This window comes from Bacillus sp. CGMCC 1.16607, from assembly GCF_042683745.1.
Lineage (GTDB): Bacteria > Bacillota > Bacilli > Bacillales > Cytobacillaceae > Pseudoneobacillus.
This window is the reverse complement of the sequence record NZ_JBHUJX010000025.1, coordinates 805,543-861,549: the sequence shown is the minus strand read 5'-3', so window position 1 is coordinate 861,549 and position 56,007 is coordinate 805,543. Positions and strand designations below refer to the sequence as shown.

The following is a 56,007-nucleotide window of genomic DNA, read 5'->3' as shown; positions in this document are numbered from 1 at the left end:
GGCAGAAATGTTAGAATCACCTCCTTTAAGAAACATACGTTCGGTAAAACGGTTAAAAATTTTTACTGTTCACCACCGAAAAAACTAATTGCTCGGGTATTCCATATTCATAAATAGCTTCTGTTAGAGAAACTTCCTCTTTAAAATATTCTTTAGAAAAAAGCAACCTAACAGCAAAATAATTAGCTTCCATTTCAATTTTTTCTGTCGAAAAAAATGTATTCTTCTTTAAAAAGGGTGTATTTGCATCTGGGTGGCAAATCGCATGACTTAATTCGTGTGCACAGATAAATATTTTCTGTCTTTCTCCAGCATTCTGATTTATATGTATCATCTTGACTCTAAATTTTTTATTATAGTAACCTAGATTGTATTGTCCAAGGTTTTCATACATAATCTCAATGCCAAGATGACGTGCAATCTTAAAGGGGCAGTTTGTACTGTATTTTTTAACTAATTTATCTACCACTGTAATGATCGACTTCATTCAAAGGCACCTACTTGCGATATTTTTTTGGTGTGAACTTTTGTTTTGCTATTCTTTTTGCAAGTCTTAATGAGTTTTCTAAACTTGATATAAGTAGTTCCCTGTCTTCTCTTTCTTCCTCATCCATCTCATCTAAAGACCGACCATCAAAAGCAGCATATCCACTTTTAGAAAGCCCATCCAGCATATTTTGTAACTCGCGTTGAATATCTCTTTCATCTTTAGCAGTAAATTCAGGGGTGTAGGGCGTTTTATTTTCTGATACTGTATTTGATAATCCTAGCAAAGTGTCTGGTGTAGTTTCTAAAATATCGGCAATTTTCCAAATTATATCTTGTGGAATATTTGTAATTACTCCTCTTTCGTAATGAGATATATTTTCTCTCTTCATACCTAACTTTTCAGCTAAAGCTTCTTGGGTGTAGCCTTTTTTTAATCTATATTCCTTAATTTTTTTACCGGGATGAAACAATTAAAACACCACCAAAATAAAATTTTTAAATAAAATGTAATCATCCCTTGCGTAATTAAAAATTACATGTTAATATCAATTACATAAGGAGGTGTTACATAATCATGACAACGGATAATGAACGGAAAGTTCGTTCTAAATTTAAGTCGCTACGTATAGCGAAGGGCACACAACGTAAAGTTGCGATTGACATGGGGGTCACTGAAACAACTGTACGTAATATTGAAAATGGACACTCCGATCCTGGAGTTGAATTGGTGTTTGGTTTTGCGAATTACTTCGATGTACCTATCCAAGATCTATGGCCAGATTTAGTTGAAAGAAGTATTAAGAAAATTTCAAACCCAACAGTTTCATTATAAACCGTAAATTATATTTACGCAATTACTTTTTACAATTTTTTATATTTTTTTGCCGTAAAAAGTAATTTTAAATTACTTTCTTGTCGAAGGAGATGGTGCTATGTCTATCGCTAGCATCGAGGTGAACATCAATCAAGACGAAGTACGAAATTACATCAAACAAAAAATTGAAGAATCTGTACAACAAACTCTTTTTACTTGGGACATTGAGCAAATGGCCAAAAGAACTTGTATGAGTAAATCATTTCTTGAAAATGAATTCCTACATGATCCTAGGATGAAATTACTTGAGAGAAGGAAGGAAAAAGGGAAGCGTTATTGGTTTTATGAACAAAGCTTGGTAGCGATGAAAGAAATCATGGATGAATGGTAAATAAAAAAGTGCGTGGACAGACGCTTGTATTGAAAATCAAAGGCCTTAAACGGCTTTCTCTTTTACCTTAGATGCGAAACTTGATGAACGATTTTTGTTCTAAACCTTTAAGGAGGTGATACATATGCGGATCAAACCAAAACAGTGGTTAGCCTTGACTGTTCAGGATCGACTAATTGCCATCTATGTCGCTTCAAAACAAAAAATAAGACCGGTGCGCCAACACAGGTCTCAAAGAAAAACATTCAATTAGTTTTATAAAAACATATTTAGGAGGATTTATCAATGAATATCACTATAAACATTCAAGCACCTGAACTTGCGAACGCTATTTTGTCTTTAGCTTCTGCTTTCACTGGTAATATACCAATCAATTTTGCTGAGGCTCCAGTTGTACAGCCAACAGTACCAGCGCAACAAATCCAGCAAGTAACGCCAACACAACAGATTCAACCAGTACCGCAACAACAGGTTATGCCGACTGCTGTACCGACAGCACCGATTCAACAACCACCTGTCACACAACCAATGCAACAACAATATCAGCAACAACCAGCGCAACCTGTGCCAACATCAGCACCAACTTACACATTGGACCAATTAGCAGTAGCTGCTACTCAACTAATGGATGCAGGTCGTCAACCTGAGCTGTTATCACTTTTAGCATCCTTTGGGGTTCAATCCTTGATGCAATTACCACAAGAACAATACGGAGCATTTGCAACAAAATTACGTGAGCTAGGAGTAAATATATGAGTCAAGTAATTGCCCATTCTGAAAGAGCTCATGCGCTTCTTTCAGCTAGTGCCTCGAGCAGATGGTTGAATTGCACTCCGTCCGTAAGACTGGAGGAGCAGTTTCCTGATTCAACAAGCGAATACGCTCAAGAGGGAACACTTGCCCATGAGATCGCTGAGTTGAAGTTGAGAAAACACTTCACTGAACCAATGGCTCAAAAAACGTTTACTACGAGACTTAACAAAATGAAAAAGCATGAGTTGTACCAAGATGAAATGCTGAAACATACGGACACCTACTTAGAATACTTACAAGGAATTACATTAAGCCTTTCATCTGCACCTTATGTAGCAGTAGAGAAACGTATCGATTATAGTGCTTATGCACCTGAAGGATTTGGAACGGTGGACTGTTTGATTATTGGTGGAGACACTCTCTACGTCACTGACTTTAAGTATGGTAAAGGTGTAGCTGTAAGCGCCTATAACAATCCGCAAATGAAACTGTATGCGATTGGTGCTTATCTCGCTTATAGCTTCTTGTACCCAATCAAACAAATTTATTTGGCCATCATTCAGCCTCGGTTGAATAGTATCTCTGAGTTCACCTTAACTGTGGACGAGCTGTTAGCCTGGGGCGAATCGATTAAACCAATTGCTCAAAAAGCATTTAACGGTGAAGGGGATTTTGTTCCAGGAGAACATTGCAAGTTTTGTAGAGCAAAAGCTCAATGTCGTGCAAGAGCTGAAGAGTTTAGTGCTCTAGCGGACTTTGTTTCTCTTAAACCGCCACTTCTTACTAATGAAGAAGTAGGGCAGATGTTGGAGAAGGGGCAACATGTAGAGTCCTGGATTAAAGCTCTAAAAGAATATGCACTTGCTGAGAGTTTAAAAGGTAACGAGATTGTCGGTTGGAAAGCTGTCGAAGGACGTGGATCACGTACATTTGTGGACATCGATAAAGCATTTACCCATTTAAAAGAAAGTGGCATCGATGAGGCTTTACTTTATGAACGTGTTCCATTAACTGTTCCAAAACTTGAGAAGGAACTAGGTAAAAAAGAGTTTACTAGTTTGCTAGTTGAAACAGGTCTTGTTGAAAAGACACTCGGTAAGCCTACTTTAGTTTTAGCTAGCGATAAAAGACAGTCTGTAAGTCCTGATGCTGCAAGCGATTTTCAATAAATAACAATAAAAGGAGAAATGTAGAAATGTCAAATCAACCTAATCAAACACGTGTAGTAACTGGAGAAGTACGTTTTAGCTATGTGAATTTATTACAACCAAAGGTAGGTCCAAGTGGTGGCGAACCAAAATATAGCGTCACGATCCTTTTACCAAAATCAGATGTGGCAACCTATCAACGTATCATGGCCTCCATTGAAGCAGCTAAGCAATTAGGTAAATCAAAGCAATGGAATGGTGTTATCCCTCCGATGGTAGCCCTTCCAATCCATGACGGGGATGGAGTGAAACCTTCTGACGGAATGCCTTTCGGGGAGGAATGTAAAGGTCATTGGGTATTTAGTGCTTCAACAAAAGCAGATCAACCACCTGTACTAGTGGATCTTAATCAAAATCCAATCATTAATCCAACGGAAGTTTATTCCGGAATGTATGGAAGAATCGCTGTTAATTTTGGCGCATACAACCAAGCAGGTAAGAAAGGTATTGGATGCTATATCAGTAAGAACGTACAAAAGACACGAGATGGTGAGCCATTAGGATCTTCTGCACCAGCTGCAGCTGATGACTTTGGTGGCGGAGCTGGCCAACAACAATTCTATCAACAACCAGCACCGAACCATGGTCAAACCTATCAGCCACCTCAACAATATGGCCAACAACCACAAGTGACAATGCCTTTGGGGATGCAGCCTCAACAAGGTTATGGCGCACCGCAACAACAGTATCAACAACCGGTGCCTCAGCAGGGATTTGGACAAGCACCGCAACAACCTCAACAGTTTGATCCTATCACAGGTCAACCTATCGGTGGCGTGTACGGAATATGATCCAAACTTTAAATATCGACTTAGAAACCTTTTCTAGCGTGGATATTAAGAAGGCGGGGCTGTACAAATATGTGCAGTCTCCCGACTTCGAAATTCTACTTTTCGCATACTCAGTCAACGGTCAACCAGCGCAAATTGTTGACTTGGCAATGGGTGAGCAGATTCCACAAGAAGTCATTTTTGCCCTAGGTAGTCCACTAGTAACAAACTATGCATTTAATGCAGCTTTTGAGTGGTATTGCCTAAGTAAGCATTTTAGCTGGGATCCTTTAGCGTGGCTAAATCAATGGCGAGACACCCAATTTCATAGCTTATATTGCGGTTTCACCACTGGGCTAGATGTCACTGGGAAAGTACTAGGTTTACCTTCAGATAAACGAAAATTAACTGCAGGTAAAGCTTTGATCAAACTGTTTTGCACTCCAACCAAACCGACTAAGAAAAATGGTGAGCGCACCAGGACTTTTCCACATCATGAACCTGAGAAATGGCAACTCTTTAAAGAGTACTGTATCGGAGACGTTGAAGCTGAAAAAGAAGTCGGTAGAAAACTCTCAAATTTTCCAATCCCAGCAGCTGAACAAAGATTATGGGAACTGGATCAAAGGATTAATGTTCGCGGGGTCGCAGTGGACCAACAATTAATCGAAGGCGCATTACACATTAATGAATTATCTACTGCTGCATTAACCATAGAAGCCCATAACATCACAAAACTAAGCAATCCGAATAGCGGACAGCAACTTACAAAATGGTTGTCAGAAAAAGGTGTAGAAACTGAAAATCTACAAAAAGAGACTGTATCCAATCTCATTAAGACAACAACTGATAATGATGTAAAAAGAGCACTCGAGATACGCCAAGAGCTATCGAAGACAAGTGTGAAAAAGTATCAGGCTATGGTTTGTGCTGTTTGTGAAGATGGTCGAGTAAGGGGTTTATTACAGTTCTACGGGGCTAACCGTACTGGCAGATGGGCAGGTAGACTTGTTCAGGTTCAGAATCTTCCGAGAAATTATCTTGAAACACTATGGCATGCTAGAGAACTTGTCCGTTTGAAAAAGGCAGAAGCACTGAAGGTTATTTACGGTAATGTACCCGACACTTTATCTCAATTAATCCGAACAGCGTTTATAGCAACCGATAAGTGGATATTAGCCATTTCAGACTTTTCCGCGATTGAAGCTCGAGTCATAGCTTGGCTTTCAGGTGAACAGTGGAGGTTAGATGTTTTCGCTACTCACGGAAAAATATATGAAGCTTCTGCCTCTCAAATGTTTGGTGTACCACTCGAGTTAATCAAAAAAGGGAATCCAGAGTATGAACTTAGGCAGAGAGGAAAGGTTGCGGAACTTGCCCTAGGATACCAAGGAGCCGGTGGAGCACTTGCCCAAATGGATAAGGATGGGGCAATTGATCCTGCTGACTATCCAGATATCGTCAGACGTTGGCGTTCTGCTAACAAGAGAATCGTAGATTTGTGGTTTAGCTTAGAAAATGCCGCCTTATCTGTTATGAGAAATGGGCAACCAGTCGGGGTTAAAGGACTGATCATTGCTCGAGAGAGCGATATTCAAAACGGATTGGATTTTCTCACTGTTACCCTTCCAAGTGGTCGTAAGTTATTTTACGTCAAACCGTTTCTTGCTGAAAATGATTTCGGAAAAGAAGCACTCCACTATTATGGAATGAATCAGGAAACCAAGAAGTGGGAGAAGATTTCTACTTACGGTGGGAAAATGACCGAGAACATTGTACAAGCCATCGCTCGTGATTGTTTAGCTGAAGCTTTGATTCGTCTTGATAATGCCGGATATCCAATTGTTATGCATATCCATGATGAGATTGTAGCTGAAATTGCTACAGGTCGTGGATCACTTGAAGAAATGGAACGGATCATGGGCGAACCAGTTCCGTGGGCTCCTGGACTTCCATTAGGCTCGGATGGTTTTGTCACTGAATATTACAAGAAAGATTAGAGGTGTTAAACCGTGATAGAGATTGTAAAAGGGAATGTTATTGATTTAAAAGTTGAAATGAAACAGGCCCATAAAACAACATCCTTGGCAGTAACTGCTCTTAAAAAACCGTACAAAAAAATGGGTTATATTCCTTCCCACATTCAAACGAAAGTAGATGAGCTTACATCTAAAATCGAAATGTATTCTGTTTCAAAAACCCTCCCTGTTCGAATTGAGGGTGTTGTCATAAATCTAAAAGTATTCGAGGTTTTCATGAAAAAGCTTAATGGTTTCGAAAAAAGTATCATATTTCAATCAGATGGTCTGACTGTTCAATATTGGAAAAAAGGATACCTAAGTCAAGGTAAGGGCTTATTAAAGCTTTACGATCTTTCAAAGTATTTTGATGGATTTGAACATATTCTCGAAGGAAAAGAACGAAATCCATATGGCCAAGAAGCCTAAGCGCCAACGTAAATGGATGCTCCTCTACCGCAAAGAGGATGGCCAATCCGTCTACCTTTATGAACCTTTGGATAAAGGTGAGTTTAAAAGTAGAAAGAAAAATGGTTGGAAACCTATCTATTGAAAGGATAAAAACGATTATGGAAACAAAAATGATAAAAGGAGAACTCAAAACACGAGATCAGGCTGTCATTGAAAATATGAAATTGGTTTGTAAAGTAGCCAACAAATATCGATTAAAAGGTAAAAGGGCAGGATTGGAAATAGAGGACTTAGAGAGTATTGGCTCTATCGGATTAATGAAAGCTTTTGACCATTTTGATGACAGTATGGGTTATCAGTTTTCCACTTTTGCCACTCCAAAAATATTAGGTGAGATTACTTTAGCTATACGGCAAAGTGCGGATACTGCTTTAAGATATCCACCTAATGTTAAGGACTGTGCCGATCTTATTTTTAATCGAGGATTGATTGGGGAGTCTCCAGAAGTGATCGTTAAGAAGTTAAAAAAGAGTCCACATAATGTCAAATATGCTCTTGAATATATGCAACAAAAAGCGCCTTTAAGACTTAATCAAAAGGTGAAAGAAGATGGCGGTATATTAAGCGATCTTCTCGGAGAATTACAAGACCAATCGGATATCTTTGTTCAAGATTTCTTGTGTATGTTATCCGAAAATGAACGATCGATTGCTGTTCTTTTAATTGATGGTTATGGTCCGACTGAAGCAGGAAGAGCACTCGGTTATTCAAGAAGTTATTGTGCATTTCATAAACCGAACATTCAACAAAAGTTAGAAGAGTATCTATCTGATGAAAAGATAAGTTAGAGGTGTGTAAATGATGAATCTAAATGTCTATCAGCTTATGGCATCAAGAACAGCTACAGAACATGATAATGAGTTGGTTAACTATGGATTGGGTATTGCAGGTGAAGCTGGGGAAGTAGCTGACCTCATCAAAAAGGCTTTATTCCACGGTCATGAAATCAACAAGAGTGATATTAAGAAAGAATTAGGCGATGTTCTTTGGTACGTTTCACAAATTGCTAGGTTAGCAGGATTAACTCTTGAAGAAGTGGCCACGGCCAACATCGATAAATTGTACAAGCGTTACCCAAGTGGATTCTCTGAAGAAGCAAGTAGAAATCGGGTGGAATAGATGAACTGTCCAGTGTGCAAAAGTGACCATTTTAGTACAGTGGATAGTCGACATCTTGAAAAAGGAAATGGGATCAGACGAAGAAGGAAATGTGAAAATTGTGAGCATCGATGGTCTACTCATGAATTGCCAAAATCAATGATTGAATTTTATGAGTCGCAACTAAAACGTTTATATGCTCTTGAACAATATCAAATGGCATCAAGTGTATATAAAGGCGGTTCAGGAAAGGCCAAAGGGACAGGTTGGACCAAAAGTGAAACAGACCGTTTGATTGTAATGTACTTTGAGCAACGACCTTTAAAGGAGATTGCAGAAGCTTTAAATCGGAGCTATATGAGCGTAAATAAGCGACTGCAATATTTAAGGAAGAAAAACAAATTAGTAATTTGAGGTGTATTAATGACTAATCAAGATCGGTTAGCTTATCTATTAAGTTATCATCATAATTTGTCCTTACAGTTAGGTGCTGCAAGGACTCTAGAAGAATATGAAAATATCAATGCTCATCTTGGAAATTTGGAGTTAGAAATTGAAGCTTTGCTTTTGTGTGATTGATTGTTGGCTAGATATTATGGATCTGAATTAAGTACAGAAGCGACAGGGATGAATCAAAAGAATTATTATGATTCCTTAAAAGAGAAACTAATCCTTCTTTTTTCCCTTTAATTCCAATTTATATGCGACAAAAAACATAATAAATAATACCAAGAAAAAAAGAATTACAATTCCAAAAATAAAATAGGTTGTATTTATTATGTGATTGTAAATCCAATTAAACATATCAAAGACCCTCATTTATGATAAGCAGGATAATGTACTTCGTGGTAAAAGTAAATGTTCACTATAGAATTTTAGGATTTACAAAAAACATTTTATTTATAAGTATCGCTGTAAAAAAACACAAGATTGATTAAGTTTACTAGTTTTATTTCGAGGTGAAAGAAATGGAGTTAGGTACCGTAATGAATCAAATAATTCATGGTGATTGTTTGGAAATCATGCCGAAATTGCCAAGTAAATCTTTTGATATGATCCTCTGTTCAAACAATGCTGGTTTAAGTAAACAAAAGAGTAAAGGTGTGACCTTATTTGAAAAATCAATTTGATTTTGCCTTCAACACCGAGTATGAAAAGAAGTGTCCTTGCTGCGGACATGATCACTCAATGAAACTTTTTTCAAAGTGTATAAACTGGTAAGCATTTTTATTAAAACAAGAAAATGTGTTTACTTATAATCCTACAACAAACGATAGGAACATCATAATCATGATAATTATAAAAAGTGCTAAAGGAATACCATTTAAAAGTAAACCTGTTAATGAAAGGCTTTTTCGTTCCTTTCTAATCATCGCAAATATACCAAGTAATGTACCGATTAATGCTGCAAACATTGGCATATCGCCTAAATAAGTATGGAGATCCATTATTGGGTCCCATGGAATAATTAATCCAAGATTAGATAATGAAAACAGAGATAAAATTAATGCAATTAATGAAAATACAGGTTTTTTGTTCATAATAAACTCCAATCTAAATAGGATGGTCAGTATAGTTTGTGAAAAAATTAAATTTATAAACATAAAAATCGGAAAAACTTTCATGACTACATTAAAGACCCAAATGAAATAGTTTAAGCAAAATGTTAATTAAGGGAGGAAGGGAATTGGATATTACTGGAGGTAATGGGGCAAAGGCGGCATTATACGTTGCAATCGGTACACTCGTAGTTAGTTTTAGCATAGGATTTGTACTTGGGTATATGACAAAGGCTATTGTAGGTTATTAAACAATACGATTAAAAGATCCATAAAAAATACGACGGCGACAATAAGGCAGCCGAGTCTTCCTCCAATCTGCTTATTGTCTCCCTCGATAATTAAATTGTAATATATCGATTCAACGGAAGTAAAGAATAAATTGCAAAGTATTATTAGTTGAACAGTAAAAGTAACACGGAGGTCATGTGCCATGCAATTTAATAGACAAATAATCGTCTCTGCTGCTGGGAGTCGTAAAGCTACACATTGGCCAGCTCAAACACTCTATTGGTCGGAATTGGTGGAGCGCCTACGCACAGCGGTGCGTGGCACAGAAACCTTAGCAGAGTATTTAAAATTACCAAAGTCACAACAAGATGAACTGAAAGACGTTGGGGGATTCGTAGCTGGTACGTTAGCCGGCAATCGACGAAAAGCTTCTAATGTTACAGGAAGGGACGTTATTACACTTGACTTGGATAATATCCCTTCAGGTGGAACAGCTGATGTCTTAAGAAGACTCGAGGGTTTGGGGTGTGCCTATGCAACCTACAGTACAAGGAAGCATGAGGGGAATAAACCACGATTACGTGTACTTGTCCCTTTAAGCCGAACAGCTTCACCAGATGAATACGAACCGTTAGCTCGTAAACTAGCATCCATTATTGGGATGAGTTTGGCAGATCCTACCACGTTTGAAGCTTCACGTTTAATGTATTGGCCAAGTTGTAGTGCTGACAGTCAATATGTGTTCCAGTCAGCTGATAAACCTTTCTTGGATACGGATGGTTTACTCGCTACATACGGAGATTGGCGCAACATTGCCGAGTGGCCAGAAGTACCAGGAGAAAATCAGAAGCATGTTAAGTTAGCAGCAAAACAAGGTAATCCATTAGAAAAGCGTGGAGTGGTTGGGGCTTTCTGTAGACAGTATTCTATCTATCAAGCTATCGAAACCTTTTTACCTGGCATCTATGATCCATCGGATATTGATAATCGATTAACTTATATTGGTGGTTCGACTGTGGGCGGTGCAATCGTTTATGAAGATGGCTTGTTCCTCTTCTCTCACCATGCGACGGATCCGTGTAGTGGAAAACTAGTAAATGCTTTTGACTTGGTAAGGCTACATCGATTCGGAGATTTAGACGATGAGGCAAAAGTAGATACACCCGTTAACAAGCTACCCTCATTTACCCAAATGGCTGCTTTTGCTTTGAATGATGCTGGCGTGGCCGCAGTATTAAATCAGGAACGTTATGAACAGGCTGTGCAAGATTTTGGGGATAATTCTCTTCCTGCAACAGAGGATGATATGAGTTGGATTCAAAAACTGCGAATTAGCCCTTCTACTGGTCAGCCGCAGAAAACAAGTGAAAATATCCTTGTCGCTCTTGAAGGTGAAGCCCACTTAAAGGGAAGAATCAAACTGGACGAGTTTGCCGATACCATTATCGGTGTCGCTCCTCTACCTTGGGCTCCACGAAATGAGGAGAATGGTAGTTTCATTTGGTCTGAAAAAGACGATTCAGGAATTATGATTTACCTCGAAAAAATATTAGGTTTTCAATCTAGGGAAAAGTTTAATCATGCCCTAAATCAATGTGCAGCAAAGAATCGTTTTAACCCAGTTTCTTCTTATTTAAATAGTCTTAAATGGGACGGTGTAAAAAGACTTGAAACTCTTTTTATCGATTACTTGGGTGCAGCTGATACTCCTTATAACAGAGCTGTTACAAGAAAGTCCTTTACTGCGGCGATTGCAAGAGCAATGATTCCAGGGTGTAAATATGATACTATGCCAGTTCTCACGGGAGCCCAAGGGTTGGGTAAAACAACATTGATTCAGAAAATGGGTAAAGCATGGTTTTCTAATAGCATTGAGACGTTTGAAGGAAAAGAAGCAGCTGAGCTTTTACAAGGTGTATGGATAGTAGAAATCGGTGAAATGAGTGCTTATAAAAAATCAGACTTAGACACGATTAAAGGATTTTTAAGCCGAACAGAAGATCATTATCGAGCTGCCTATGCACGGAAAACAGAAAAGCATCCTAGACGTTGCGTGTTTTTTGGTACATCTAATAGAAGTGATTATTTAAAGGATCCAACAGGAGGAAGACGTTTTTGGCCAATAGATTGTGGAATCCAGCAACCAATTAAACGTGTGTTCACTGATTTAGATGGGGAAGTGGACCAGTTATGGGCTGAGGCTGTGATGAATTGGAGGCTGGGCGAGTCGCTGATTCTCACTGGGGCACTTGCAGAAGAGGCAAAACGTCAACAGGAGAATCATGCTGAGCAGGATCCACGTGAAAGTCTTATACGAGAATTTATTGATCGGAAGGTTCCTTTAGAATGGCACAAGAAAGATTTGGCAACTAGGAAACTATATTGGTCAGGCGAGTTTGGAAGAATTGAATCAGATACCGTTGAACGAGATCGAATCTGTGCAGCAGAGATTTTCGTGGAATGTTTAGGAGGAGAAATCCGTAACATGAAGCGATTTGAGACAATGGCCATTAACGATATCTTGGAACAAATAGAAGGCTGGAAAAAGCAAAAAAGTCCGTATCGATATGGTCCTTATGGATTGGTAAAAGGTGGATATGTAAGAGAGTAAATCTTGTATACTTTCTCTGTATACTTTGTCCCTATTTTGTATACCTTGTAAAAATTGGAAGTGTATACCTTGTATACTTTAAAAATGGTGAAAGTATACAAGAAAGTATACAGAAAAAACGTTGATATACCTGTACTTATTACTATTTGTATACTTTGTATACTTTAAATCTATATAAATATATAAATAGGTAAAATAGAGATATTAGGCACATATAGTATATGCCTAATCCGCCTAATTAGGTGTCTATACGTGTGCGTGAGTGAGAAAGTAGACAGCTTTAATACGGAGGTTTGAAAAATGCAAGAAAAGGCAATTGAAACCTATTTACGTGATCAAGTGAAAAAAGCAGGCGGGAAAGCTTATAAATTCGAAAGCCCAGGTAACGATGGGGTGCCAGATCGATTAGTTATTCTACCTAAAAATAAAATTTACTTTGTTGAGTTGAAAGCACCGGGGAAAAAGCCAAGACCGTTACAGGTTAAGCAAATGAGGGACCTTTCAAGCTTAGGATGTGATGTAAGAGTGATTGACAGCAAGGAGGGTGTAAACGATTTTATCCGAGAGGTGTGTAGAGAGTGACAAAATTTAAACCGCATGCTTACCAACGTTACTGCATTAACCGAGTATTAACTTCACCAGCACTTGGACTCCTGCTTGATATGGGATTAGGCAAAACCGTCATCACCTTAACAGCCATCAACGACTTGAAATATAATCGCTTTGCAGTCAGCAAGATTTTAATCGTCGCACCAAAAAAGGTTGCAGAAGGAACTTGGCAAATGGAAGCAGGCAAGTGGGAGCATTTAAAGCTTTTACGATTCAGTACTTGTTTAGGATCCCAAGCTAAAAGAATTAAAGCCCTAAATACACCAGCTGATATTTACGTGATTAATCGGGAGAACATTCCGTGGTTGGTGGATTATTACCGTAACAGTTGGCCATTCGACATGGTGGTACTGGACGAGTCATCAAGTTTCAAAAATCATAAAGCCCAGCGATTTAAAGCTTTGAAAAATATTAGACCGCATATCAAACGAATCATCGAACTGACAGGTACACCAGCACCAAATGGGCTTTTAGATTTATGGGCACAAGTTTTTCTACTGGATGGAGGTCAACGACTTGGAAAGACGATTACCGGATTCCGTGAAAGATACTTTGAGCCTGATCAACGTAACAGAGATCGAGTTTTCTCTTACGCACCGAAAGATGGTGGAGAGGAAGCCATACAGAAGTTGATTGGTGATATATGCGTCAGCATGAAAGCAGAGGATTACCTTGAACTACCTGATATCACCTATAACACGATTCCTGTCATCTTAGACAGTAAAGCTGAAAAAGCTTATAAAAAGCTGGAACGTGAAATGTTGTTGCAAGTGGATGATACGACGATCGACGCAGGATCCGCCGCAGTGCTTTCCAATAAACTTTTGCAACTGTGTAATGGAGCCATCTATGATGCTGAAAGGAATGTGGTTGATATTCACGATTGCAAACTAGAGGCATTTATGGAGTTAATCGAAGGACTTAACGGGAAACCAGCTTTAGTATTCTATAACTTCCAACATGATTTACAACGAATTAAAAAAGAGCTGACAAAAACAGGTTTAAAAGTACGAGAGTTGAAGAAGCCAGAAGATATGCTGGATTGGAATAACCGCCAGATAGATATTTTACTAGCACACCCTGCTTCAGCTGCATACGGTTTGAATCTTCAACAAGGTGGAAATCATGTGATATGGTTTGGACTTAATTGGAATCTTGAGCTTTACCAACAAGCAAACAAACGTCTACATCGACAAGGGCAAACCGAGAAGGTTATTATCCACCACTTAGCTGTTGTCGGTGGAGTGGATGAAGACGTAGCAGCCTCATTAGAAAATAAAGCAAATACACAAGAAGCCTTAATGTCAGCCTTGAAAGCAAGAATTGAGAAAGTGAAAAACGAATAGCAATATTCCCAAGCGTTGGGATTTTGAATAGGAGGCAAAATTATGACTAGCAAAGCATCCTTAACTAAAAGTCAAATTGAATTGATTTCTTCTTTAGCAAGTCAGGAAGCTATCAAACAATTTAAAGCACAGCAATTAAAGCAAAAGAAAAAGGAGCAAGATTGGCGGCTAAGAAACACAAAGTTATTGTTGGAAAACTATCACAGATTAAAAGATCATTGCGAGGATATTGATCAGCAAATCGAGGAGTACGAAGAAACTGTTTTCAGTTTAGAAGAACTGACTCTTGAGAGTTTGATGAAATATAGACTGAAGACGGCAAAGATGATGAGGCATTTTGAACGCATGTTAAAACATTTTGAAGTTGATAGCAGAAACGGATCAGAAGAGGAGCAGAGAAGGCACAAAGTAATTTACCACAGATACTTAAGTGATAACCGTTTTCCAATCCAGAAATTATGTGAGATGTACAATGTTGAACAAGGAACAATTTACCGAGATACAAAGCTTGCCATTCGTGATTTATCGGTGCTTTTATTTGGTATTGTAGCACTTGAATTATCACATTAAAAAAATATTGAAAAAAAGCGAAGAATGAATGTGTTAAGATGATAGTATGAAAAAATTGTAATTTCCCCTTTGTTTAGCACTCACTTAATGTGGGTGCTTTTTACTTGCAGGAAAATATCTCCTTTTGTCGAAATAAGTAGGTGAAAGCGAGGTGATATTATATGACGAAAACAGAACAATTAGATATACTTCAAGAGCACTCAAATTTAGCGTTTTCATTCTTTGAGTTTCTATTTAGTGAGGATGTAGATGGGTTTTGGGCTTTAGTTAGTAAAGTAGATCAAGCAAGAGTTTACGGAATGTATAGAGCTTATATCGATCAAGATTATTCTGAACCGTTAACGTTTAGAGATTATATTAAAAACCATATAAAGCCGGATATTGAGCAAATCTACATTCCGCTAAAAGATAATAACCCTGGTATTGCAACTCATCAAAGGTATACTGAAGATGGGGAGACAGTTGTTTTTCTGCTTCCAAACATTACTGAACCGAAAGTCTATGAAACTGAAACCGAGGAGTTAGTATTCCCAATCACCATGACTATTGATGCATCTCTCATTAATAATGAGGTATCAGCAGATTGGAAAGTTAGAATATACAGGGATCAAGACTATAAAGTACTTAAATAGGATAAATAATTTAAAGCATTCCTTCGGGAGTGCTTTTCATATTTCACAAACCTGTCACAAGGAATAGCTATTTTATTGTCGAATCCTCCAAATAGGGAGGATGATATGTTTTATGGCTACTAAATTAATTACTGTTAGTAGAGCAAAAGCTGAAGCGAAAAGGCTTTTGCATTACATCGATTTAGCAGAGTCTTATGAAGCTGACACCCTAGACAAACTGATTATTAAAGAATATGCATTTACAAACAGTATTGCAGAGATTGTAAGGCGATTTAATGCCAAAGGCTACAAAGTAAATGGGCAAGACCTTGACCACCAATATGTTGCCAACGTCATTAAAAGCAAAGCTTCAAGCGAACTGCATCGAGTTCTAAAATCAGGATACATGAAAAAAATTAATCATTCTAGAAATCATTAGAGCATTCCTTCGGGAGTGCTTTTATTTGCAGGAAAATATCTCCTTTTGTCGAATTGTGTAGATGAAGGGAGGAAGAAAAGTGTTAGAGTTTTTAAAAGATAATACAATAAATTGGGATGCAATTTCGGCAATATCCAATATAATGGTTGTTATTGCTACTTTTATAACTTTGCTTGTAACAGTATGGATAACCATTAGAAATACTACCCCGAGAGGAAAAGTTAGAGTAGCTTTATCTAACCAATTCGTAAATATTCATTTTATTAACTCAGGTGTTGTAAATATTACATTGTTAATAGGAGGTATAGCAAAAAATAATATTACTGATACTGGAAACCCCAATGGTTTAATGTTTGATAATATTGAAATTATAAAAACATTACTTCCTACAGAAAATTATCATTGGAAAGTTAGCAAAATTAGTTTATCAGAAAAGCTAATTGAAAAAGGAAATTTAAAGATTGGAGATACTGTAAAACTTAAAGCAATTTATCTTGATAGCTATAGAAGAAAACATATAAAAAGTTTTGCTTTTAAAATTATTGATCCCAATCCAGAAATAAAATTAAAATTGAATACCTAATTATAAAAGCATTCCTTCAGGAGTGCTTTTTATTTTGGAAAAGGGGATTTAAGTATGAAAAATGAACCGATTTATGCGAAATGCAATAAGAGTTGCGGCCACAATTTCTATGTCAAACATTTCAAGGTAGACAAACTTCAGAACTGAATCGAAAAGACATTCTTCACTTGTCCTAACTGTGGTTGTGAGTATGTATGCTTTTATACTGATGCTAATGTACGCAATCTACAAAAGGAGATGCGAGAGAAACACCGTAAATTGAAGTGGGCTTACGGGACTGAGGCTGCTGAGCAGATGTTGCAAGATGAGACTGCACTTCACACAGACATTAAACAAAGAATGGAAGCTATCAAGCAAGAGGTTGAACATCGTGAGCAAGAACAGTAGGCCATTACGTCCTTGTAACAGACAAGGTTGCGGACAGCTTACGTATGATGGATACTGCGATCAGCATAAGCAAGTTAAAACTGAAAACAATCGGTATTACGATAAATACCATCGTAGTGATCGAACTAAACAGTTCTATCATTCGGCTACTTGGAAGAGAGCACGTGAACTTATCAAGATACGTGACAACGGTTTATGCGTTCAGTGTTTAAATGAGAAACGTATTACATTGGGGACTATCGTGGACCATATCATACCAGTTAAGCTGGATTGGAATAAGCGATTAGACGAAGATAATTTACAGTTACTTTGTCAGTCGTGCCACAACAAAAAAACAGGTATGGAGCGAAAAGGGGGATAGCCCCCCTACCTTAAATTTCTAATATCCATTCGACGGAACACCGGATGCCCGTTTTCCGTGTAGAAAAATCCGTTTTTGAAAATTTTTTTAAAAGCTAGAAAACATTGAAGGTGAGGTGATAGTATGGCAGGTCGAAATAAGCAGCCATTAAGCGTTATTCAAGGTAAAGGGAAATCTAATCATCTAACAAAAGATGAGATAAAACAGCGTCAAAAACATGAAAAAAACATGCGTGGATTTACAGATAAAGTGAAGCCACCCACATATTTAACTTCAGCGCAAAAAAAAGAATTCGAACAGATTTCAGATGAACTTATGAAACTAGATATTTTCAGTAATCTTGATGTCGATACATTGGCTCGATATTTAGACTCAAAATATCAGTACCTGCAGTTGATGAAGGAAATGAAAAAAATTAAACCTACAGATACCGTGACGGGTCCAGATGGAAAAAAAACAACCTTTGCTAATGACGATTACCCTAAACTGGCGCGAGTAAAGAATACACTCTTTGGTGAATGCCGAGCGGCAGCAAGTGATCTAGGTCTTACAATCACCTCACGGTTAAAGCTGGTTATTCCTAATACAGAAGACGACAAAAAGGAAAAATCAGAAGCAGAGCGTCGTTTCGGTGGTAGGTTGTGAATGTACTAGAACGAGTATTTGCTTACTGTGATGATATCCTAAGTGGGAAGATAAAAGCTGGAAAAAAACATAAATGGGCGGTCACACGCTTTTTAAAGGACTACGACGATTGTAAGAACAATCCAGATAGTCCTTTTTATTTTGACGAACCTGAAGGCGAAGATTTTTATTGGTTTGCTCGTGAGTTTACGCATGTGGAAGGAGTACTTGCAGGCGAACCAGTTGAGCTTACTGATTTTCAGCTATTCATTTCTGTTAACATTTTCTGCTTCAAAAAGAAGAGAAATGGAGCTCGTCGTTTCCGGAAAGTTTATATTCAGTTAGCGCGTAAAAATGCAAAATCACAATTTTTAGCTATTATTGGCGCGTATGTAGCCTTTCTGGGAAATGAAAAGCAGCGTATTTATATCGCGGGTTGGCAAAAAGATCAATCCGACGAGGTATATGTTGCAGTGAGAGACGGAATTGGATCCAGCCCATTGCTCGAAGGAAAGTGGAAAGAGGCATACGGTAAAATTGAGATTTTTAAAAATGGTTCTGTAGTTGTTCCTCTATCCAGAGAAACAAGAAAAACTGGAGATGGGAAAAACCCATCGGTTGGTATTGTTGATGAGTACCACATCCACGAAACTTCTGAAATTTATGATGTTTTACAGTCGGGGATGGTCGCTCGAAAAGAACCTTTGATGTTTGTAATTACTACTGCAGGTTTTGATTTAAGCCGTCCTTGTTTTATCGAATATGAATATGTTAGCCGAATTCTAGACCCTGATGATGACACGGAAAACGATGATTATTTTGCTATTATCTGTGAGCTAGATGAGGGCGATGATATCAAGGACGAATCTAATTGGATTAAAGCGAATCCAATTGTGGCTACTTATGAAGAAGGACTTGAATCGATTCGTTCTGATTTAAAAACAGCTCTAGACGTTCCAGAAAAAATGCGTGCTTTTATGACCAAGACAATGAATATATGGGTAGATATGAAGGTTGGGGGTTATATACCTTCTAGTAAGTGGAAGGATTGTAAAGTTGATGAGTTCGATATTACAGGACGTGATGTATACATTGGTGTTGACTTATCGAAACGAATTGACTTAACGTCAACTGGCTTTGATTTCCCTACAGATTATGGACATCATGTAATGCAACATTCCTTTATGCCAGAAGATGCACTGACTGAGCGAAAAGCGAAAGATAAAGTTGACTATGATTTATGGATTGAAAAAGGTTGGTTAAGTGTCACTCCAGGTGCGGTAGTAGATTATAGTTTTGTAGAACAATGGATAATCGATTTTATTAATGACAATGAATTGAATCCGATATTGTTCTGCTACGATCCATACGGTGCGACTCAATTTGCTCAAAATATGGCTGTGCATGGATTAACTGTTGTGGAGGTCCGTCAAGGTTTTCAAACTCTATCCGAGCCAACGAAAGAATTTCGGGATTTTGTGTATCAAAAGAAAATTACACATGATGAGGATAAGTTATTATCATGGGCTGTTGGAAATGCAATTGTTGATATGGCAGCAAACGAAAGTATTAAACTATCAAAAGCGAAATCACGTGAAAGAATTGACCCAATTGCAGCAATTATCACTGCATTTGTACAAGCTAGATTTGCAATTACAAATAGCGGCAGTGGAAATATTAAGTTCATTTCTATCAATGATTTATAAGGAGGTGAGATTTTGAAATGGCATCAACGAATTAAGTTAGCTGCCAAAATGGCTGTTTCAGGTTGGAAGGGCATGACGTATGATTTTTCTAATTGGTTTGGCCGTACATTCTGGGGGATCGATAATAGTAAACTAGCAACAAATGAAACGATTTTTAGTGTGGTTAGCAGGCTATCAAACACATTATCAGCGCTCCCTATTAAACTACATCAAAAATATGACGTTATTACCGATCATCAGGCATCTGACGTTTTAATAAATGATCCTAATCCTAACATGAGTAGCTTTGATTTGTTAAACAAGTTAGAAGTATCAAGGAATGAAAAAGGAAATGCTTATGCTGTTATTATTCGCGATTTTCGGATGCAACCTGAGGCACTTATCCCTTTGGATTCGAGCTATGTCACGCCTTTTATTAATCTAGATGACGAATCTCTTTGGTATAAAGTTATTTCAGCATCTAAAACACACTTCGTGCACAGCATGAACATGATTCATGTAAAGCATATTACAGGTACATCAAGATGGGCAGGTATCAGTCCATTAGATGTTCTAAAGAATACCCTTGAATACGATAAAGCTGTTCAGGAGTTTTCCCTTACCGAAATGCGAAAGAAAGAATCGTTTATTTTGGGTTATGGCGCTAACGTTGATGAGGAGAAACAAAAACAAATCATCAGTCATTTTAAACGATTCTACCAAGAAAATGGCGGTATTTTGTTTAAAGAGCCTGGCGTTGAAATTACAGAAATAGAAAAACAATACTTTGCATCAGACACGTTGGCATCAGAGCGAATTACACGTTCAAGGGTGGCCAACGTTTTTAATGTGCCTGTCTCTTTTCTTAATGATGCAGAAGGTGGAAGCTTTGGGAGTAATGAACAGCAGATGATTCAGTTCGTAAATATGACTTTACTGCCGATTGTGAGGCAATATGAGCATGAGTTTAATCGTAAATTGCTTACAAAAGAGGACAGAAGGAAAGGGATGTACTTTAAATTCAACTTAGGTGGGCTACTTCGAGGTGATACAGCTGCGAGAACAGCATTTTACCAAGCAATGCTTAGAAGTGCAGGAATGAAGCCAGATGAAGTAAGGATGCTTGAGGATTTACCACCACTAGGTGGCAAGGCAGACGAACTTTGGATTAGTGGAGACTTATATCCAATTGAAATGGATCCTACATTACGTAAAGGAGGTGAGAGGAAAAATGACCAAAGTACAACAGAATAAATTTTGGGAAATGAAAGCATCTGCTGATGAAAAGTCTGCGGATCTTTTTATTTATGGCGCAATTGTTAGTGGCTATAAATGGAGGGACGAAGATATTACTCTTACTGAGTTTCAACAGGCACTAGATAATCTACCCAAGACCGTTAAGACACTGAATATGTATGTAAATAGTCCAGGTGGTTCTGTTTTTACAACCATCGCAATGATGAATCAATTAGAACGTAAGAAGGGTCAGTTAACTATTAATGCATATGTGGACGGAATTGCAGCTAGTGCTGCTTCATTTCTAATCATGAAAGCTGACAACATCTATATGTACGAAAATACTTTTTTAATGATTCACAAACCTATGATTACCTTATGGAGTGCGAACGCAGTTGATTGTCGAGAACAAGCAGATTGGCTAGATAAGACGGAATCAAGGACCTGCATTCCTGCTTATATGGGTAAAGGAACCGATCTCTTAACAGAGGAGAAAATGAAAGAGTTACTTGATGGGAAAGACAACTGGCTAGATGCGGATGAAGCTTCTCAATATTTCAACATTACTATTTTAGAAGAGGCTAAAGATGCTATCGCTTGCGCAGACATCGAGTTGCTAGATTTATATCAGAATGTTCCTGACAATTTATTCAAAGTCACGCAAAAATCAACGATTTCTGCATCTGAAATGGCGGAAAGAAAACGTATCGCGGAAGAAGCAAAGGCTAATGCAGCCTATATTGAGTCAATTTTAGGAGGAATTTAGATGAAAACATTATTCGAGTTAAAACAAAACATGGCCACACTTGGTCAACAATTGCAAAAGATTGAAAATGATTTGTCACAAAAAGCGATTGATCCTAGTGCTTCCTTGGATGACATCAAAGCCTTACAAAAGTCAAAAGAGGATATCCAAGCACGATTTAACGTGATTAAAGAGCAACATGACCAAATGGAAGCCGAGCAAAAAGCTAAGTTTGCTGCTCAACAACAAGCAAATAGCCTTGGATTAGGGGCTGAAAATGATCCACAACAAAAAGTTGTCAAAGCTAAAGCTGAATTGATTCGTTCTGCTATGCGACAAAAAGCAGTATCACCAGAAGTATTCCAAGCATTAGGTGACGATGCTTCTACAGGCGGAGGTAAGTTCTTACCGAAAACTGTCTCTAACGATATCATAATGGAACCATTAGCAAAGAACCCACTTCGGGGACATTCTGCGTTAACTAACATTACTAACTTAGAATTACCTAAACTTAGCTACACTCTTGATGACGATGACTTTGTTGCTGATACAGAAACAGCAAAAGAGCTTAAATTAACAGGGGATACTGTTACTTTTGGTCGTCATAAATTCAAAGTTTTTGCAGGTGTGTCTGAAACTGTATTAAATGGTACTGATACTAATTTAGTTCAACATGTAGAAAATGCGCTTAAGTCAGGGGTAGCAGCTAAGGAGAAGAAAGTTGCGTTTGCCGTAACACCTAAAACTGGAGAAGAGCATATGAGTTTTTACTCTACTCAAAACGGTATCAAGAAAGTAAATGGGGAAACCAAATATAAAGCGATTAAAGCCGCAATTTCAGATCTTCACGAGGATTATCGTGAAAACGCTAAAATCTTCATGACTTTTGCAGATTACTCTGACATTATCGAGACACTAGCAAACGGTAATGCTACCCTTTACACTGCTCAACCTGAACAAGTTCTTGGGAAGCCAGTTATTTTCGCAGATGGAGCGATAAAACCAGTTGTAGGAGATTTCTCATACTCTCACTTTAACTATGATATTGGAGAGTTGTTTGAAAGAGACAAAGACATCAAGACAGGTATCGAGCAGTTTGTAGTCACTGCATGGTTTGATCACCAAATTAAACTAAAATCTGCATTCCGTATTGCTGAAGTAGTCGCTACTCCATAATTAGTAGCCGCTATTTATTTTTTAGAGAGAAGGTGATTAATAGTGTACAAGGTGATTAATACCTTTAGAGAAAATCAGCATGGTGGGCATATTTACAATGTCGGTGATGAGTATCCAGCTAAAGGGCAAAAATTAGTTAAAAGCCGTGCGGAATTTTTAACAAAGCCACATATAACCTACGGCGTAGCATTCTTGGAAGAAGTTGAAGAAAAGAAGGATCCGGCATCGAAAAAACCACCTGTAAAAAATGATAATGAAAAGCAAGTTGTGAACGAAAAGAGCGATGAATAATGTCTTCATTACTTGATGATTTAAAAGAATATTTACGTATTGAGGGAGATGATGAGGATTCGTCTCTTTCATCTTTTATCACAGCTGCTCAATCGTATTTGGAAAATGCAGGCGTGAAACAACCAATTGATTATTTCCATCAAACTGCGGAAGGTAAAGATGTTTTTGCGTTACATCGTTTAGCGATTATGATGTTGTCTACTCACTTTTACGAGAATCGTATTGCTATTACGCCAACAACAATTAAAGTTGTACAAATTCCTATCCCTTACGGTTTACAATCGATCATCCTGCAGTTAAAGTGGGTGAATCCTGATGAATTATCAACACAATAACAATCCTGCACGATTAAATAAAAGAGTAACTTTTTATATTCCGCCTGGCACAATTACGAATGGGTGGCCGGTTCAAGATTGGACGCCCTGTAAGAAACTTTGGGCTGAGGTCAAAACACAAAAGGGCTACCGTGTATTCAATTCAGATGCTACAAAGTGGCAAGGGAAACGAGTAGTTGGTATTCGCTATCGAAACGATATACATGAGAAAATGCGTTTAGAAATAGCGGGTAAGTTTTATGAAATCGAATCACTCACTAATGATGACGAGCGCAATCAATGGCTGACTATCATTGTGAAAGAGGTGTTGTAGAATGCGGTTAGAAATGCAGGGTATGGAAGCTTTACTGCAGAATCTTATAAACCTTCCTCTGGAAGAGGCAGAAGAAAATCGAGTACTTAATGCCGCCGCAAAAGTTGTAAAAGAAGCTGTAATTGAGGAAGCACCTGTTGATGACGGTACACTTAAGAAAAATATCAAGACTAAACGTGCAAAAGATGGTGAAGCCAAGGTCCACACGGGGGGTGCTTACCATGCCCATCTGGTGGAAGGTGGACGTAGTGCTGGTTCTACAATCGCGAAAAGGGGCAAGAAAAAAGGACAAAAGGTGTCGTGGGGAGCGACTGCTCCAAACCCATTCTTTACTCGCGGATTTGAGAAAAGTAAGTCAAATGCCGTTAATGTGATGGCTGATGAAATCAAAAAGGTGAAGAAACTATGATTGATATCGTAGATCATGTCGTGACCACTCTTGCCACAACTCGCATACCAGTGTTGTTTAATACAGTTCCTACCGGTACCGATATACCGGATCAATACATTACGTTTTTAGAAATCGATGCAAAGCCAGCTTTTGAAGCATCTGACCGAGAATACGAGACTGAACGACTTATTCAAGTCAATGTTTGGTCAAAATCCAACTACTATCAGCTTGTGGAGGACATCAAGCGATTGATGGAGTCGGCAGGCTACGAAAGAACATTTGAATATGATGCACCTTATCAAGAAGGCGATTCTCACTTAAACAAAGTGTTGAGATTCGTCTTTTTTGATGAATATTAAAATTAGGAGGTCGTGAACAATGGCAGTTACAACTATTAATGAAAAACCGCAGAAAATTAGTTTGAAACGTATTCACTACGCATTAATGACAGATGAAAAAACAGAAAGTTACGGCAGCGTTAAAACGTTAACCATGCCAATCAGTTTAACATTGACACCAAATTTCTCGGAAGCATCACTTGATGCAGGGGATCGTGTGGTTGATCAAGAAGCTCAACTTGATTCAATCACAATTGCGGGTGAAACAGCTGATTTACCAACGGAAGTATTAGTCGATTGGTACGGCCATAAGGTTTCTTCAGAAGGTGGAATCATTACAAACTCTAACGATTCTCCGAATTTCATTGCACTTGGGTATGAATCGGGATCTAAGTTAATTTGGTTCTATAAATCAAAATTGAAACCAGGCGAGGAGTCGAATTCTACTCGTAAAAAGGGTGAGACGAACTATAAAACTTATCCTTTCAGTGGTGAGGCACTACCATTAATCGACGGTACATTAAAACATGTTGTTGATACTCGTGACAGCGGTGTTACTGTAACACCTGACACGTTTTTCGCATCTGTTGCAAAACCAACTATCACTCCTGCACCTTAATATTTTGTTTCAAGAGAGAAGTCCTTTCGAGGGCTTCTTTTTGTATTTAAACACTAGTAAAGGATGGATGCATTATGGAAATAACATTACGAATTGAAAATAAAGATAAGACATTTGTAAATGACTTTGTTCCAGCACGATTATTACGTGATGGTTTGAAGTTGAATGAAGAAATCGCAAAGAAAAAACAAGATGGTCAGGATAGTGTTATCGATAGTTTAGACGAAATGGCTGAATTTACTGTGAAAGCATTTAATCATCAATTTACTCTTGATGAGCTATGGGATGGTATGGAATTAAATAAATTCCAAGAAGAGCTTGGGCGAGTATTCAATAATGTTCTTGGCCTAGGTGGATATGCATTAGTTGATCAGGAGACCGATAGCGGGGGAAAGTCGGAGGGATAACCCCATACCAAAGTATTAAAAAATTCTATCGTGAGCTCTTAAAAAAGGGTTACAAACTTCATGAAATAGATCAAATGGATATTCATTTTTGGTATGAACTCATGATCGAAGACGAAGAAATTGAAGAGGTCACAGCTGATGATATTCCATGGCTGTGATTTTTTTTATTTTTGGCCAAGAAGGCGGTGAGAATAAATGGCGGAAATAGGTTCTTTAGCAGTTAGTTTATCTCTTGATGCTTCTAATTTCAACGGAAGTATTGCTCAAGTTGACCGAAGTTTGAAAGCTATGGGTGGCGAATTACAATCCATTAAAGCAAAAGGCGCTGATTATGGGAAATCCATAGAAGGTTTAGGGCAAAAACAAGATGTTCTTACTCGTTCTCTCGATACCGCAGGATTAAAGCTTCAAGAACAACGAAAAAGATATGATGAATTAGTTGTTTCAGGAACAGCATCTCAAACTTCGATTGAGCGTCAGGCAATCGCTGTCAATAAAGCACAGACGGAATACAATCGTTTGGAAACTGAACTAAAAGAAGTTACAGAGCAATTGAAGGTCCAATCATCCCAGTGGACACATGCTGGTCAGAAATTACAGGATGTTGGCGGCAAAATGAAGTCGATTGGTACAGGGATGACTAGCGTAGGTAAAGATTTAACAATGAAAGTAACCGCGCCTATTTTAGCTATGGGGGCAGGCGTATTTAAAGCTGCTGTTGACTTTGAATCAGCTTTTGCAGGTGTACGGAAAACTGTTAATACAAGCGAGGCAGGATTTAAGAAGCTAGAGTTGGGCATCCGTGATATGTCCAAGCAGTTACCAGCTTCTGCATCTGATATAGCTGCAGTGGCAGAAAGCGCTGGTCAACTAGGAATTGCAGAAAATAAGATATTATCATTCTCGAAAACTATTATTGACCTTGGCGAATCTACTAATTTAACACGTGAACAAGCAGCTTCAGAGTTTGCTAGGTTTGCGAATATTGTTGGTATGAGCCAAGATAATTTTGATAGACTGGGAAGTTCAATAGTAGGATTAGGAAATACAATGGCAACCACTGAATCCGAAATTATGTCAATGGCTATGCGTTTGGCTGCGCAAGGTGCACAAGTCGGAATGTCAGAAGCGCAAATTCTTGCGCTCTCTGCAACAATGTCATCATTGGGCATTGAAGCAGAAGCTGGCGGTACAGCCATGACGACCGCGCTGAAAAAAATGCAAAATGCTGTCAGTAAGGGGGGCAAAGACCTTGGAGCTTTTGCAAGCGCTGCAAAAATGTCTGCATCTGAATTTAAAAAAGCGTATGAATCAGATGCAACCTCAGCACTTGATGCGCTTATTAAAGGACTTGCTGGATCGGCAAAGGATGGAAAAAATCTAAATGTGATACTTGAGAAGTTAGGTATCACCGGAATAAGAGAAGCTGATACAATTTTACGTCTAGCTGGCGCGAGCGATTTATTAACGTCGGCTGTTGATACTTCTACAAAAGCGTGGCATGAAAACACGGCACTTAGCAATGAAGCTACTCAACGCTATAAAACAACTGCATCTCAAATGTCAATGTTAAAAAATCAAGTGGTAGATGTAGGGATCTCCCTCGGTCAAACTTTAATTCCAATGGCTTCAAGTGCAATGGACAAAATTGGTAGTTTAGTGGACAAGTTTAACAATCTTACAGATGGTCAAAAAAAGGCGATTCTCACAATTGGTGGCGTAGCTGCTGCAATAGGACCATTACTTGTTATTGGTGGGACACTTATTTCTAGTATAGGTTCGATTGTTACAGTAGTGGGTGCTGCATCTACTGCAATCGGTGCTGCCGGCGGGGCAGCAGCTTTGCTAGGAAGCACTTTAGCTGTATTAACAGGTCCAATTGGTTTAACTGTTGCTGGTTTGGCTTTATTAGGAGTTGCCGCCTATAAAGTTTCACAGGATTTAAAGAAACCTTCTATGGAAATAGATGTTTTTGGTGAGAATGTTTCTAAATCGACTGAAAAAGCTGTAGGTGGATTTTTAAAGTTGAATGATAAAGCTACACTTGCTTTAAATCAACTTAATATGAGTGGTACTGCAGTAACGAAAACAACTGCTGATAATATAGTTAAAAACTTTGAACAAATGGGCGACCAAATGCTTGAGAGTCTTAAGAAGAAACATGATCAAGAACTGGAAACTATGAACCAGTTTTTTGAGAACAGTAAACTGTTAAATGAGAAAGACAAACAAGATACTATTGCAAAAATGAATGAAAAATATGAACAGCAAACGAATGCAGTAAATAACGGTGAGAAAATCATCAAAGATATTTTAACTACCGCCTCAAATGAAAAACGTTCTTTAACAAAAGAAGAACAGATCCAAATCAATAACATCCAGGAAGGTATGGTCAATAACGGAATAAAATATCTTTCTAAAAATGAGATTGAATCAAAAAGCATCTTAGAACGAATGAAAGCACAAGCTGGAGAGATATCAGCTAAACAAGCCGCGGATGTTGTTAAAAACTCTCAAAAGCAAACAGAAGGCGCTATTAAGGCGGCCAATGAGCAATACGATAAAACGGTTCAGGAAATCATCAGACAGCGTGATGAAATAGGAAGTATCACAGCCGAACAAGCTAAAATCATGATTTTGGATGCCAAGATGCAACGTGATCAAGTAGTTGGTCATGCAAAAGATCTACACAAGAATGTAGTCGAAGAAGCTAAACAACAAGCTGGTGAACACGCTGATCATGTTAATTGGGAGAAAGGTGAAGTCCTTTCCAAGTGGGAAATGATGAAGAAGGACACCAGTAAAAAAGCAGCAGAAATAAAAAATACTGTTTCGGAAAAATGGGAAGAGATTAAAAATGACACCTCTGAAAAGTGGGATGAAATAAAAGGCTGGACCGGTAAGAAAATTGAAGAAATGAAAACGAATGTTGAAACTAAAATGGCTGAAGTCAAAACAAAGATTGAGACGAAGTGGAATGAAGCGCAGGCGTTTTTAAGTAGCATCAGTCTAAAGCAAATCGGTAAAGATATCGTTCTAGGCCTCATTGGTGGTATTGGCGATATGTTTAATGGTGTGCAAAAAAAGGTTGAGGAGCTCGCTGGACTCATTCCAGATTGGGCTAAGAAGAAATTAGGTATTAAATCCCCCTCACGTGTCATGATGGCGGTTGGACGTGATACGGTACAAGGTCTTGCGATTGGTATTAATAATAATACAAACATCGTCAAACGAGCAGCAGACGACATGGTTCGAGCAGCTATCCCAGATTTCTCACAAGCTGTTTCCGTAACAAAAACTCAGATTAAAACAATCCAATCGATTATCAGTAAGTCATCTAAAGAAAATGCGGCTGAAATTGTTAAAGTCGAAAAGGATCGTGACTTAGAAAGACTTCAAATAACAAAAGATGCTCATACAAAAATAGAAAAGATTGAAACAGATGCATCTGAAAAAATACAAAAAATTCGTGACACCGCAGCAAGTAAAAAGAAAAAGCTAACCATTGCACAGTTGAATGAAATAAAAAAAATCAACAGTGACACTGCTCAGAGAATTAGAGAGATTGAAGTGAAAGCCGGGGAAGACAGAGTTAAAGCTTCAAAAAAAGCTGGAGAATCTATCGCTAAAATAGAAACGTCAGTCGCAGCTGATAAACTAAAAGCACTTAAAGAGTATGCAGAAGCTCATAAACAAGCTGGAGATATGTCTTTGAAACAAGAAGCAGAGTTTTGGAAATATAGCGCAAATACATTTCAAAAAGGAACAACCCAACATACAGAAGCACTTAAGCTATATAACAGAGCAGTTGAAAATTTAAACGCTGAAATGCTAACGAACATCAAAAATTATATCAGTGAGAAGAAATCCTTAGGTGAAATGACACTTATTGATGAAGTTAGAGTTTGGAAAGAAAATCTTGATATTTTTAAGGAAGGTTCGAAAGAACGCATCGAAGCGCAAAAAGCTTATAACTCTGCTATTGATGCAGTGAACAAAGAAATCGTATCAATTAATAAAGATTACCAATCTCAAATGCAGACGATTAATGACGAGTTAATTAAGCAAGAAAATGATTTGACGAATGCTTATGAGGATGCATTATCTAAACGACAATCGACATTAATGAGTTTTGCGGGATTATTTGATGCGTTTAGCGTGGAAGTTAAAGCGTCTGGCATAGAGTTGCTTGGTAATCTACAATCACAAGTAGACGGTTTTAAATTATGGCAAGATGAATTTGCCAAACTATCATCTCGTGATATTGATGCTAATTTATTAAGCGAATTATCTGGACTAGGTGTAAAAGCATTGCCAGAGCTTATCGCTCTTAATCAACTTACTGATGAACAACTAACACTATACAGCTCATTGTATCAGGAAAAGTCAGCACTTGCTCGCGAGCAAGCAGAAGCTGAATTAATTGGTATGAAGGAAGATACCGAAAAGCAGATTGATTTATTGCGTGCTTCTGCAGAAACAAAACTTGGCCAACTTCAAATTGAATGGCAGGCAAAAATTAAAGAATTAACTCAAACTACATCAACTGAATTATCAACATTGCAACAGATTGGAGCAGACGCAGGGGCGGGCTTGTTAAACGGCCTATCTAGTATGGAAGGGCCACTTATTGCAAAAGCTACTGCCATTGCAAATAGCATTAAAGCAGCCATTCAGAGCGCTCTTGATATTCACAGTCCATCACGTGTTATGAGAGGTTTCGGTGTAAATATCGGGCAAGGATTAGTGCAGGGCATGGACGATATGGTCACTAAAGTAACGGCAGCTTCGCAACGACTAGCAAAATCTGTGGAAGGTGGAGTAGCTACCAGCACTCTGTCATCAAATAGCTATGATTATTCAAAACAATTCAGTCCAAATGTTACAATCCATACGACTGACAACGGTGCAAAGGAAATGGAACGTACACTACGCCGTATGGCATTTAGCTTTTAGGAGGTGACGACTTGAACATTAAAGAATTAACAATCACAAATATCCGTGGCGATTCGATTCAATTCGGTCGTCACTTTTTTTTGCAAAACGATTTTCAAATAAGCGGGCTACCGGCAACAGTCAATGTGTCGTCGTCTACATCGGATGGTGCCCATTACCAATCAACTAAGCTAAATGCACGGGATATAGATATCCCTTTTTACATTAAGCGCGATCGAAATGATCAGAGGTGGATAGAAGAGAAACGAAATGAAGCTTATAAGGTTTTTAATCCAAAAACGAATCCCATGAGAATCGACTTTACGACATTTGCTGGAGATGAGTTTTTTATTCATGCGAATTTAGAATCTGCCCCGACATTTAACCCAGGAATTGAAAACGACAATAAAGTCTGGTTGAAAGGCTTACTCCAATTTGTTGCAACTGATCCATTCTTTTATGAAAAAACTGAACATAGAGTGGACATTGCGATGTTGGTGCCTTCTTTCGAATTTCCTTTAGAGATACCTGAAGTAGGAATTGAAATGGGTTACCGTTCACCTAGTTTAATTGTAAACGTACTAAATTCGGGCCAAGAATCAACTGGAATGCTGATCCGATTTAAAGCCTTGTCAGCTGTACAAAATCCGAAATTACTCAACATCAATACGTATGAGGAATTGAAACTTAATTTGACGATGTTGCCAGGTGATTTAATTGAAGTCAGTACGTATCGTGGAAAACGCTCGATTATCCTTACTCGCAACAACGTAATATCAAATATTTTTAATGTTTTAGATTTGTCCTCAATATTCTTGCAGTTGGAAATCGGAGACAATCTTTTTAGATATGACGCGGACGCTGGACTCGATTATTTAGAGGTGTCGATGTCTTACACACCAAAGCGGATAGGGGTGTGATTATGATTGACTTGAATATTTTTGATTTATATTTTAATCGAATTGGTGAAATAAGTGAATATAAGTCGTTATCCATTGAGCGGAATTATACTAAGGTCAGCCAGCTTATTTTACGTGTTGCCGGATCAAGGAAAATGACTAAGTTGCTTGCACACAATAACATCATCACGACAATAGACAACGTGAATTATGGCTATATTATCGAGCATTTCGACTATGTAGACGAGGGAGGCAGTGAGATTGAAATAATTGCTTATTCGCTTAACTATATGCTGTCGTGGCGTAGTATCGATACACAACAGCGGTTTGTTGGGAATGTGGAGGACATGGTTAAATATTTTGTAAACAGAAATGCCATCAATCCAATTAATTTAAATCGAATCATCCCTAATCTAAGACTTGCGCCGAATAGCGGTATTAATATCACAGATGAAAGTACAAAAACAGGCGGCGAGGTAGTAGAGCATTGTTTCAGCATTTGCAATAAATACGAGATGACATTTGATATACTACTCAACCACAATGATAAAAAATTCGATGTGTATACTTGGCAAGGAACCGATAGGAGTACGCAACAGTCTATTAACCCTCACGTGATATTTAGTAAAGAATTTGACAATGTGCTTAAACAAAACTATGTGCATGGTTTGACGGATTATAAAACTACTGCAATTGTAGCAGGAGAAGGGGAGGGGTTAGATCGCAAGTACGTAATTGCCAATGATCATTTCGTAGGCTTTAATCGTCGGGAAGTTTATATAGATGCACGTGATTTGCAAAGTGAGTATAAAGATGAAAATGATAACGATAAGATCATGACACCAAATGAGTATAAAATTGTTTTGGAGAATCGAGGCATTGAAAAACTAGCAGACTATAAAGCGATTGAAACATTTGAGTCAGAAATTGATATGTATTCGCAGTTCAAATATGGTGTTGATTACGGATTAGGGGATGTTGTCAGCGTGCGTAATGATGAAATTAGTAGAATCATGCACACACGCATAACGAGTGCTTTTCTAAGTGTAGACGAGAACAAAGTACGCGAGCTAAAAGTAGCATTTGGTAGTAACATTCCAACACTCGTAGAAAAGATTAGAAAGAAGGTGAGTTAATTGGCTATAATTAGCGGTTTATTTAACAGCGTAAATGGTGATCGCAAATACAAAGCCGATTTCTTTGCAGAGTATTTTGCTAGTTTTATAGCAAATGGAGTATTTCCTAATCCCTCCACAGGATTACAGGTGATTGCAAACGGCAATATGGCAGTAAGTATCCGAGCTGGTAAAGCATGGATAAAGGGATACTACATGTCTAACGATGCAGATTATACACTGCAACTGGATGTGGCGGATGGAGTACTTAAGCGCATCGATCGTATTGCACTAAGGCTTGATTTTTTAACCAGGCAGATTGTGCCCGTAATTAAAAAAGGTGCTTTTGCTTCATCGCCAGTAGCGCGGGCTTTACAAAGGGACACTGATGCTTACGAGCTTGGAATCGCTGATATTTTAATCAACAACGGAGCCATTAGTATCTCACAAGCAAATATCACTGATACACGACTAAATACGGCTCTTTGTGGAATTGTTAAAGGTACAGTTGATCAAATTGACACAACTAATTTGTTCGCCCAATACGATGATGCATTTCAAGAATGGTTCGAGTCAATTAAAGATATTCTTGACGGTGATGTAGCAGCTAATTTAGCCAATCGGATTTCAACTTTAGAGCAGACAGTTGCTACGCATTTTGCCGATGAAACGCGACACATTACTGCTGAAGAACGAGCAAAATGGAATAATGCAGATAAAGCTAAAGATTTAGAAATTCTCTATTGGATGGGGGCGATTTAATTGGCAGTAACACCTAAAAGTTTTTACAATGGTTATATGTTAAATACCTTAACTACACACTATACTGTCCCTGCTGGAGTAACCGCAATAGTAAAAAATGTAGTAATATGTAACGTCACAAATACCGACCAGATTGTTGATTTAGAAGTAGGGTCTGGTGGTGGCTGGCTAATGAATCAAGTAACTATTAAAGCGAAAGATACGATAGTGATGGATTTTAGTATAGTATTGAATGCGAGTCAAACAATCAAGTCCAAGGTAAATACGAATGTACAATGTTCATTGATTGTTTCGGGTGTGGAGGTGTCCTAATGGGGATTCGGTCACTCAAACAAAACTTAGGAGATTCTAAGATTGAACGAAACTTGGTTCCTGAAAATGTGAAGAAGGGTGTGGGTATTGGCGGGGTTGTTGGTTCATTAATGGGTAATTATTACGATTTTGACAAAATTAATAATTTCAATATGATTGACGAGACACAAAATTATATCACAATGACAAGGACTATGTTTGAGAATGGGGACGTTATTAGGGCCAGTGCGTCGGGTACTAGTCCATATGCTACTACGATAAGTAAGTTGAATTCCCTCGGTTCTTTATTAGAATATTTGTCAACTATTACTCCGTCTGTTGCGACAACAGTAAGACGGTATATAGTGGATATGGATTCCGAGGGGGTAATATTATCTTTTGACAATAATGGAAAAACAGATATAGAAAAGTTTACTTACAATGGTACTTTGCTTTATCGTGAAAGTTTTCCGTTAAATGGTTATGCTAACGTAGTTCAAGGGTTTCATTATGAAACCAAAACTTTAATAATGATTGACCCCTCTACTAAACAACTAAGATTCTATAATAACGCAGGTGCTATTTTGTATTCGACTAATGTAGCTCCAAATAACGCTAACATTTTTGTTGAATTTAATTGTACACCTTTAGGAAAAAATACTTATATATTATCTGCTTATGAAAGAATTGGTATTGTTAAGTATAGAGGTTCGTGGGATTTTCATGTATTGGCTAGTGCAAATGATGCTACTGCATTATTGAAGGTTATAACAAACTCATTTTTAGAAACATTTGTAGCGAGAGGGGTAGTGTAGAAATGTATATAAAAATTAATAATTTTGAATGATAAAATTGATTACAAAGGGTTGAATATTAACCATTTTAAAGGCGGTACACATATCTATCCAAATGATGAAAATGCTTGTTATGTTTTTCATAATGGGGATGTAGTAGATCATATTGATGTGTCTGTTATTAGCGAAGAAGAATATATCCAAGCTAAACGAAAATTTGAAAATAGTATTCCTATCTCGGATACTAAGAGAATCGAGGAATTAGAAAAAACTCAAGGCGACTTACTTATGGAAATTGCACTATTGAAAATGGGAGGTAGTTTCTAATGTGGTATACGACAATCAAAAAGTATTATGACAATGGACACCCTTCTTACACAGATGAAAGCCTAAAGAATTTTGTGAAGGCTGGAATGATTAGCAAAGATCAATACGAAGAAATCACTGGTAAAGCGTACACAGAGTAGGCTTTTTTTATTTTGTCACTTTAATACAAGCTGGTCAGTAAGAATAAAGGAAATTCCCCTTAATAAGTCGAATGGTAGACTTGAAGGAGAGATGAAGCATGAGGGTATTAAATTACGTAAAGCACTTCCTTGATCAACACAATATTACTGACTTAGAGTTGTCCGAAGAGTGTAAAGAGGATAGTGTTGCATCATATAATTTCTCAACACAGGTACTAGAAATTAACGAAGATGCATTTATCAAAATCGCAAATAATATTGGATTGTCTATAAAAGATACAGTTTCTGTAATAGTAAGTCACGAATTAGGACATTATTTAGACAAAGATTTAGAAAAACTATATCATCTAAAACAAACTGTATTTGATAGAATTAGCGATGATATTATCAATATTGACTTCGAAAGTGTAATTAATGAAGGTACCTCATATGTATTAAAGGCTGAGAATAACGCTTGGTTTTTAGGCGAAAGATATGTACCGAACCATCTAATTGATAAGTATAAAGAAATGCGATTAGAAACTTTAGAATGGCAAAAAGCTGTAACACAAAATGAAATTTCAAAATACATTAGTTTGGTAATTGAAAGAGAAAAGATTAAGAAAGATTTATAAGCATCCTTTCTGGGTGCTTTCTTATTTTTATTGTATTTCCAGAACATAATGTTTAGGAAAGGCACATACAAAAAAGACGAGGCAAATACTCTTTGTAAGAATAATCGCCTCGAAATTTTAGTATCTTATACAAGCGTTTACGAAGTTTTCACCAAATTCTGTTCTGGTAAAAGAATACTTTCTGAAATCGATTGTGCGTGACATACTAGTAATCATTGGAAATAAGCTCTTTATTTCAGAATGATTAATTAATTCATCGTAGTACATTTCATGGTCAATTAAATAAGTTTCCTTATCAATAAAGATTAAGCCTAAGCGATTGAGATTTTCAATATAAGCAGATCCCAATTCTGGATTTGAACATCCTGCAACATAAGCTAAGTCCGTGAAATGTTTCTTGATTTCAAAAAAACCTATTTCTCCATTAGGCTTTCCTGCCCTTAAATCGATAATAGGAAGTAAACCGTTGCCTTTAATTGAACTTAGCATTCTAGCTTCATCTGGAGAAAGTTGCTTAATAATTTCAACATATGAAGGATGAGCTTTCAGTGCCTTCTCTTTATCCATTGCAGTTGCAATAAGATTAGCAAACATTTCACGAAGTTCTTCCTTATGTGCAGTGTATCTTAAGGCTTCAACAGCTGGTCCAACAACAATTGGATCAGGAACAATAATGTTTTCTTGTGGAACGTTTTGCAATTTCTTTTCTACAGTAGTTTGGACATAGTTTTTAATTTGATCATAACCCCAAACTAATGCAGAAACAGGTGAAAGAGCAATATGGACAGTTTTAGAAAGAGTATGCACTCCCTTTCCAAGTTCTCTCACTGCCGGCTGAAACAAATCTTGATAAATTGGAACGGCAGTAGCAACAGCAGCTACAGCATTAGCCGCATCAGTTACTTTACTCATAGAATCACCTCCTTAATATAAAATGATTCTACTAAACTTTTACAAATTATTCTAGGAGGTATAATATGGTTGATAGAGTTTGGCTCTTTGTATTGTTTTACAATATATTTCTATTTTGTTTAATTGGGTTTAGCATATGGTACAGTTCATCACTTATACCATTATTAGCATTAATATTTTCTTTGAGATATCAAAAGAAGGAATTTGAATAGAAACATTATGTGCAACATCAACAACACCTAGAAGGGTGTATTTTTTACGCCTTCATGACCACAGTTTAGCCCCGAGCCGATCGGGGTTATTTTATTTTGAAGGAGACAGATTAAATGCTCGATATTCATTTGCTCAATTTATTACCTAAACCAATTCAATATGCGCTTCTTTTCTATTTTTTGGTGAAAGTTCTAGATTTTATCACAGGTCTATTAAAAACATGGAAAGGTGTAAAAAAATACGAATCACGTATCATGAGGGATGGTATCATCCGGTGGATCGGTGAACTAGTAGGTATTGTTTTTGTTTTTGCAATAGACCTCTTTTTGGGTCTTAATTTTTATTTAACCGGATTTACATTAGCCTTATTTATCTATAAAGAAGGTGGCAGCATTATGGAGAATCTGAAAGCCATCGAAGTTGATCTACCAGGCGAAGTGAAAGAAAAATTCAAGATGTTTGATAGAGGGAGTGGAGATAAGGATGAACCTAGGTAGCGCAGGGAAAAAGCTCATTAAAAGCTATGAGGGTTGTCGCTTAACCGCGTACAAAGCAGTAAGCACAGAACTACATTGGACTATCGGATGGGGACATTATGGTCCAGATGTAAAAAAAGGACAAACGATTACACAAGCGCAAGCCGATGCTTTATTTGATAAAGATGTTCAGCGATATGTGGATGCAGTTAATAAGCTAGGCATTAACTTTAATCAGAATCAGTTTGATGCATTAGTTAGCTTTTGCTACAACTGTGGACCAGGTAACTTATTAAAATTGTGTTTGGGAAAAACAATTACGAAGATTAGTAACGATATTTTGCTATATAATAAGTCGGGTGGCAAAGTTTTAGCTGGTTTAGTTAAACGTCGAACTGCAGAAAAAGATTTGTTTTGTACTCCTGTTGTTAGCAAAGCATCTGAACCAGTAGACACTACACCTTATAGATTAGCCACAGGCAATTTTGGAAGCAAAGAAAGTCTAGAGAGAGCTAAGAAAAAACTTTTTGAAAAGTATAGTTGGCTTGTTTATGAAAAAATTACAGGTAGTGAGTTTCGTTTGGTAACGGGTACTTTCAAAGGGAAAGATATTGCCGAACGACATGCTGCTGCCTTAAGAAAAGATCTTGGATGGACAGTATATGTTCAAGAAGTATAAGAAAGGCCCCTCAATATCGGAGGGGCTTAAGAAAATTAATTTAATGAGAAATAGTCCTTCCAGTTTTTTATCAATTGATTTTCATCTATACCAAAGAAATTTTTATATACTTCATTCAAGTTTGGGTTTTTATGTGCTTCTAGGTTGAACTCTAAGAATTTCTTATGGCCATATGTGTTTTCTAAAAAGTAGACAAAAGATTCATAGATTAAATAATCTAATTGTTGTGTTGGTAATTTAGTCAACATTGGTATTTTATCTCGTTCAAGAATTTTAAAAATAAGTCTACTAAAATCTTCTCTAGTGTACTTATTAATCTTTAGATGGTCTTTAGGAATATCATATTTGCTATAGTCTATAAATTGATTATTAATGTATTCAGGTATTCCTTCGTTTAACCACTTAATACCTATTCCGTAATCATAAGTTCTTAGTGCTCTTATTAGAAAGACATGTGCATATTCATGTACAAAAATACTAACAAAATCTTCAGGAGTATGGTTAATTACAGGATGCATCATAGCTACGTCAATGCTAATTCTTTGTAATTTATCTTCATACACTAATCTATCTTCTTTAATTACTTCATTACCATTCCAAATAAAGGTTGATATTTCAGCACTTACTTCGCTAACTCCGAAATAACTCCCAACATCCCCTAGCAATTCATCAGAAATATCAACGATGTAACTAAAATCTTGGTAAGCTTTAGGAGTTAAAAATATGTTAGTATATTTAGTTTTAAATTTATACCACTTAACATCGTTACCAGCATTCAAGTATTTATCCGTGTAAACTACTTCAGCTTTACTCAACTGCTCTAGTTGCTTGATTCTTTCAATTTGCTTTTCTATTATTTTATTTTTTTCTTCAATGCCTTCTTTGATAATACCTAAATCATTTTCCTTACTCATAATTGCGTCATCTTTACTTTTAATTTGGTTGCGTAAGGTTGTATTTTCTTTCTCTAAATTGTTAGCCTCTTTAGTTTTTGTAGCAAGGTTACTAGTTAAGTTTTTTACTTGCTTAGTCAATTCTGTAATTTTCTTTTGAAGTTGCTCGATAGTAGATGCTTTTGACGATGCAAGAACATCGAGGTTTGTTACTGAAAATAACAGAGTAAAAATAAATACAAAAATGGTAAACTTCTTTTTCAAAATGACAACTCCCTTTTCAGAATAATATGGAAATAATACCTTATAAGGGAATAATTGTCTAACTTAGGAGTTTTACTAACAAAAAACCTCTTTCTTACTCGAAAGGGCTTTAGTTATTTGTTCATATGAGGAAAAAATATTATTTTTCTTTCTAAAAGTCCATTTGGTATAATGTTACCATGAAAATAAAAGAAAATTTCAGGAGGTTTAGAGCCGTTAAATGATAGATTGGAAGAAAAGACCAACACTTATTGAACAATGGGAAGAAGATATTGAATGTGTTCTTGCGATAGATGAAAATGGAAACTCAGAATTAGAGGGTATAAAAAGTTTATTAGGAGGGGATATATTTGAGCGTTTCATAGCAGGAAATGATCAAACTAAGTATATGCACGAAAGATGGTTTACTATAACTGGGGTGATGATTGAAAGAAGCCAATTTCCTATTTATAGAGATAAAATTAATACAATAAAATATGCAAATTGGAAAGATGGCATATTTAATTACAAACATGGTGAAAGAAGGGTGGTCTTCCATTCTAGGGAGATCAGAAAAAAAGAAGGACCGTTCAATCCCAAAATAATTAATTATCCTCATTTAATGTCTGATATTTCAAGTATGATAAAAGACACGGATTTTCAAATATATAGCGCATCAATAGATAAAATTAAACATCTAATCCAATATTCAAACCCTTATCACGTTTATACTTTGTGTTTAGACTTTATTATTGAAAGGTTTTGTAGGTATTTAAATACTTTTAATAAAAAAGGTATCTTAATGCTGGAAGCTAGAGGAAAAGAAGAGGATTCTTTTATTTTAAAATATCTGATTCGATTATTAGAGAACGGGAATAATTATCATAAGAAAAGCCATTTTGAAAATATACAAGGAGTTTATTTTAATCCTAAGTGGTGTTTCGAAAAAAATAATGCAAAAGCATCTTTCATATTACTTGAATTAGCAGATTTAGTATCGTTTCCTATATATAAATATATAAAAACAGGAAGTAAGGATCTAGCTTTTGAAGCCCTGGAGAGTAAGCTTCATAATTATCCGAACTTCCATGGATACGGAATCAAAAAATTCCCATAAATAAAAATAAGCCGCAAATTGCGGCCGTCCGGGCTAACCCCGAACCCTATTTATATTATAACCAAAATTTAATGGATTATTCAAGCATTTTTACCATAGCCCTTCTCGATCGAGAGGGGCTTATATCCCTAATAATTGTTTTTTCTTTGCATCAAATTCCTCAATGGTAATAATGCCAGCTTCGCGTAGTTCAGCGAACTTTTTCAATTCGTCAGCTGTGCTTGAAGAAGTAGTTGATAGAGACTCGCTCTTTTTACCTATGTTTGTCTTCACATGATTGATGAATCCTTGTATATCTCCAATATTGATCCATTTCATATTTACTTTGTTTCCGGAAGCAAAGAATGAAATTTTATGACCCATCAACCCTTTACCCATTTCAATTGAGCTAATACTGGAATAAGGGAAGACCTCTAGATCAAAACCGAAAGTTCTTTTTCCATAGAACACAACTCTGTTATTGGTTGCTAAAAATACTCCATTTTTAACTGTGTCTTTGCCCATGACTTTTGTCTCGTAAGCTCCCAAAACAGAATAGTAAATTTCCTCACCGTTCTCTAAATGTGCTTGAGCGTCTTTTAGCAACTTATCAATTTTAGCCATTTATTAGCCCTCCTAATAGATATTATTATTATTATTATCTATTCCATAAAAGGGAAATAAATCCTTCTTTTACTCATCTTATGAGTGGAGTTTCATTTATCTTAGAATTATTAACAAAACGTTTATACAAATAATACTCCAACAATTCTTTAATCTTATTCCGGATCCTTGGATTAAAATAATTGTGTTTTTCCTCGAAGCCCTTGCAAATAAATAGATAGTGCGTAAAAGACTCATCTCTATTAACTTTTTGTACCTTCATTTTTCCATTCCTCATGCTGTAATTGTTCTCCCTGATGTCTTTTCGCACAGCTTTTAAAGTCTCATCAATTAACTCCTGATATGGCCCTTTAAGCTTAAATGCAGATTGTTCGACTATTAATTTATCTCTTTCCAGTAGAGTCAAAAGCATTGGTAGGAAAACAGCACGTTCCATAATAATTCGGTCACTGTCGGAGATCATCCTTTATGACCTCCCACAAACTTGCTTCTGTGAATAGTTGTACCAGCTTCAGTATAAGATACAGCCCTAAGAAGAGCAGTAGACCCATATTTATTTCTAATTCCGTCCACAACATATCCGAGGTCTCTTTTTTTCCAACTATTATCGTCAAATAGATCAAGTTGTATGTCGATGTCATCTACAAGCTTACTAATGGATAGAGATATCTGTCTGACGGTATGCCCCGTGTAAAACTCTTTCATCAGCTGCAAGCACACTTTGTAAATCTCCATCGTAATGTTAGTTGCTTTTTCAATTGTCCGTGAACGATAAAAACCACCAGCGAGATCAGTCTTACTATAGCCGAGTCCAAAACTTATGGTTCTACCAGCCTTTTTAGCATTCCTTGCTCGTCTTGCTACTTCTTCGCACATCTCAAGTACAACTGTCTTGATTTCGCTTTCTTTATTGTAGTCACGCATCAATATCTGACTTTTACCGATACTTACTCTTGCTGGTTTCACAGTTCCAGTCCCAATCTCAGACAAATCAATTCCCCAAGCATGATGATACAACTGATTGCCCAACACTCCAAATTTCTTTTCAAGTTTTTTTAGATCATAATTGGCTAAATCACCAACAGTATAAATACCCATGCTATTGAGAGACTTTTCGGTTTGACGGCCAATGCCCCACATTTCACTGAGAGGTGATATCTTCCACAATTTATTTGCAACATCATCATAAGTCCATGTAGCAATACCTCCTTGAACCTTTTTAGATTCGAGGTCTAACGCTAATTTACTCATTAACATGTTTGGTCCTATTCCTACTGTGCATGGCAGCCCAAAATCATTATAGATAGCATCTTGTACAAGTTTTGCTATTGTTTGTGGACTGCCCCATATCTTTTCAAGGCCTTTTACGTCTAAAAAACTCTCATCAACTGAGTAAGTGTGGACGGCAATAGGCGGCACAAATCGATAAAATAGTTTAGTGATTTCTGTAGAGACTTTTATAAATAAGCTCATCTTTGGATTAACGACATAAATTTTCGGTATCTTAGGTATTTCAAAAAGGCGTGATCCAGTCTTGATTTTATAGTCCCTTTTAAGCGCAGGACTAGAGGCTAACACAACACTACCATTGCGGTCTGTACTGCCCACAACTGCTAGATAACAAGTCAATGGATCTAATCCCATTTGCACTGCAATAATACTTGCATAAAAACTTTTCATATCGATACAAAGGATATTTCGTTCGGGAAATTGACTGTAATCAATCATAGTTACAACCTCGTCACCATTGTGATTTTATCAATAGTAATAATTTTATCTTCAATATCTGTCCGCAAAGTTATTTTCTTATCAAGCGTATCCACTTTTAACACTGTTCCTGTCAAATTAAAAAACATGCCATATTCCCATAATCTAAGTTTAACTACCGTGCCATTATAAAGAGAGTCTAGAACAGCTAGTTCAATTTCTTCGAGTTCCTGTTCATCAAGTTCAGGTTTATTCAGCTTAGATTCATCTTTTTTAATTTGTTTAAGTATTAGCGTTTGTTCGGGCATGAAAAATCCATTCCACTTCATTGCACCTCTGTCCTTGATCACAAATAATCATCTCCTTTTTTATTTATTATATACAAACATTCGTTCGATATTCAACTTGATTTAGAACAATTGTTCGTATAAAATTATGGAAAGGAGGTTCGTAAGATGAAAAGTCAACTTATTAAGGCAGTTGAGTCAGGAAGAATACTTGAATTGATTTATGTGGACGGAAAAGGGAACATTAGTCAGAGAAAAATTAAAGTGCTAGATGTCAATGCGGAATCATTTTGTGCTTATTGTTATACTAGACAACAGAGACGAACTTTTAAGTTAGACAATATTTTATCGATCGGACACGAACGGAGAATAAGGAGAGGAGCATAATCACTATGATACCTAAACCAACTAAAAAAACAAAAGTGAAGAGACCAACTAGGGATGAATTTGAACTCGAAGAAATTGCAGAGCTTCTAAATGAAGCTAAAGAAGAGAAGAACGAAATCGTTTTAACGTTGTGGGAACAAGAGCCAGTTCGCGGAGTGATATCCAAACTAGATGGGCAAACCAAGCTGATCCATGTTGAAAGTGGTTATCAAACGATTAAGGTTAAATTTAATGATATTTTGGGTGTTTCTAACACTTAACTCTTCTCATGTGGAAGAGTTTTTTATTTTTGGAAGGTATTTGTAAATGTATGTTGAAAATAAAAGAGTGTATAAATATAAAGGGGAGAGAGAACTATGTTAAAAAAATTAGTACTTAGTTGTTTTCTATTAATAATCTCAGTGGGATTATTAGCTTGTAGTAAGACTGATGAAAAAACCATTTCTTTAGAAAAAGAAGAGAAATCAGAAGTGGTTAACAAGGAAGTATCGAAAAATGAATCATTGGATGATAAATTAAAAAGAGAAATTGAGGATTATCAAAATCAAATTACGCCTATTCTCTCGGGAGAGCTTCCAACACTAATTGTAGAGTACGATAACCTAAGGAAACAATCTATCAACGACGAAATTGACAATTATACTTTTGCTGAAATTATTTATAGTGAACTTTTGCCAGCCAATCACCAGATTAAAGAAGACTTAGATGCTATAATGCCATCTACGGAATTAAGGGAAGCTCATGAGATATTAAAGAGTATGGTGGCTAAAAATGCCCGAGCATTTACTGAACTTATTACAGCGCTAAATGATGGTGATGCTTCTAAAATTAATTCAGCAAATAAACTTGTAACTGATGCACGTAAATTAGAAGGAGACTATATGAACGCAGTTGCAAAGTTGGGATATAGTTACTGAATTGAATTTTAGTAATAAAATGCAAGCTCTTCTTATATTGGGAAGAGCTTGTTATTTTTCTTCCTCTTCCACTTTTTCATATAAATCCTCAATTCCAACTTTTAATAAGTCTGCCAAAATATATGCTTTATCCATTGGAATGTAACTGTGTTGAGTTTCGTAATTCCTTAATTGTCTGGAACTTATTCCTAATTTATCAGCAATAAAATCCTTTCTCAATCCCTTTTGCTTAATTAGATCCTCTATTCTACAACGAATCATATCTACATCACCTAGAATATTAATTCTATTTAAACACAAAAAAACCTTTATGAAATTTTCTTTCAGTAAACAAGCAATTTTATTTCATATCGGTCATAGGCTATTAACACGAAGTCAAAACAGTTGAAAATGTTTTACGGATGTTACGGAAGTATTTTTAAAAACAGTATCAACTGTTTATTCTAAGTCCACTTGTACAAGAAGAAACTTTTCCATAATAAGAAAAATAAAACCTGTTAAGAATGAGCCGAAGGCGGGAAAGAAGGGAAGGGGGGCCGGGGGAAACCAAGAAATTATTCAGACAATTTGACAATTTCATTATCAGAAAAATTGAAGGGAAGGAGAATATTGCAAAAACTCTTTGAGGGCTTGTCACAAAAACAATTAGATAAACTTTACTTCATGGTGAGGCTAAATCAAAAAGATATTTTAAAAGGAGTGAAATAAATGTTGTTTAGTACAGGAATTTTATTAGCTGGTGGAGGGATTCTGGGAGTTGCCTTGCTTGACAGTTTAGCAGATTCATTGGGTTTCCTTTGGTTAGGAAATTTTGTGAAAGTGATTCTGCCTATCGTGGGGTTTGCACTTGCGATTTACTTTTTAGAAACTAATGCAATCATCGGGTGGTTAAGATGAGCATTTGGGCAAATTTGATGGCAAGAAAGAACCTTATCAAAGCATTTAGAAATGGGGCAATCTATAAAACAATATCAGACGAACGTAAAATTTACCCTAAAATCCACTCTATTCAAATCACTGATTATTCCACAGAATACGTATTCACTTTGCCCACAGGATTAAATCCAGATTTTTTAAAGAAGAATTATTTCGCCTTTCAGCAAGTATTTGGCCAACACATCAAACTAGATGGTGAAATTAAGAAGTACGTATTAACAGTCTTTAATGCTCCTTCAACGGGAGAGTATTTTTATAAAGTAGATGAAATTCTTAAAACGGTAGAAATATTGAAACTTGGAATCATCTGTGGAAAAGAACGTACAGGGGAATTTGTAGCCTTTGATTTATTAAAGCAACCTCACATTTTGATTGCTGGGGAAACAGGGTCAGGAAAATCAACTCAGATACGTTCTATTCTAACCACGCTTATTTTGACGAAAAAACCATCTGAATTACAACTATATCTAGGCGACTGTAAGAAATCAGAGTTTCACATTTTTCGTAAAGTTGAACATGTCCAATGTGTTTTAAGTAAACCGAAAGATATCGGACGAATGTTGAATACGATTAAAAAAGAGTTAGATGAACGAAGCGATTTGACAGAAGTGTTTGAGGTCAGTCATGTTGATGATCTACCAGACGAACATAAACGACCTCATATTGTGGTTTGTATAGATGAATTTGTCATGTTACGAAAAGACGAAACGATTATGGATATATTGACTGAAATTGTTGCAATCGGCAGAACGCTAGGTGTATTCGCAATCTTATCGATGCAACGACCTAACGCAAAGGTACTGGATACAACTATTCGCGCAAATTTAACAGTAAGCATGGGCTTTAAATTACGTGATGTTATTGAAGCTAGGATAGTAAATACACCAAACGCTGAAAAAATTGAAACCAACGGACGATTTATTATGAATAGTGGTAAACTTTACGACCTACAAGCACCTTATTTGAAATTAGAAGAAGCAAAGAAGATTTTAAATCCATTCTGTGTAATGAAAAAACCAGTCAAAGATGTAACAAAAGAAAAACCTAAGTTAAGTGAAAAGGATGTGTTTGCTGATGTTGACTAACCGTGATAAGGAAATCATTAAGGACCTAAATAAATTTAGAGTGATGGATCGTGATTCTATTGCGGAACTTTATTTCTCTAAATTGAAAAATCCTAAGTATGCAGCGAATAACGTACTCTTAAGATTATTACGAGATGATCAAATTCAGAGATCAACAGCATTTGTACCTTATCTTTATTTTGGTCCAGATGTGGAAATGAAAAAGAATAGTGCTAAAATTGGACATTTCCTAGCCATTCTAAATGTTTATAAAGAATTAATAGCTCTGGGAAATATGGAGGCTTTCTTAGTAGAGCCTAAGTATGGAAAAAAAGGTGAATGTGCAGAACCAGATATTTTTTGTAAGTACCGTAAAACAAACTTTTTTATAGAAGTTCAAAGAACCGTATATTCCGAAAAGCAGATGCATGAAAAATTAGATAGATATGTGGATCTCTATAATTCTGGAAATATGGAATCACCTTTCCCGCATGTGCTTATTTTAAGTGGTCAACGCTATGCAATAGATGGTCAATATCCGTTTAAGGTGTTTCAGGCTGAATCTTTTGGTCTATTTGAAAAAGGTTTAAAGCAAGAAAAAGAAGTAAAAATAGAGATTAAACCTGTAAAAATAAAAATAAGCTCATAGCCAAAATGACTACGAGCAGGCATCCCATAGGGTGCTTTTTTCTATTTTTGGTAAGCGCCTGTCCACTAAATGTAAATAAAATCTCCCTCAAAGTTCCCCCAAAACCTCCCCCAATTAAGTGCGGGAGAATACATTATTCTACAAAGCAAACAATAAATAAAAAACCCTAGAACCATTGATATATCAAGGTTTCTAGGGTTTTTACATACACTATTTACAAAGTGTATTAATTAACGAGAGTAGAACTCAACGATTAGAGATTCGTTAATTTCAGCAGGTAATTCTGAACGCTCAGGAAGTCGAGTGAATGTACCTTCTAATTTGTCAGCATCGAAAGTTAAGAAATCAGGTACGAAGTTATTCACTTCAACTGCTTCTTTCACAACATCAAGGTTGCGAGACTTTTCACGAAGGCTGATTGTTTGGCCAGCTGTTACACGGTATGATGGAATATCAACACGTGAACCATTTACAAGAATGTGACCGTGGTTTACAAGCTGACGAGCAGCACGACGAGTACGAGCTAAACCTAAACGGTAAACAACATTGTCAAGGCGAGCTTCAAGAAGGATCATGAAGTTTTCACCGTGTTTACCAGACATTTTACCAGCTTTGTCGAATAAGTTACGGAATTGACGCTCAGTTACTCCGTACATATGACGAAGCTTTTGCTTTTCTTGTAATTGCAATCCGTATTCAGAAAGCTTCTTACGTTGGTTTGGACCATGTGGACCAGGAGCGTAAGGACGCTTTTCAATTTCTTTACCAGTGCCGCTTAGAGAAATTCCAAGACGACGAGACAGTTTCCAAGATGGACCTGTATAACGAGCCATAATATGACTCCTCCTTTAGTGTTTTTATTTTGGTAAAATAAAAACAGATATGAAGCGACAATCATATTCATTTTATTTTCATGCACCTTCGCCTCAGCAGCACGAGGTTACAAGATGCACCATCAAAGGAATGAAATCCACCTTTGAGGAACAAAATGATCATATAATGATGTTCATATAAGCTGCGATATTTTACACAAATGCTATTATATAATTTAATTTCTTCTAAAGTCAAGAGAGATCGAAAGAATTCTCTGATCTAGTAGAAAGAAATTTTTTTCTTTCTATCGGAGTTTTAACTTCAATATGATATAATAAAATGGTCATAGAAATAATTCGCAGAAAATATTTTCATTATTATAAAAATGGACAGGCCAAAAAGTTGGCTTATAAAATAGGTGATGATGGATGGGAAGTCTAAACAATAAATTAATTTTTGAATTAAAAAGTCGCTTCTTTGATATCATTGATGCCGAAATAAGTTTATGGCAATATGACTCTATTCTTTTAAAGATGTTAATAGCTTTTAAAGATATTATGCAGATTGAAGAAGCCACTTATTACAGTTGCAATGAATGGGTTCAACAATTTCTCCTTGAAGGAACAACCAATAATGAGCCAAATCCTTCTAAATCAATTAATCTTTCACTTCAAGAATATCGCAATCTATACGAAGATAAGACTGTTTTTCATAAACCTCTTTCTTTTAAAGGGTTAGAGCATTATGACTTATTGCTTCCTCTAAAATTAAATGGGAAGCTTTTAGGTATTTTACTTATAAAAGAAAAAAATACGGATCGTTTAAATAGCTTTTCAGATCAAACCTATCAAGATATAAGCGATAGTTGTGCATCGTTTATGAAGAAAATTCAAACGTTTGCTAAAACATTATCTGAGGAAAAAAGATATAAGCAGTTATATCGTGTGACAGAAAAGTTTCACTCATCCATGAATATGGATGATGTTTTAGGGGAAATTATTATCACTCTTCAAGAGGTGTATCCAACCTTTACGTATTTCTTATTATTGTCGCAGGATAACAATAGTCATAGTGATTTACCTATTAAGGACCTAGAGTATGATAGCGAGAATATTGCAGCAATGCAGGCATATGTAACGGGGACGACTCAATTTGAAGATTCTATTTATGAAAGAAGATCGGTTCTATATGCACCACTAAAAGGTAAACAAGGTGTTTATGGTGTATTACAAGTCATTGCACCGAATACACTTGTTTTTCCTAAAAATGAAGTGGAATTTATATCCCTTTTAGCGAATACAGCGGGAAACGCTTTAGAAAATGCACAATTGTACCAGCAATCAAGAAGATTAATTGCTGATTTACAATTAATTAATGAAACTTCTCACCGCTTGAATTCAAATTTACGATTAAGTGAAACAATGGCATTTATGTGTGAACAAATTACTAGCTCTTTTGATGCAGAAGAAGTTGGTTTCTTTCTCCTTACTAAAGGGCTGAGTAAATATAGAGTACTTCCTGGTAGTACCGCTTTTTTTCATTCAGACGATTCGAATATATATACGGAATTAGTAAGAGAGAAAATTGAAGATGAAAAGGATTCGTTGTTTATTGGTGACTGTCAACTTCAATCTGAAAAATTAAGCGCCAGTTATCGATCCATTATGGCGGTTCCAATGGTCCAAAGTGGTGTATTAAAGGGATTTTCGATTGTAGTTCACCGTGAGCCATACCATTTCTCATTTGAAACGTTTAAGCTGTTACAATCATTAATCCATCATTCGACTTTAGCGTTTGCAAATTCCATGCTCCGTGAAGAACTAGAGAAAATGGTTGTTACGGATCATCTGACAAAACTATATTCAAGAAATTATTTGGATGATAGGATCAACAGTTCTATGGAGGAAGATGCGCATGGAACATTTATTTTAATTGATCTTGATAATTTTAAAGTAATTAATGATACATTCGGTCACCAAGTAGGTGACGATGTATTGATTCAAGTAGCGAATATTATTGAAAATAATATAAGGGCTTCAGATGTTGGTGCACGATGGGGTGGAGAAGAATTAGCCATATATTTACCGAATGTGCCACTCGAAACTGGAATTTCAATTGCAGAGAGATTAGTAGAAAAAGTTAGTAAACAGTCCCAACCACAAGTGACCATTTCCTGTGGTGTATCTTATTGGAAAAGTGAGAGTTATGATACTGCACAATCATTATTTAGCCGAGCTGATAAAGCGCTTTACAGGGCAAAAGGGACAGGGAAAAATAAAGTTGTCATTGAAGATGAAGTGAGCTCAGAAAGTATATTAGGCACCCTTTAAATAGGGGTGTCTAATTTTTTTCTAAATAATAGATTACTATTTTACAAAGTATTTTCACTAAATGTGCCATTTTTTCAAAAAATAGTAGTTTTCTCTTCTCCTTTTGGGGAATTTATCATATTCTGGAATTATGGAAGCGTTTACAAAAAAGAGGAGGAAATGACTTTGGATAAAAAATTTGAGACTGAAGTGATTCACTCAGGGTATGAAAGCTCGCAATTTGAAGGTAGTTTAGTCCCACCACTTTTTCAAACTTCCACATTTACTTTTGCAACAGCTGAACAAGGGGAGCGACGTTTTGCTGGGGAAGAACAAGGCTATATTTATTCACGATTAGGAAATCCAACGGTAAAAGTTTTAGAAGAGAGAATCGCTATTTTGGAAAAAGGTGAAGCAGGTCTAGCCTTTGGTTCAGGCATGGCTGCAGTATCGGCCATATTATTAGCCTTAACGAAAACAGGTGATCACATTCTATGCTCACAAGGAGTCTATGGCTGTACATTTGGGCTTCTGCAACTAATGAAGGAAAAATATGAGATTGAACATCAATTTTCATCAATGGATTGCCGCGAAATCATCGAAAATGAGATTCGTCCAGAAACAGCATTAATTTATATTGAAACACCGATTAATCCAACAATGCAGCTTGTTGATTTACAAATGATAGCTGAAGTTGCAAAGGAAAGAGGAATTCCAGTAGTCGTAGATAATACGTTTTGCTCACCTTACTTACAAACCCCGATTGAATTAGGCTGTGATGTGGTCATTCATAGTGCGACAAAATATATTTGCGGTCACGGGGATGTTGTTGCAGGCTTAGCGATTGGTAAAAGGGAGTTTATCGATAAAGTAGCAATGACAACTTTAAAGGATATTGGAGGCATTATCTCACCTTTTGATGCATGGTTATTACTAAGAGGAATGAAAACTCTACCTGTAAGAATGGATAGACATTGTGAAAATGCTGATAAAGTCTATACTTTTTTAAAAAATCATGAAATGGTTGAAATGGTATATTACCCTGGAGATGAAAATCATCCCCAAATAGAAATTATGAAAAAACAAATGAGAAAGCCTGGTGGAATATTTTCCTTTACAATAAAAGGTTCAAAAGAAACTGCCCAAAAATTTATGAATCAATTAAAACTGATTAAAATTGCCGTAAGTTTAGGTGATGCGGAAACGCTGATTCAGCATCCTGCGACAATGACTCACGCCGTCATTCCAAGAGATATAAGAATGCAAATGGGAATAGAAGATACGCTGTTAAGGTTATCTGTTGGACTAGAGGCATGGGAAGATATCGTGGAAGACCTCAAACAAGCATTAGAATCCATTTAAATAAACTTAGAAAGGAGCAGACAAAAATCTGCTCCTTGAATTTATAAATAAGTCATTAAAACCTCAACAAACTCTTCAAGTTTCTGTTTATCTACTTCATCAAAACGAGACTTTTCAGGTGAGTCTATGTCTAACACACCAATCAACTCCCCGTCTTTCATAAGAGGTATAACGATTTCAGACTGGGAAGCCGCATCACAAGCGATATGTCCAGGGAATAGATGGACATCTTCTACTAGAATCGTTTCTTTTCTTTGAACGGATGTCCCGCACACGCCTTTTCCAATTGGAATACGTACACAAGCAGGCAAGCCTTGGAAGGGTCCTAACACTAATTCATTTCCCTCCATTAAATAAAAGCCGACCCAGTTGATTCTATCCAAAAACTGATTTAAAAGAGCAGATGCATTACTCAAATTTGCAATCTGATTTTTCTCATCTTCTATTAGTGCTTTTAATTGTTTTTTCACAAGTTCGTAATTATCTTCTTTATTTCCTCGGTAATTTTCGACGTGAAACATTCTTTTTCAACCTTCTTTCTAGTCAATTATTTATTATTCTATCAAATCTTAGAGAAATAGAGGAGACTTTGTCGATATTTGATTAAAGGAAACTAATACTTTAAACAGAATTTATATGTAAGAACAAGTTTAAAAATAAAAACTAGAAGTGAGGGAAGTCAAAGTGAAAAAGAATTCTAAAGAAGCCATAATCGAAGCTGCAATTCATTTATTTAATACGAAAGGATTTCACGGTACTTCCATACGTGATATTGCAGCGAGAGCGGAAGTAAATGTGGCTAATATATCCTATTATTTTGAGAATAAACATGGGTTATTGGAGTATTGTTTAACCATATATTTTGAGCAATATTTAAAGCAAATTGAAGAAGCTTTACCACTCTTGGAGGAAGCACCTACTGTTTGTCTTAAAAAGGTAACAGAAAATATATTAAAGTTCCAATGCAGTCATATACAGTTTACACGATTTATTCTCCGAGAAATGTCTATTGACTCGCAGATTGTACGAGAAATTATGTCGACATATTATGTAAAAGAGAAATATTACTTTAAAAAAATAATTGAAAGAGGGATTCAATCCCAAGTTTTTAAAAGTCATTCTATCCCGTATATGATTATGCATGTAAAGGGTCTACTTGCCATGCCATTTTTAAATACTCAATATGTAACAGAAGTATTACATGTCTTTCCACATGAGCGTTTTTTTGAAGAAAAATACTTATTAGAAATTTATGCTTGGATAGATGGAGTAGTTGTAGCAGATCCACTATTTCAGAAAAAAATAGCTGTAAATCAATAAAAAGGGGAATTCCTCCCCTTTTTATTTTTGTTTTAGCTTAGTAATTTGTAATAATAAAAAGATGTGGATAACTCTGAAGCAGTTTGTCGTAATCCAGCTCCAGCGCCTAGCCCCGACGTATAGGATGTACTAGTGTCGACAATGCGACAAGACGTCGCGTTTTTGTCGACCTCGAGGTAAAATGTTCGCCACCCAAAAAGTCAAAGTACGACTTTCCGGGTGGCGAAGCATTTGCTTGTCGGGGCTGATCAAGGCGCTTGCGCATTTTGTTTTGATTTTATTCAAAAAAATTGAAAATAATAGTCAAAAAATGTCGTTTACATGGTATCATAAAAACATTAGACAAAATTGAATTTTAAAAGGCTAATATTTTTTAATATAGTTATTATTTTAAAGTTTTTACTAAACTTGAAAGATGCTTACTTATAAGAAGCGCTGCCAAGACAGGGGGCTTATATGGAATATATTATAGGAATTATCGTATTAGTTATTGCATTGTTTTTAGTTGGACTTTTTTTGAAAAAGAAGTCTTATAAAGAAATAGACCGTTTAGAACAATGGAAAATTGATATGATGAATCGTCCCATTTTAGAAGAAATGTCGAAAGTGAAACAGTTAAACATGACTGGACAAACGGAAGTACTATTCGAAGGTTGGCGTAGTGAGTGGGATGAAGTAGTTACCATTGACTTACCAGATGTCGAAGAATATCTTTTCGATGCTGAAGAATATATTGATAAGTATCGATTCAAGCGGGCGAAAGAAGTTCAACAAATGATAGATGAAAAATTATCCAAAACCGAAGCAAAAATCAATAAAATATTATCTGAATTAAATGAGCTTGTCGGTAGTGAAGAGAAAAACCGTTCTGAAATTGATCTATTGAAAGATGATTATCGTGAGGCAAGAAAAAATTTACTCGCTCATCGTCACAATTTTGGGAAGGCCGAAACACATCTCGAGCTCTTATTAGATGAAATTATTGTTCAATTTGAAGCATATGAAGAAAAAACGGCAAATGGGAATTACCTTGAGGCAAGAGAGGTTGTTCTATTAATAAAGGATAAACTCGATAAAATAAATAATATCATGCATGTGATTCCACAGCTTCTTGTTGAATGTCAATCTGTATTACCAACTCAAATAGCTGAATTACGGGAAGGGTTCCGAGAAATGTATGAGAAAGGATATGTTCTTGAACATATCCCACTTAAAATTGAAACCGAAAGACTGGAATCTGAACTTGAAATTTATAAGAACTCTATAGAGAAGGCTGATATTACTGAAGTACAGTCAGGTATTCTCGAAATAAAAGACAGTATTGAGCTTTTATACGACTTGCTCGAACAAGAGGTTCACGCGAAAGCTTTTATTATGAAAAATGAAGCCGCAGCTGGAAATGCTTTAGAAATATCGCATCAAGAAAGCTTGCATTTAAAAGAAGAAACCATATTAGTTCAGCAAACGTACCATCTTGCAGAATATGAATTGGAGCAATTCCGTCAATTGGATAACCGATTAACAGATTTAGCTAAGAAATATGAAGTATTGAAACATAAAATCGAGCTTAATGAAACGGCTAGTTCTTTATTAAGTGAGGAATTAAGAGAACTGAAAGATGATCTTGAGACGGTTCAAGCAGAACAAAATGCGTATAAAGAAAAACTACAAATGCTCAGAAAAGATGAAATGATTGCAAGAGAGAAAATAGTAGAAATTAAGCAGAAAATGAATGAAACGATTCGCCTAGTGGCGAAAAGTAATATTCCTGGTTTGCCTGAACAATATAAATATTTATTAGAAGATACAAAGGAAAGTATACAAAATGTTCTTGAAAGACTTGAACACAAACCACTGGATATGCAAATCGTTCAACAATATTTAGAAGTGGCTGTTTTAACTGTCGATAAACTCGCCCAACAAACGAATGATATACTAGAGAATGTGATGTTGGCAGAAAGAGTCATTCAATATGGAAACCGATATAAGAGTAGTTACCCAATGGTTGCAAGTAAATTAAGAAATGCGGAGACAGAGTTCAGAAGTTTTAATTATCAGGAAGCACTTGAGCAAGCTGCAGCTGCTATAGAAGAAGTGGAACCAGGGGCATTGAAAAGAATTGAATCAATAATTATAGAAAAATAAGACAAAAGCTGGCTCGTTTTAAGAGCCAGCTTTTGTCTTATTTGTTAGATTGTCTAGCTTACAATTGATTTCTTTGCTGCACCAAACAATAGAGCAATGATGTATCCAACTCCTGTTCCAATGATAGCAGGAACTACCCAGCCTATCCCTTCACTATAGAAAGGAAGGTCAGATAGAATGTTGATCATGAACTTAGTCGGTATACCAGCTGTTTTAAGTCCATCTATTAAGCTAATAAACCCCGTCGGTATTAAAGCAAAAATGTAAACGGTTGAGTAACCATGGAAAAAGTTATGGAAATAGGACAGGATGATTAATACAATTGCGATTGGATATATCATGATCAACACTGGTAAAGAAATATTAATCAATTGTGTTAAACCAATATTTGCGATGATTAAACTGAAAATGCTTAAAATAAACACAAGATTCCTATAGGTTATCTTTGGTAATATTTTTGAAAAATATTGTGCACATGATGAAACTAAGCCGATAGATGTCGTTAGGCATGCTAATGTAATGGCTAATCCAAGAATTAATAGCCCGGTTGATCCAAATAGGTAAGTCGCGGCATCTGAAAGTAATGATGCCCCATTTTCTTTCGTTCCAATGGCAGATACACTTGTTGCACCAATATAGGATAATGCGATATATACGATAGCTAAACCGGTAGCAGCAATGATCCCAGCCTTCATACAAGCCTTAGTTATTGCTGTCTTATCTGTAATTCCTTTATCCCGAATGGATCCTATTACGACTATACCGAATACTAATGCAGCAATTGCATCTAAAGTTAAGTAGCCTTCAACAAATCCTTTGAAAAATGGAGTGTTAGAATAGGCTTCATTAGGTAAACCTGGTTCCCCCATTGGAGTAATCAAGCTTTTCATAATTAATATCGCTATAATCAATAATAATGCTGGCGTTAAATATTTGCCGATTCGATCTACCAGTTTACTTGGATTTAAAGAGAGCCATGCAGTCAATCCGAAAAAGATCAAGCTATAGATGAATAAAGGGAAACTACTTTGTTTTAATGTTTCTGTAAGAAACGGAGTAACACTAATTTCATAAGACACAGTTCCTGTTCGTGGAATTCCAAAAAATGGACCAATGGTTAAATAAAGAATGACAGAAAAAATAATAGAAAATAGTGGATGGACACGATTTGCAAGGGTTTGAAGATCACCATTTCTTGCAATTGCGATCACTCCTAATAATGGCAATCCCACCCCTGTTAAAAGAAAACCAACAATGGCTGGCCAAACATTTTCTCCTGCCTCCTGTCCAAGAAAGGGAGGAAAAATCATATTTCCAGCACCAAAGAAAAGGGCAAATAGCATTAAGCCAATAGCTGTAATGTCCCGTGTAGCTATTGAATTTCTCTTCATATATAAATCCACCTCGTATAAACTGTTTAAAATGTTTAGAACATTTAACATACTACCACAGATTTTGCGAAAATTGTCGAAAAGGGGATAAGTCTAAAAATTATATATATTGAGATAATATTCTCTCGGATGTATTAATAATAAAATTTATGAGTTTTCAATTAGGACTAAATATGATATGATATTTAGTTGGCGAGAAAGGAGAACAACATGATTTATTTTGATAAT

The 56,007-nt window shown here is 36.4% G+C and carries 71 protein-coding genes (1 of these 71 only partly in view); 58 read left to right on the top strand and 13 right to left on the bottom strand.

The genetic code is table 11. From position 1 onward, the window contains the following. Window positions 1-52: 52 nt before the first annotated feature. Both ACFSO7_RS20865 and ACFSO7_RS20860 read right to left on the bottom strand, forming a co-directional pair. Complete coding sequence (locus ACFSO7_RS20865) at window positions 53-487, bottom strand: ImmA/IrrE family metallo-endopeptidase (RefSeq protein ID WP_377879322.1); 435 nt, start codon at window positions 485-487, stop codon at window positions 53-55. A gap of 10 nt (window positions 488-497) precedes the next feature. Continuing rightward, on the bottom strand, window positions 498-959 hold the full coding sequence (locus tag ACFSO7_RS20860) for a helix-turn-helix domain-containing protein (protein ID WP_377879321.1): 462 nt from the start codon (window positions 957-959) through the stop codon (window positions 498-500). Between the two features lie 104 nt (window positions 960-1,063). Here ACFSO7_RS20860 and ACFSO7_RS20855 point away from each other — a divergent pair, with 104 nt between their 5' ends. From ACFSO7_RS20855 to ACFSO7_RS20795, 13 genes are all read left to right on the top strand, one after another. Continuing rightward, window positions 1,064-1,321, top strand: coding sequence for a helix-turn-helix transcriptional regulator (locus ACFSO7_RS20855; RefSeq protein WP_377879320.1), 258 nt, complete (start codon window positions 1,064-1,066; stop codon window positions 1,319-1,321). Window positions 1,322-1,421: 100 nt separating this feature from the next. Beyond that, complete coding sequence (locus ACFSO7_RS20850) at window positions 1,422-1,694, top strand: hypothetical protein (protein ID WP_377879319.1); 273 nt, start codon at window positions 1,422-1,424, stop codon at window positions 1,692-1,694. Between the two features lie 124 nt (window positions 1,695-1,818). Next, window positions 1,819-1,947: a hypothetical protein gene (locus tag ACFSO7_RS20845; protein ID WP_377879318.1), complete on the top strand. Its 129-nt coding sequence runs from the start codon at window positions 1,819-1,821 to the stop codon at window positions 1,945-1,947. A 32-nt stretch (window positions 1,948-1,979) separates the two neighbouring features. After that, window positions 1,980-2,450 (top strand): hypothetical protein, encoded by a 471-nt coding sequence (locus ACFSO7_RS20840; RefSeq protein WP_377879317.1) that lies wholly within the window; start codon window positions 1,980-1,982, stop codon window positions 2,448-2,450. Continuing rightward, a complete protein-coding gene (locus tag ACFSO7_RS20835) occupies window positions 2,447-3,616 on the top strand; it encodes a DUF2800 domain-containing protein (RefSeq protein WP_377879316.1) in 1,170 nt (389 codons plus the stop codon). The genes ACFSO7_RS20840 and ACFSO7_RS20835 overlap by 4 nt, the downstream gene beginning before the upstream one ends. Before the next feature lie 26 nt (window positions 3,617-3,642). Continuing rightward, window positions 3,643-4,446 carry a DUF2815 family protein gene (locus ACFSO7_RS20830; protein WP_377879315.1) on the top strand — a complete coding sequence of 268 codons (804 nt, stop codon included), beginning with the start codon at window positions 3,643-3,645 and terminating at the stop codon, window positions 4,444-4,446. Continuing rightward, the gene (locus ACFSO7_RS20825) at window positions 4,446-6,425 is read left to right on the top strand and encodes a DNA polymerase (protein ID WP_377879498.1); all 1,980 of its coding nucleotides are present in this window, start codon (window positions 4,446-4,448) and stop codon (window positions 6,423-6,425) included. The genes ACFSO7_RS20830 and ACFSO7_RS20825 overlap by 1 nt, the downstream gene beginning before the upstream one ends. A gap of 12 nt (window positions 6,426-6,437) precedes the next feature. Next, window positions 6,438-6,872, top strand: a complete 435-nt coding sequence (locus ACFSO7_RS20820) for a hypothetical protein (RefSeq protein ID WP_377879314.1) — start codon at window positions 6,438-6,440, stop codon at window positions 6,870-6,872. 38 nt (window positions 6,873-6,910) lie between these two features. After that, window positions 6,911-7,702 (top strand): sigma-70 family RNA polymerase sigma factor, encoded by a 792-nt coding sequence (locus ACFSO7_RS20815; RefSeq protein WP_377879313.1) that lies wholly within the window; start codon window positions 6,911-6,913, stop codon window positions 7,700-7,702. A 13-nt stretch (window positions 7,703-7,715) separates the two neighbouring features. Then, the gene (locus ACFSO7_RS20810) at window positions 7,716-8,033 is read left to right on the top strand and encodes a nucleoside triphosphate pyrophosphohydrolase family protein (protein WP_377879496.1); all 318 of its coding nucleotides are present in this window, start codon (window positions 7,716-7,718) and stop codon (window positions 8,031-8,033) included. Next, window positions 8,034-8,426: an NrdR family transcriptional regulator gene (locus tag ACFSO7_RS20805; protein WP_377879312.1), complete on the top strand. Its 393-nt coding sequence runs from the start codon at window positions 8,034-8,036 to the stop codon at window positions 8,424-8,426. A 9-nt stretch (window positions 8,427-8,435) separates the two neighbouring features. Further along, window positions 8,436-8,591, top strand: coding sequence for a hypothetical protein (locus ACFSO7_RS20800; RefSeq protein ID WP_377879311.1), 156 nt, complete (start codon window positions 8,436-8,438; stop codon window positions 8,589-8,591). A 389-nt stretch (window positions 8,592-8,980) separates the two neighbouring features. Continuing rightward, window positions 8,981-9,142, top strand: a complete 162-nt coding sequence (locus tag ACFSO7_RS20795) for a hypothetical protein (protein ID WP_377879310.1) — start codon at window positions 8,981-8,983, stop codon at window positions 9,140-9,142. A gap of 123 nt (window positions 9,143-9,265) precedes the next feature. On the opposite strand, the gene ACFSO7_RS20790 is transcribed toward ACFSO7_RS20795, so the two are convergent. Continuing rightward, window positions 9,266-9,553, bottom strand: a complete 288-nt coding sequence (locus tag ACFSO7_RS20790; RefSeq protein ID WP_377879309.1) for a hypothetical protein — start codon at window positions 9,551-9,553, stop codon at window positions 9,266-9,268. A 146-nt stretch (window positions 9,554-9,699) separates the two neighbouring features. Here ACFSO7_RS20790 and ACFSO7_RS20785 point away from each other — a divergent pair, with 146 nt between their 5' ends. From ACFSO7_RS20785 to ACFSO7_RS20635, 31 genes are all read left to right on the top strand, one after another. Further along, window positions 9,700-9,822 carry a hypothetical protein gene (locus tag ACFSO7_RS20785; RefSeq protein ID WP_377879308.1) on the top strand — a complete coding sequence of 41 codons (123 nt, stop codon included), beginning with the start codon at window positions 9,700-9,702 and terminating at the stop codon, window positions 9,820-9,822. A gap of 182 nt (window positions 9,823-10,004) precedes the next feature. Continuing rightward, entirely contained in the window at window positions 10,005-12,413 is a 2,409-nt protein-coding gene (locus ACFSO7_RS20780; protein WP_377879307.1) for a virulence-associated E family protein, read from the top strand. Window positions 12,414-12,713: 300 nt separating this feature from the next. Then, complete coding sequence (locus tag ACFSO7_RS20775) at window positions 12,714-12,995, top strand: PDDEXK family nuclease (protein ID WP_377879306.1); 282 nt, start codon at window positions 12,714-12,716, stop codon at window positions 12,993-12,995. Further along, window positions 12,992-14,368, top strand: a complete 1,377-nt coding sequence (locus ACFSO7_RS20770) for a DEAD/DEAH box helicase (RefSeq protein ID WP_377879305.1) — start codon at window positions 12,992-12,994, stop codon at window positions 14,366-14,368. Before ACFSO7_RS20775 ends, ACFSO7_RS20770 begins: the two co-directional genes overlap by 4 nt. A gap of 42 nt (window positions 14,369-14,410) precedes the next feature. Then, complete coding sequence (locus ACFSO7_RS20765; RefSeq protein ID WP_377879304.1) at window positions 14,411-14,938, top strand: hypothetical protein; 528 nt, start codon at window positions 14,411-14,413, stop codon at window positions 14,936-14,938. A gap of 161 nt (window positions 14,939-15,099) precedes the next feature. Beyond that, window positions 15,100-15,570 (top strand): hypothetical protein, encoded by a 471-nt coding sequence (locus ACFSO7_RS20760; protein ID WP_377879303.1) that lies wholly within the window; start codon window positions 15,100-15,102, stop codon window positions 15,568-15,570. A 112-nt stretch (window positions 15,571-15,682) separates the two neighbouring features. Continuing rightward, the gene (locus ACFSO7_RS20755) at window positions 15,683-15,988 is read left to right on the top strand and encodes a hypothetical protein (protein ID WP_377879302.1); all 306 of its coding nucleotides are present in this window, start codon (window positions 15,683-15,685) and stop codon (window positions 15,986-15,988) included. A 79-nt stretch (window positions 15,989-16,067) separates the two neighbouring features. Further along, a complete protein-coding gene (locus ACFSO7_RS20750) occupies window positions 16,068-16,571 on the top strand; it encodes a hypothetical protein (RefSeq protein ID WP_377879301.1) in 504 nt (167 codons plus the stop codon). A gap of 258 nt (window positions 16,572-16,829) precedes the next feature. Beyond that, on the top strand, window positions 16,830-16,958 hold the full coding sequence (locus ACFSO7_RS20745) for a hypothetical protein (protein WP_377879300.1): 129 nt from the start codon (window positions 16,830-16,832) through the stop codon (window positions 16,956-16,958). Further along, a complete protein-coding gene (locus tag ACFSO7_RS20740; protein ID WP_377879299.1) occupies window positions 16,942-17,319 on the top strand; it encodes an HNH endonuclease in 378 nt (125 codons plus the stop codon). Before ACFSO7_RS20745 ends, ACFSO7_RS20740 begins: the two co-directional genes overlap by 17 nt. 123 nt (window positions 17,320-17,442) lie before the next feature. Further along, window positions 17,443-17,964, top strand: coding sequence for a phage terminase small subunit P27 family (locus ACFSO7_RS20735; RefSeq protein WP_377879298.1), 522 nt, complete (start codon window positions 17,443-17,445; stop codon window positions 17,962-17,964). Further along, window positions 17,961-19,649 carry a terminase large subunit gene (locus ACFSO7_RS20730; RefSeq protein ID WP_377879297.1) on the top strand — a complete coding sequence of 563 codons (1,689 nt, stop codon included), beginning with the start codon at window positions 17,961-17,963 and terminating at the stop codon, window positions 19,647-19,649. Before ACFSO7_RS20735 ends, ACFSO7_RS20730 begins: the two co-directional genes overlap by 4 nt. Before the next feature lie 12 nt (window positions 19,650-19,661). Further along, window positions 19,662-20,882 (top strand): phage portal protein, encoded by a 1,221-nt coding sequence (locus ACFSO7_RS20725; protein WP_377879296.1) that lies wholly within the window; start codon window positions 19,662-19,664, stop codon window positions 20,880-20,882. Further along, entirely contained in the window at window positions 20,860-21,630 is a 771-nt protein-coding gene (locus ACFSO7_RS20720; RefSeq protein ID WP_377879295.1) for a head maturation protease, ClpP-related, read from the top strand. Before ACFSO7_RS20725 ends, ACFSO7_RS20720 begins: the two co-directional genes overlap by 23 nt. Beyond that, window positions 21,631-22,785: a phage major capsid protein gene (locus tag ACFSO7_RS20715; protein ID WP_377879294.1), complete on the top strand. Its 1,155-nt coding sequence runs from the start codon at window positions 21,631-21,633 to the stop codon at window positions 22,783-22,785. A gap of 42 nt (window positions 22,786-22,827) precedes the next feature. Continuing rightward, window positions 22,828-23,076, top strand: a complete 249-nt coding sequence (locus tag ACFSO7_RS20710) for a hypothetical protein (RefSeq protein WP_377879293.1) — start codon at window positions 22,828-22,830, stop codon at window positions 23,074-23,076. Then, entirely contained in the window at window positions 23,076-23,411 is a 336-nt protein-coding gene (locus ACFSO7_RS20705) for a head-tail connector protein (protein WP_377879292.1), read from the top strand. Before ACFSO7_RS20710 ends, ACFSO7_RS20705 begins: the two co-directional genes overlap by 1 nt. Next, complete coding sequence (locus tag ACFSO7_RS20700) at window positions 23,392-23,724, top strand: phage head closure protein (RefSeq protein WP_377879291.1); 333 nt, start codon at window positions 23,392-23,394, stop codon at window positions 23,722-23,724. Before ACFSO7_RS20705 ends, ACFSO7_RS20700 begins: the two co-directional genes overlap by 20 nt. Before the next feature lies 1 nt (window position 23,725). After that, window positions 23,726-24,133, top strand: coding sequence for an HK97-gp10 family putative phage morphogenesis protein (locus ACFSO7_RS20695; protein WP_377879290.1), 408 nt, complete (start codon window positions 23,726-23,728; stop codon window positions 24,131-24,133). Beyond that, on the top strand, window positions 24,130-24,474 hold the full coding sequence (locus ACFSO7_RS20690; protein WP_377879289.1) for a hypothetical protein: 345 nt from the start codon (window positions 24,130-24,132) through the stop codon (window positions 24,472-24,474). Before ACFSO7_RS20695 ends, ACFSO7_RS20690 begins: the two co-directional genes overlap by 4 nt. Before the next feature lie 19 nt (window positions 24,475-24,493). Continuing rightward, window positions 24,494-25,072, top strand: a complete 579-nt coding sequence (locus tag ACFSO7_RS20685) for a major tail protein (protein ID WP_377879288.1) — start codon at window positions 24,494-24,496, stop codon at window positions 25,070-25,072. Window positions 25,073-25,146: 74 nt separating this feature from the next. After that, window positions 25,147-25,479, top strand: a complete 333-nt coding sequence (gene gpG / locus ACFSO7_RS20680) for a phage tail assembly chaperone G (protein ID WP_377879287.1) — start codon at window positions 25,147-25,149, stop codon at window positions 25,477-25,479. A gap of 195 nt (window positions 25,480-25,674) precedes the next feature. Beyond that, window positions 25,675-30,435, top strand: coding sequence for a phage tail tape measure protein (locus tag ACFSO7_RS20675; RefSeq protein WP_377879286.1), 4,761 nt, complete (start codon window positions 25,675-25,677; stop codon window positions 30,433-30,435). Window positions 30,436-30,446: 11 nt separating this feature from the next. Continuing rightward, window positions 30,447-31,334: a phage tail family protein gene (locus ACFSO7_RS20670; RefSeq protein WP_377879285.1), complete on the top strand. Its 888-nt coding sequence runs from the start codon at window positions 30,447-30,449 to the stop codon at window positions 31,332-31,334. Window positions 31,335-31,336: 2 nt separating this feature from the next. Then, window positions 31,337-32,449 (top strand): siphovirus ReqiPepy6 Gp37-like family protein, encoded by a 1,113-nt coding sequence (locus tag ACFSO7_RS20665; RefSeq protein ID WP_377879284.1) that lies wholly within the window; start codon window positions 31,337-31,339, stop codon window positions 32,447-32,449. Next, entirely contained in the window at window positions 32,450-33,190 is a 741-nt protein-coding gene (locus tag ACFSO7_RS20660) for a hypothetical protein (RefSeq protein WP_377879283.1), read from the top strand. It abuts the gene before it with no gap. Further along, window positions 33,191-33,502 (top strand): hypothetical protein, encoded by a 312-nt coding sequence (locus tag ACFSO7_RS20655; protein WP_377879282.1) that lies wholly within the window; start codon window positions 33,191-33,193, stop codon window positions 33,500-33,502. Then, complete coding sequence (locus tag ACFSO7_RS20650) at window positions 33,502-34,296, top strand: hypothetical protein (RefSeq protein WP_377879280.1); 795 nt, start codon at window positions 33,502-33,504, stop codon at window positions 34,294-34,296. The genes ACFSO7_RS20655 and ACFSO7_RS20650 overlap by 1 nt, the downstream gene beginning before the upstream one ends. Before the next feature lie 24 nt (window positions 34,297-34,320). Further along, complete coding sequence (locus ACFSO7_RS20645) at window positions 34,321-34,602, top strand: hypothetical protein (RefSeq protein ID WP_377879279.1); 282 nt, start codon at window positions 34,321-34,323, stop codon at window positions 34,600-34,602. Continuing rightward, complete coding sequence (locus ACFSO7_RS20640; protein WP_377879278.1) at window positions 34,602-34,742, top strand: XkdX family protein; 141 nt, start codon at window positions 34,602-34,604, stop codon at window positions 34,740-34,742. The genes ACFSO7_RS20645 and ACFSO7_RS20640 overlap by 1 nt, the downstream gene beginning before the upstream one ends. A gap of 98 nt (window positions 34,743-34,840) precedes the next feature. Then, complete coding sequence (locus ACFSO7_RS20635; protein WP_377879277.1) at window positions 34,841-35,356, top strand: hypothetical protein; 516 nt, start codon at window positions 34,841-34,843, stop codon at window positions 35,354-35,356. 117 nt (window positions 35,357-35,473) lie between these two features. Here the strand turns inward: ACFSO7_RS20635 and ACFSO7_RS20630 are convergent, their stop codons facing one another. After that, window positions 35,474-36,268, bottom strand: coding sequence for a DUF4393 domain-containing protein (locus ACFSO7_RS20630; RefSeq protein WP_377879276.1), 795 nt, complete (start codon window positions 36,266-36,268; stop codon window positions 35,474-35,476). Window positions 36,269-36,594: 326 nt separating this feature from the next. On the opposite strand from ACFSO7_RS20630, the gene ACFSO7_RS20625 reads away from it, so the two are divergent. Together ACFSO7_RS20625 and ACFSO7_RS20620 are read left to right on the top strand one after the other, a co-directional pair. After that, complete coding sequence (locus tag ACFSO7_RS20625) at window positions 36,595-36,978, top strand: phage holin family protein (RefSeq protein ID WP_377879275.1); 384 nt, start codon at window positions 36,595-36,597, stop codon at window positions 36,976-36,978. Continuing rightward, the gene (locus ACFSO7_RS20620) at window positions 36,965-37,636 is read left to right on the top strand and encodes a glycoside hydrolase family protein (protein WP_377879274.1); all 672 of its coding nucleotides are present in this window, start codon (window positions 36,965-36,967) and stop codon (window positions 37,634-37,636) included. The genes ACFSO7_RS20625 and ACFSO7_RS20620 overlap by 14 nt, the downstream gene beginning before the upstream one ends. A gap of 35 nt (window positions 37,637-37,671) precedes the next feature. Here ACFSO7_RS20620 and ACFSO7_RS20615 read toward each other — a convergent pair whose 3' ends face one another. Next, window positions 37,672-38,793 carry a hypothetical protein gene (locus tag ACFSO7_RS20615; RefSeq protein ID WP_377879273.1) on the bottom strand — a complete coding sequence of 374 codons (1,122 nt, stop codon included), beginning with the start codon at window positions 38,791-38,793 and terminating at the stop codon, window positions 37,672-37,674. A 220-nt stretch (window positions 38,794-39,013) separates the two neighbouring features. Between ACFSO7_RS20615 and ACFSO7_RS20610 the strand changes: the two genes are divergently transcribed. Beyond that, complete coding sequence (locus ACFSO7_RS20610; RefSeq protein WP_377879272.1) at window positions 39,014-39,889, top strand: DUF3800 domain-containing protein; 876 nt, start codon at window positions 39,014-39,016, stop codon at window positions 39,887-39,889. A 120-nt stretch (window positions 39,890-40,009) separates the two neighbouring features. Here the strand turns inward: ACFSO7_RS20610 and ACFSO7_RS20605 are convergent, their stop codons facing one another. The 4 genes from ACFSO7_RS20605 to ACFSO7_RS20590 form a co-directional block, all read right to left on the bottom strand. Beyond that, window positions 40,010-40,492: a PH domain-containing protein gene (locus ACFSO7_RS20605; RefSeq protein ID WP_377879271.1), complete on the bottom strand. Its 483-nt coding sequence runs from the start codon at window positions 40,490-40,492 to the stop codon at window positions 40,010-40,012. Between the two features lie 73 nt (window positions 40,493-40,565). Beyond that, on the bottom strand, window positions 40,566-40,955 hold the full coding sequence (locus ACFSO7_RS20600; RefSeq protein ID WP_377879270.1) for a YhjD family protein: 390 nt from the start codon (window positions 40,953-40,955) through the stop codon (window positions 40,566-40,568). Beyond that, window positions 40,952-42,220, bottom strand: a complete 1,269-nt coding sequence (locus ACFSO7_RS20595) for a Y-family DNA polymerase (RefSeq protein ID WP_377879269.1) — start codon at window positions 42,218-42,220, stop codon at window positions 40,952-40,954. Before ACFSO7_RS20595 ends, ACFSO7_RS20600 begins: the two co-directional genes overlap by 4 nt. A 2-nt stretch (window positions 42,221-42,222) precedes the next feature. Continuing rightward, a complete protein-coding gene (locus tag ACFSO7_RS20590) occupies window positions 42,223-42,549 on the bottom strand; it encodes a YolD-like family protein (protein ID WP_377879268.1) in 327 nt (108 codons plus the stop codon). A 105-nt stretch (window positions 42,550-42,654) separates the two neighbouring features. Between ACFSO7_RS20590 and ACFSO7_RS20585 the strand changes: the two genes are divergently transcribed. From ACFSO7_RS20585 to ACFSO7_RS20575, 3 genes are all read left to right on the top strand, one after another. Next, complete coding sequence (locus tag ACFSO7_RS20585) at window positions 42,655-42,873, top strand: WYL domain-containing protein (RefSeq protein WP_377879267.1); 219 nt, start codon at window positions 42,655-42,657, stop codon at window positions 42,871-42,873. Between the two features lie 5 nt (window positions 42,874-42,878). Then, complete coding sequence (locus ACFSO7_RS20580; protein WP_377879266.1) at window positions 42,879-43,133, top strand: YolD-like family protein; 255 nt, start codon at window positions 42,879-42,881, stop codon at window positions 43,131-43,133. Window positions 43,134-43,229: 96 nt separating this feature from the next. After that, the gene (locus tag ACFSO7_RS20575; RefSeq protein WP_377879265.1) at window positions 43,230-43,790 is read left to right on the top strand and encodes a hypothetical protein; all 561 of its coding nucleotides are present in this window, start codon (window positions 43,230-43,232) and stop codon (window positions 43,788-43,790) included. A gap of 51 nt (window positions 43,791-43,841) precedes the next feature. On the opposite strand, the gene ACFSO7_RS20570 is transcribed toward ACFSO7_RS20575, so the two are convergent. Then, window positions 43,842-44,051 (bottom strand): helix-turn-helix domain-containing protein, encoded by a 210-nt coding sequence (locus tag ACFSO7_RS20570; RefSeq protein WP_377879264.1) that lies wholly within the window; start codon window positions 44,049-44,051, stop codon window positions 43,842-43,844. A gap of 447 nt (window positions 44,052-44,498) precedes the next feature. Here ACFSO7_RS20570 and ACFSO7_RS20565 point away from each other — a divergent pair, with 447 nt between their 5' ends. The 3 genes from ACFSO7_RS20565 to ACFSO7_RS20555 are packed head-to-tail and all read left to right on the top strand — an operon-like array spanning window position 44,499 to window position 46,439. Further along, complete coding sequence (locus ACFSO7_RS20565) at window positions 44,499-44,687, top strand: hypothetical protein (RefSeq protein WP_377879263.1); 189 nt, start codon at window positions 44,499-44,501, stop codon at window positions 44,685-44,687. After that, window positions 44,684-45,811: an FtsK/SpoIIIE domain-containing protein gene (locus ACFSO7_RS20560; protein ID WP_377879262.1), complete on the top strand. Its 1,128-nt coding sequence runs from the start codon at window positions 44,684-44,686 to the stop codon at window positions 45,809-45,811. Before ACFSO7_RS20565 ends, ACFSO7_RS20560 begins: the two co-directional genes overlap by 4 nt. Next, window positions 45,801-46,439, top strand: coding sequence for a hypothetical protein (locus ACFSO7_RS20555; protein WP_377879261.1), 639 nt, complete (start codon window positions 45,801-45,803; stop codon window positions 46,437-46,439). Before ACFSO7_RS20560 ends, ACFSO7_RS20555 begins: the two co-directional genes overlap by 11 nt. A 230-nt stretch (window positions 46,440-46,669) precedes the next feature. Here ACFSO7_RS20555 and rpsD read toward each other — a convergent pair whose 3' ends face one another. After that, on the bottom strand, window positions 46,670-47,272 hold the full coding sequence (gene rpsD, locus ACFSO7_RS20550) for a 30S ribosomal protein S4 (RefSeq protein WP_377879260.1): 603 nt from the start codon (window positions 47,270-47,272) through the stop codon (window positions 46,670-46,672). A gap of 408 nt (window positions 47,273-47,680) precedes the next feature. Between rpsD and ACFSO7_RS20545 the strand changes: the two genes are divergently transcribed. Next, window positions 47,681-49,582, top strand: a complete 1,902-nt coding sequence (locus tag ACFSO7_RS20545) for a sensor domain-containing diguanylate cyclase (RefSeq protein ID WP_377879259.1) — start codon at window positions 47,681-47,683, stop codon at window positions 49,580-49,582. A 159-nt stretch (window positions 49,583-49,741) separates the two neighbouring features. Continuing rightward, window positions 49,742-50,923, top strand: a complete 1,182-nt coding sequence (megL, locus tag ACFSO7_RS20540) for a methionine gamma-lyase (protein WP_377879258.1) — start codon at window positions 49,742-49,744, stop codon at window positions 50,921-50,923. A gap of 41 nt (window positions 50,924-50,964) precedes the next feature. Here megL and ACFSO7_RS20535 read toward each other — a convergent pair whose 3' ends face one another. After that, on the bottom strand, window positions 50,965-51,444 hold the full coding sequence (locus ACFSO7_RS20535) for a GAF domain-containing protein (protein WP_377879257.1): 480 nt from the start codon (window positions 51,442-51,444) through the stop codon (window positions 50,965-50,967). Between the two features lie 163 nt (window positions 51,445-51,607). On the opposite strand from ACFSO7_RS20535, the gene refZ reads away from it, so the two are divergent. After that, complete coding sequence (gene refZ / locus ACFSO7_RS20530; RefSeq protein WP_377879256.1) at window positions 51,608-52,243, top strand: forespore capture DNA-binding protein RefZ; 636 nt, start codon at window positions 51,608-51,610, stop codon at window positions 52,241-52,243. Between the two features lie 456 nt (window positions 52,244-52,699). Further along, entirely contained in the window at window positions 52,700-54,388 is a 1,689-nt protein-coding gene (gene ezrA, locus ACFSO7_RS20525) for a septation ring formation regulator EzrA (RefSeq protein WP_377879255.1), read from the top strand. A 53-nt stretch (window positions 54,389-54,441) separates the two neighbouring features. On the opposite strand, the gene brnQ is transcribed toward ezrA, so the two are convergent. Further along, on the bottom strand, window positions 54,442-55,779 hold the full coding sequence (gene brnQ / locus ACFSO7_RS20520; RefSeq protein WP_377879254.1) for a branched-chain amino acid transport system II carrier protein: 1,338 nt from the start codon (window positions 55,777-55,779) through the stop codon (window positions 54,442-54,444). A gap of 210 nt (window positions 55,780-55,989) precedes the next feature. On the opposite strand from brnQ, the gene ACFSO7_RS20515 reads away from it, so the two are divergent. Then, window positions 55,990-56,007 carry the beginning of a cysteine desulfurase family protein gene (locus tag ACFSO7_RS20515; protein WP_377879253.1) on the top strand. 1,125 nt of this gene lie beyond the right edge of the window, so 18 of the gene's 1,143 nt are visible here — the first part of the coding sequence; the start codon lies at window positions 55,990-55,992; the stop codon falls past the right edge of the window.

Excerpts from the sequence above, each read along its gene's own strand:
- ACFSO7_RS20865 (WP_377879322.1), bottom strand. The coding sequence starts at position 487 with ATGAAGTCGATCATTACAGTGGTAGATAAATTAGTTAAAAAATACAGT.
- ACFSO7_RS20855 (WP_377879320.1), top strand. The coding sequence starts at position 1,064 with ATGACAACGGATAATGAACGGAAAGTTCGTTCTAAATTTAAGTCGCTA.
- ACFSO7_RS20850 (WP_377879319.1), top strand. The coding sequence starts at position 1,422 with ATGTCTATCGCTAGCATCGAGGTGAACATCAATCAAGACGAAGTACGA.
- ACFSO7_RS20845 (WP_377879318.1), top strand. The coding sequence starts at position 1,819 with ATGCGGATCAAACCAAAACAGTGGTTAGCCTTGACTGTTCAGGATCGA.
- ACFSO7_RS20840 (WP_377879317.1), top strand. The coding sequence starts at position 1,980 with ATGAATATCACTATAAACATTCAAGCACCTGAACTTGCGAACGCTATT.
- ACFSO7_RS20835 (WP_377879316.1), top strand. The coding sequence starts at position 2,447 with ATGAGTCAAGTAATTGCCCATTCTGAAAGAGCTCATGCGCTTCTTTCA.
- ACFSO7_RS20830 (WP_377879315.1), top strand. The coding sequence starts at position 3,643 with ATGTCAAATCAACCTAATCAAACACGTGTAGTAACTGGAGAAGTACGT.
- ACFSO7_RS20815 (WP_377879313.1), top strand. The coding sequence starts at position 6,911 with ATGGCCAATCCGTCTACCTTTATGAACCTTTGGATAAAGGTGAGTTTA.
- ACFSO7_RS20810 (WP_377879496.1), top strand. The coding sequence starts at position 7,716 with ATGAATCTAAATGTCTATCAGCTTATGGCATCAAGAACAGCTACAGAA.
- ACFSO7_RS20805 (WP_377879312.1), top strand. The coding sequence starts at position 8,034 with ATGAACTGTCCAGTGTGCAAAAGTGACCATTTTAGTACAGTGGATAGT.
- ACFSO7_RS20800 (WP_377879311.1), top strand. The coding sequence starts at position 8,436 with ATGACTAATCAAGATCGGTTAGCTTATCTATTAAGTTATCATCATAAT.
- ACFSO7_RS20795 (WP_377879310.1), top strand. The coding sequence starts at position 8,981 with ATGGAGTTAGGTACCGTAATGAATCAAATAATTCATGGTGATTGTTTG.
- ACFSO7_RS20790 (WP_377879309.1), bottom strand. The coding sequence starts at position 9,553 with ATGAACAAAAAACCTGTATTTTCATTAATTGCATTAATTTTATCTCTG.
- ACFSO7_RS20780 (WP_377879307.1), top strand. The coding sequence starts at position 10,005 with ATGCAATTTAATAGACAAATAATCGTCTCTGCTGCTGGGAGTCGTAAA.
- ACFSO7_RS20775 (WP_377879306.1), top strand. The coding sequence starts at position 12,714 with ATGCAAGAAAAGGCAATTGAAACCTATTTACGTGATCAAGTGAAAAAA.
- ACFSO7_RS20765 (WP_377879304.1), top strand. The coding sequence starts at position 14,411 with ATGACTAGCAAAGCATCCTTAACTAAAAGTCAAATTGAATTGATTTCT.
- ACFSO7_RS20760 (WP_377879303.1), top strand. The coding sequence starts at position 15,100 with ATGACGAAAACAGAACAATTAGATATACTTCAAGAGCACTCAAATTTA.
- ACFSO7_RS20755 (WP_377879302.1), top strand. The coding sequence starts at position 15,683 with ATGGCTACTAAATTAATTACTGTTAGTAGAGCAAAAGCTGAAGCGAAA.
- ACFSO7_RS20735 (WP_377879298.1), top strand. The coding sequence starts at position 17,443 with ATGGCAGGTCGAAATAAGCAGCCATTAAGCGTTATTCAAGGTAAAGGG.
- ACFSO7_RS20720 (WP_377879295.1), top strand. The coding sequence starts at position 20,860 with ATGACCAAAGTACAACAGAATAAATTTTGGGAAATGAAAGCATCTGCT.
- ACFSO7_RS20715 (WP_377879294.1), top strand. The coding sequence starts at position 21,631 with ATGAAAACATTATTCGAGTTAAAACAAAACATGGCCACACTTGGTCAA.
- ACFSO7_RS20705 (WP_377879292.1), top strand. The coding sequence starts at position 23,076 with ATGTCTTCATTACTTGATGATTTAAAAGAATATTTACGTATTGAGGGA.
- ACFSO7_RS20700 (WP_377879291.1), top strand. The coding sequence starts at position 23,392 with ATGAATTATCAACACAATAACAATCCTGCACGATTAAATAAAAGAGTA.
- ACFSO7_RS20695 (WP_377879290.1), top strand. The coding sequence starts at position 23,726 with ATGCGGTTAGAAATGCAGGGTATGGAAGCTTTACTGCAGAATCTTATA.
- ACFSO7_RS20690 (WP_377879289.1), top strand. The coding sequence starts at position 24,130 with ATGATTGATATCGTAGATCATGTCGTGACCACTCTTGCCACAACTCGC.
- ACFSO7_RS20685 (WP_377879288.1), top strand. The coding sequence starts at position 24,494 with ATGGCAGTTACAACTATTAATGAAAAACCGCAGAAAATTAGTTTGAAA.
- gpG (WP_377879287.1), top strand. The coding sequence starts at position 25,147 with ATGGAAATAACATTACGAATTGAAAATAAAGATAAGACATTTGTAAAT.
- ACFSO7_RS20675 (WP_377879286.1), top strand. The coding sequence starts at position 25,675 with ATGGCGGAAATAGGTTCTTTAGCAGTTAGTTTATCTCTTGATGCTTCT.
- ACFSO7_RS20665 (WP_377879284.1), top strand. The coding sequence starts at position 31,337 with ATGATTGACTTGAATATTTTTGATTTATATTTTAATCGAATTGGTGAA.
- ACFSO7_RS20650 (WP_377879280.1), top strand. The coding sequence starts at position 33,502 with ATGGGGATTCGGTCACTCAAACAAAACTTAGGAGATTCTAAGATTGAA.
- ACFSO7_RS20640 (WP_377879278.1), top strand. The coding sequence starts at position 34,602 with ATGTGGTATACGACAATCAAAAAGTATTATGACAATGGACACCCTTCT.
- ACFSO7_RS20635 (WP_377879277.1), top strand. The coding sequence starts at position 34,841 with ATGAGGGTATTAAATTACGTAAAGCACTTCCTTGATCAACACAATATT.
- ACFSO7_RS20630 (WP_377879276.1), bottom strand. The coding sequence starts at position 36,268 with ATGAGTAAAGTAACTGATGCGGCTAATGCTGTAGCTGCTGTTGCTACT.
- ACFSO7_RS20625 (WP_377879275.1), top strand. The coding sequence starts at position 36,595 with ATGCTCGATATTCATTTGCTCAATTTATTACCTAAACCAATTCAATAT.
- ACFSO7_RS20620 (WP_377879274.1), top strand. The coding sequence starts at position 36,965 with ATGAACCTAGGTAGCGCAGGGAAAAAGCTCATTAAAAGCTATGAGGGT.
- ACFSO7_RS20610 (WP_377879272.1), top strand. The coding sequence starts at position 39,014 with ATGATAGATTGGAAGAAAAGACCAACACTTATTGAACAATGGGAAGAA.
- ACFSO7_RS20605 (WP_377879271.1), bottom strand. The coding sequence starts at position 40,492 with ATGGCTAAAATTGATAAGTTGCTAAAAGACGCTCAAGCACATTTAGAG.
- ACFSO7_RS20600 (WP_377879270.1), bottom strand. The coding sequence starts at position 40,955 with ATGATCTCCGACAGTGACCGAATTATTATGGAACGTGCTGTTTTCCTA.
- ACFSO7_RS20595 (WP_377879269.1), bottom strand. The coding sequence starts at position 42,220 with ATGATTGATTACAGTCAATTTCCCGAACGAAATATCCTTTGTATCGAT.
- ACFSO7_RS20585 (WP_377879267.1), top strand. The coding sequence starts at position 42,655 with ATGAAAAGTCAACTTATTAAGGCAGTTGAGTCAGGAAGAATACTTGAA.
- ACFSO7_RS20580 (WP_377879266.1), top strand. The coding sequence starts at position 42,879 with ATGATACCTAAACCAACTAAAAAAACAAAAGTGAAGAGACCAACTAGG.
- ACFSO7_RS20575 (WP_377879265.1), top strand. The coding sequence starts at position 43,230 with ATGTTAAAAAAATTAGTACTTAGTTGTTTTCTATTAATAATCTCAGTG.
- ACFSO7_RS20570 (WP_377879264.1), bottom strand. The coding sequence starts at position 44,051 with ATGATTCGTTGTAGAATAGAGGATCTAATTAAGCAAAAGGGATTGAGA.
- ACFSO7_RS20565 (WP_377879263.1), top strand. The coding sequence starts at position 44,499 with ATGTTGTTTAGTACAGGAATTTTATTAGCTGGTGGAGGGATTCTGGGA.
- ACFSO7_RS20560 (WP_377879262.1), top strand. The coding sequence starts at position 44,684 with ATGAGCATTTGGGCAAATTTGATGGCAAGAAAGAACCTTATCAAAGCA.
- ACFSO7_RS20555 (WP_377879261.1), top strand. The coding sequence starts at position 45,801 with ATGTTGACTAACCGTGATAAGGAAATCATTAAGGACCTAAATAAATTT.
- rpsD (WP_377879260.1), bottom strand. The coding sequence starts at position 47,272 with ATGGCTCGTTATACAGGTCCATCTTGGAAACTGTCTCGTCGTCTTGGA.
- ACFSO7_RS20545 (WP_377879259.1), top strand. The coding sequence starts at position 47,681 with ATGGGAAGTCTAAACAATAAATTAATTTTTGAATTAAAAAGTCGCTTC.
- megL (WP_377879258.1), top strand. The coding sequence starts at position 49,742 with ATGACTTTGGATAAAAAATTTGAGACTGAAGTGATTCACTCAGGGTAT.
- ACFSO7_RS20535 (WP_377879257.1), bottom strand. The coding sequence starts at position 51,444 with ATGTTTCACGTCGAAAATTACCGAGGAAATAAAGAAGATAATTACGAA.
- ezrA (WP_377879255.1), top strand. The coding sequence starts at position 52,700 with ATGGAATATATTATAGGAATTATCGTATTAGTTATTGCATTGTTTTTA.
- brnQ (WP_377879254.1), bottom strand. The coding sequence starts at position 55,779 with ATGAAGAGAAATTCAATAGCTACACGGGACATTACAGCTATTGGCTTA.